Raw genomic sequence first — 57,671 nt, 5'->3', positions numbered from 1 at the left:
AAACTACAAACATAAAAGCAACACCAAATAACACATATGGCAGCAATCTATTCATACTAAAATCTCTTTTCGTGCTTAGTCTAAATACGTAAAATAATTTACCTAAAACAAAAAAGAAAATCGCCACAAAATACAATATTATATTTTTATAGAACAACATAAATATATCACCTAGCCAAAAACAAATTAGAGCAGATATTAAAAAAAAGATGTTTTCCTTTTTTTGCTCCGAGCGATGATATAGTACTAATACTACTAACAAAAGTAACAACGAGGATTTTGTTACCATTCTAAATAAAGAAACTTCACTTATATTTTTCACAATAACATCAATTATGAGTATTGAAAAAAAAATAGCACTAAAGCGCAGTCTACTTTTAACAATTTTATACATGGATTAATAACTTAACATTCTTGTTATAATCCAAAATTATACAACCAACTAAAAATGAGAGTGGTATTTTCGTTAAACCGATTTAAAACAAACTTTTAACAGTCATTTTCTGTAGACGAATAGATTTTTTAATTTCTCCGATACTTTTTAGTTTCTTCAAATATATACTCAAAAATGCTTTCGTCCTCCTTTGTAAACTCTACATTTTTTCTCCCCATAACGCGTTTAGCAACATCTACAGCTTTTTTAGTTAAATAACTAGTAAAACCACTATTACCACCCCATGAAAAACTTGGCACAAAATTTCTAGGAAAACCTGGGCCATAAATATTTGCACTAACACCCACAACGGTTCCAGTGTTAAACATAGTGTTTATACCACTTTTACTATGATCTCCCATCATTAAACCACAAAATTGTAATCCGGTTTTAGCGAAACCTTCGGTTTCATAATTCCATAACCTAACCTCAGCGTAGTTATTTTTTAAATTAGAATTATTAGTGTCTGCTCCCAAGTTACACCATTCACCTAAAACCGAATTACCTAAATAACCTTCATGTCCTTTATTTGAATTTGCAAAAAGTACTGCGTTTTTTATTTCTCCTCCTACTTTACTTCCAGGCCCAATAGTTGTAGCTCCATAAATTTTTGCTCCTAATTTAATTACGGCATCTTCGCATAATGCTAGAGATCCGCGAATTACAGCTCCCTCCATGATTTCAGCATTTTTACCAATATAAATTGGCCCTGTAGAGGCATTTAATGTTACAAACTGCAGCTTAGCACCTTCCTCAATAAAAATATTTTGAGCATCAATAACATTATTGCTAGAAGGTATAGGCTGCGATTTTCTGTTTTTTGTTAAAAAATTAAAATCATCTTGAATTGCGTCTTCGTTTTTTGAGAAAATATCCCAAGTATTTTCAATTTTTAAAAGCTCATCATTATACTCGAAAGCTTCATAATCATTAAAATTTATATCTTCTTGAGCTTCTTTTGTAAAAAATGCAATAACATCTTCTCCTTTAAAAATAGCCTGGTTTTCTTTTAAATCACGAACCATTTCAACCAATTCTAAATTTGGTAAAAAGGACGAGTTAATCATAATATTTTCATCCATTTCAACCATAGGAAATTTATCCGATAAATAATCTTCGGTAACCGTAGTAGTGGTAGTATCTAAATAAGCTTCCCATTTTTCACGAATAGTTAAAATACCTATTCGAATATCGGCTACTGGCCTTGTAAAAGTAAATGGCAACAGATTATTTCGTGATGGACCATCAAAAAGAATGTAGTTCATAGTTTAGCTTGAAGTTTAAAATTTGTAGTTTGAAGTTTCCTTTCGCCCTTAGACTTTGTTTTAAACAAATGTATGCGAATTGTAGAAAATAAAAAAGCCTTTCATTTCTGAAAGGCTTTGTAAAAGTTTTAAAAAACTTGAAATTTATTTTTTGAATTTCGCGTATTTATTTTTGAATTTATCAATACGACCAGCAGTATCTACTAATTTAGATTTACCAGTGTAATAAGGATGAGATGTTCTAGAGATTTCCATTTTTACTAACGGATACTCCACACCATCAACCTCAATAGTTTCGTTAGTTACTGCAGTAGACTTTGTTAAAAAAACATCGTCGTTAGACATATCTTTAAATGCTACTACTCTATAATTTTCTGGGTGTATACCTTTTCTCATCGCTAAATACTTTTATCTAATCAATTTTGGAGTGCAAATTTACACTTTTTTATCTAACGACCAACAATTTATTAAAAAAATATTTAAATTTTATGTGTAACGTTTCCCTATATTTGACTACAAACTTAATAACTAATTATAAAAACCAAAATATTATGGAAAAAACTATTAAATCCCTTGCTACAAATTGGGGATTATACCTTGGCGTTGTCTTGGTAATTGCAGGAATTATGGGTTATATGAATCTTGATTTAATGACCAAATGGTGGTTTGGCATTGGCATGATGATTATTGTTATTGTTTTTGGCATTATTTCGGCCATGAAATCAAAAGGCCTTTTAAATGGTTTTATAAGTTTTAAACAGGCTTTTACCTCCTATTTTATTACAATTTTAATTGGTATTGTAATAAGCGTAGTAACCACCTTGCTTATTTATAATTTTATCGACCCAGACGCTGCAATAACGTTAAAAGATAAAGTTATGGACACCCAAGTTGAAATGATGCGTAATTTTGGAGCACCAGAAGAAGCTATTGCAGCAGCAGTAGAAGAATTAGAAGCCCAAGAAAACATGTTTTCTATTGGTAAAGTTTTGCAATCTTTAGCTTTTCAACTTGTGGGTTACAGTATTGTAGGCTTACTTGTGGCTGTAGTAGTTAAAAAAAACAACCCTGAAGAAGCATAAATTCTGTATTTTTGAAAACTAATTTATTTTCAGAAAATATTTAAATGAATATATCAGTAGTCATACCACTACTTAACGAACAAGAATCTTTAAAAGAACTTTATGATTGGATTGCAAGGGTTATGCAATCCAATCATTTTTCTTATGAAATCATTTTTATTGATGATGGCAGTACAGATAATTCTTGGGAAACTATAAACCATCTTTCTCAAAAAGACAGCAACGTTAAAGGTATTCGCTTTTTAAAAAACTTTGGAAAATCGCAAGCCTTACATGCTGGTTTTGCAAAAGCACAAGGTGATGTTGTTATTACTATGGATGCCGATTTACAAGACAACCCAAACGAAATACCAGAACTTTACAGCATGATTGTAAACGATGGTTTCGATTTAGTTTCGGGCTGGAAAAAAGTACGTTACGACTCTGTAATTTCTAAAAACTTACCTTCTAAATTATTTAATTGGGCCGCTCGAAAAACATCGGGAGTTGAACTAAACGATTTTAATTGCGGTCTTAAAGCTTATCATATTAATGTAGTTAAAAACATTGATGTTAATGGCGAAATGCATCGCTACATTCCTGTGCTTTCTAAAAATGCAGGATTTACAAAAATTGGCGAAAAAATTGTACAACATCAGGCCAGAAAATACGGAGAGACCAAATTTGGCATGAATCGTTTTATTCATGGTTTTCTAGACTTAATAACCATTTGGTTTTTATCTCGCTTTGCTAAACGGCCCATGCATTTATTTGGAGCCTTAGGCGTTATTATGTTTATTATTGGCTTTGGTTTTGCCTTTTATTTAGGCATAGACAAATTGTTTTTAAACCCAGCAGGACGCTTAATTACACAACGTCCACAATTTTACCTTTCGTTATCTACAATGATTATTGGTTCCCAGTTTTTTATTGCCGGATTTTTAGGCGAACTTATTTTAAGAAATAAGCCAGATAAAAAACGCTATTTAATTAAAGAGAAATTAAATTTAGGTTAAATAAACCTATTTAATCGTTAAAACGATGTCTTTTTAAAAGGTAATCCTTTACAAATTGTTTATTTTTGAATACTAATTTATTAATTGATCATGATACACATAGAACCAAAAATTTTAGAACGAATTAATTCGTGGTTAACACCAACTTTTGATGCGGACACACAAGCTGAAATTAAAGACAGCATAGCCAACAACCCAAAAGATATACAAGAGAGCTTTTATAAAGACCTTGAATTTGGTACTGGTGGTATGCGAGGTGTAATGGGTATAGGTACAAACCGAATTAATAAATACACACTTGGTAAAAGTACACAAGGCTTAAGCGATTATTTAAAGGCATCTTTTCCAGATGAAACTGTAAAAACAGTAATTGCTTACGATTGTAGAAACAATAGTAAATCGCTAGCAAAAGTAGTTGCTGATGTATTTTCGGCAAACGGAATTGAAGTTTATTTATTTGAAGATTTACGCCCAACTCCAGAATTATCGTTTGCAGTAAGACATTTAAACTGCCATTGCGGAATTGTTTTAACAGCATCGCACAACCCGCCAGAATATAACGGTTACAAAGTATATTGGCAAGATGGTGGCCAATTAGTTCCACCACACGATACTGCTGTTATAAAAACCATTAACGATTTAGAATATGCCGATATTAAATTTGAAGCAAACGAAAGTTTAATTAAATATATTGGTAAAGATGTAGACGATGTTTTTGTTGATGCTTCTGTAGAAAATGGATGTGTTGGCGCTACTCAAGATGCTAAAGACAATTTAAAAATTGTTTTTACCTCTCTTCATGGTACTTCAATTACTGCGGTTCCAGAAACTTTAAAACGCGCTGGTTTTAAAAATGTACATATTGTAAAAGAACAAGAAGTTCCTAACGGAAATTTTCCAACGGTAAAATCGCCAAACCCAGAAGAACCTGCGGCCTTAAAAATGGCTTTAGAGCTGGCTAACGAGGTTGATGCAGATATTGTTATTGGTACCGACCCAGATTGTGATCGTTTAGGCGTTGCTGTTAGAAATACCGAAGGCGAATTACAGCTTTTAAACGGAAATCAAACCATGATTATGATGACCGATTTCTTATTAAAGCAATGGAAAGCCGAAGGGAAAATAAAAGGTAAAGAATTTATCGCTACAACAATTGTATCTACACCAATGCTTAAAAATTTAGCAACATCTTACGGCGTAGACAATAAAATTGTTTTAACTGGTTTTAAATGGATTGCTAAACTTATTTACGATTATCCAGAATTAGATTTTATAGGTGGTGGCGAAGAAAGTTTTGGTTATATGGTTGGCGATTTTGTTCGCGATAAAGATGCAGTAACCTCTACCCTTTTAGCTTGCGAAATTGCAGCAATTTCAAAATCGCAAGGAAGTTCGTTCCACCAAGAGTTATTAAAACTATACGTAGAACACGGTTGTTTTAAAGAAAAATTAATTTCACTTACCAAAAAAGGTATTCAAGGCGCCGAAGAAATAAAACAAATGATGATTGACGCCCGCGAAACGCCATTTGAAATTATAAACGGCTCGAAAGTAGTTAAGTTTGAAGACTACCAATCATCGAAAGCAAAACACCTACTTACAGGTGAAGAAACCGATATTGATGTACCAAAATCTAATGTGTTAATTTACTACACAGAAGATGGTAGCCAGATTGCCTTAAGACCAAGCGGAACAGAACCTAAAATAAAATTCTACGTAAGCGTAAATACAAGTTTAAACAACGTAGATGATTTTAAAAACACAGAAGCCGAACTAGATAAAAAAGCAGAAGATATCTTAAAAGATATGAAGCTTATATAATTTAATGAACGAATTTTTTAAAATATTAAGGTACGCAAAGCCTTATAAAAAATACGCAATAGGACACATTATTTCTAATGTGTTTTTTGCTTTATTTGGCACACTTTCTTTTGTAGCATTAAAACCCATGCTCGATGTTATTTTCGAAAAAAACATCGATCCTTGTACAGGTAAAGCTATTATTACCAACCCAACAGCGCCTATTTACAAAGGTATTTGGGAAATTAGCGACTATTTTGAAGGTCTTTTAGCTTACAGAATGCATGAGTTTACTGGCGGAGACAAATCTAAAGCTCTAATTTTTGTAATCATGCTGCTAGTTCTTGCTTTTTTATTAAAAAACATCTCTGGGTATTTAGCAAACTACTTTATGGTATTTTTACGTAACGGTGTTATTCGAGATATTCGTAACACGGTTTATAATAAAATATTAGAATTACCATTATCCTATTTTTCAGAGAAACGAAAAGGTGATATTATGGCTAGGGTAACAGGCGATGTAAACGACTTGCAATACTCAATGCTACCAGTTCTAGAGCTTATAGTTAGAGAGCCACTAACTATACTATTCTCATTAATAGCCATGATAATTATAAGTACAAAACTTACAGTATTTGTATTTATTTTTATACCAATAGTTGGCTTTGTTATTTCTAAAATTGGTAAAAGTTTAAAACGAAAATCAGACCGCGTGCAACGCGAACAAGGTTTATTTTTATCAACTTTAGAAGAAACTTTAGGTGGCTTACGCATCATTAAAGGTTTTAATGTTGAAAAATTATTTAATGAAAAATTTAAAGCTTCAACCCAACGGTTTTATAATTTTTCTAACAAATTATTAATCAGGCAAAGCTTAGCTTCACCCTCAAGCGAATTTTTAGGCATTTGCATGATTGCAGTTATTTTATGGTTTGGAGGTAATTTAATTTTAAACGACGCTTCCGAATCATTTTTAACAGGAAGTAAATTTTTAGTTTACATAGGATTAGCTTACAACATTTTAACTCCTGCAAAAGCCTTCTCTAGAGGTTTAGTAAATGTAAAAAAAGGAGGTTCTGCAGCAGAACGTATTCAGGAAATTTTAACAGCTAAAAATCCGCTTCAAGATGTACCAAATGCTGTTGAAAAATCTGGGTTCAATTCTAAAATTGAATTTAAAAACATATCATTTAAATATGATAAAGAGTATGTTTTAAAAGATTTTTCTTTAACTATACCAAAAGGAAAAACTGTAGCTCTTGTTGGGCAATCTGGTAGTGGAAAATCTACTTTAGCAAACTTAATTACACGCTTTTATGATGTAAACAAAGGGAGTATTTTAATTGATGGGCAAGACATAAAAACGCTTACTATTTCATCATTAAGAAAACAGTTAGGCATTGTTACTCAAGACGCTATTTTGTTTAACGATAGTATTAAAAGCAATTTGCAATTAGGAAAAGAAGATGCCACCGACGAAGAGGTTATTCATGCCCTAAAAGTAGCTAATGCTTGGGAATTTGTTAAAGAATTACCTGAAGGCATTGAAACCAATATTGGAGATTCTGGAAACAAACTATCTGGCGGCCAAAAACAACGCTTAAGCATTGCGAGAGCTGTGTTAAAAAGCCCACCTATTATGGTGTTAGATGAAGCAACATCTGCTTTAGATACTGAAAGTGAGCGTTTAGTACAAGTAGCTCTAGAAAACATGATGAAAAACAGAACGTCTATAGTTATTGCACACAGACTTTCTACGATTCAAAATGCCGACAATATTGTAGTTTTAAACAAAGGAGAAATTGTAGAACAAGGTAAACATGACGAGCTTATTTCAAAAAATGGCACCTACAAAAAACTTGTAGATATGCAAAGCTTCGAATAAGACTGATTAAAAATTAAACATAAAAAAAAGGATAGAGATTTGGGCAGCTATCCTTTTTCAGTTTTTGTTAGACTTGGGGACGACTAACATATAAGTAGGTTTCTTGTACAAACATAAAGTATAAATCCTATTCAAGCAAGAAAAAAACACATTTTATCGATTTAAAATGTATTTCATCGATTTAAATATAAAAAACGACTACTTTCCAGCCTCTCAAATATTATTTTCAAAAAACAAACCCATACATTAAACTTTTAGTATTTTTATAAGTCTAATTATAAATCGATTTTGTGACAGAAGAAGTTACTTTACTTAAACAATTACAATCTAGCACCAGTAAAGACGATGCCTTTAAAGAGCTATTAAACCTTTACAAGGAACGCCTATATTGGCACATACGAAATATAGTAAAGTCGCACGACGATACAGACGATGTTCTACAAAACACTTTTATTAAAGTTTATAAAAACATCGATAAATTTAAAGGAGATAGTAAAATTTACTCTTGGATGTACCGCATTGCCACAAACGAATCGCTCACTTTTTTAAATCAAAAAGCGAAACGACTACAAATCACTAGCGAAGAAGTTCAAGAATTAGCGATTAATAACTTAACCTCCGATGTTTATTTTGAGGGCGATGCCATTCAATTAAAGTTACAAAAAGCCATAGCTACATTACCAGAAAAACAACAACTGGTTTTTAATATGAAATACTTTCAAGATTTAAAATACAGTGAAATGTCTGATATTTTAGAGACTAGCGAAGGTGCACTAAAAGCCTCATATCATTTAGCTGTAAAAAAAATTGAAGCATTTTTAACTAGTAATTAAACCTTTATAAAAAAAAACAGTCTTATTAATAAGATGAAAAACAAAAGTTTACATAACATTAACAAAACAGGATTTAAAACGCCTCAAGATTACTTTAATAATTTTGACGATTCCTTACTTAGTGTAGCTAAGCTAAAAGACAACGCCAGTGCTCCTGGTTTTAAAATACCAGACAATTATTTTAAAACTTTAGAAGTAGCTGTAACCGAAAAAATTTCATCGGAAAAGAAACCTAAAGTAATTCCTTTATTTAATAAAAGAAATATTTTATACGCCACCAGTATCGCGGCCGCTGTAGTATTACTATTTAGCTTAACGCTATTTAATAATGAAAAAAACAGCTGGAATACTTTAGATATTGAAACCGTTGAAAATTATATTTTAGATGAAGAATTAACGTCGTACGATATGGCGACACTACTTGTTGAAGACAATTTAGAAATAGAAAACTTTGTAAATCATAATTTTGAAGAAGATAATATTGAGTCTTACCTGTTAGACCATATTGATGTTGAAGATTTTATTGAAGAATAACACCGAAAAACCTATGAAAAAAGTAGCATTAACTATTTTAATACTTGCCTTTACCTTGCAAAGTTTTTCGCAAAGTAAGCGCGATAAAATTAAAGCACTTAAAGTTTCGTTTATTACAGAGCGTTTAGAGTTAACTAAAACCGAAGCCGAAAAATTTTGGCCTATTTATAATGCTTACGACGAAACAACAAGCAAAATTAAACACACCGAATTAAGAGCGCTTAAAAAAGAAATTAAAGAAAATATTGCGAGCTTAACCGAAAAGAAAGCGAGCGAACTTTTAGACAAATTTACCAAAGCAGAACGTAAATTACACGAACAAGAATACAAATTAAGCAGCGACCTAAAAACCATTATTCCTGCTAAAAAAGTGCTTTTACTTCAGGTTGCCGAAGAAGAGTTTAAGAAAAAAATGTTCGATGAATGGAAAAGAATGAAAAACAAAAATAAATCGTAAATAATAAATTCAAAGAGATGTTTAAAACGTCTCTTTTTTTTATTCCTTAAATACGAGTTTACTTATTCTTCCAGAGCCCGCAGCAAAAGCCACACTATCGTTTACAAAACGCAACGTATAAAAACCTTCGTCGCTTAAATGTTTCCAAGTTTCGCCACCATCGTTGCTAAAATCTATTCCTTTAAAACCAATAGCTACTAGTTCTTTTGCATTGGCATTAGGAACATATTGCACACAACTTCTGTACCCCGGATTTTTATGTTGCGACACCAACTGCCACGTTTTACCGCCATTAGTGGTTTTAATTTTGTTGGCAGCATTTTCATTTGGTTTTGTATAATCGCCACCAATAGCAAATCCGTTTAATTCATCATAAAAATCGATTGAATAAATACCTTCGGTCTCTTTATTTTTAACCATAGGAGAATTAAAAACTTCCCAAGTTTCACCTTTATCTTCCGAAAAATAAATACGTCCAGCCGTTGTTGCTACCCAAGTTTTATTTCCAACAATGGCTATATTCGAGTTACTCGCAGCAAAGGCTCCTTCATTTGGTAAACCTTCTGGCAGTTTATCGCAACTTATTTTGTTCCAGGTTTCACCACCATCTCTTGTAATAATGATGCTTAAACAACCATTGGTAGAATCTCCAATAGCAATACCTTCTAAATCGTTATAAAACATCATAGAATCGTAAAACACATCTGGATTGTTTTCTTGATAAACTAATTCAAAATTACGATTAAACTTATCTTTTTTATACAACAAAGCAGGATTAGCAACACTTAAAACAAAAGTACTTTTTGATGTATTTGCAATAGACCTAAAATATACATTTACAGAATCTGGTATTTTAAAATTAAAACGACCTTTATTTTCTATTTTAGGTGTAAAAATATCATTAAAACTAAGTGCACCCGTTGTTTTGTTTGAGCCAGAATAATACAATGTATAAAGATTATATTTTTGATTTTTTACAATATCTATCGCTCTAATACTAAATAATGAATCCTCTAAAATATTTTCAACGGTAACCGTTTTAAAATCTCTTACCGTAATTTTATTCGATTTACACGATAAGTAAAACAAGATTACAACCAGAATATAGCGAGATTTCATAAATATGATTTTTAAGAAATAAAAATAACAAAAAAAGAGCTTTAGTTTTTACACAAAAGCCCTTTTAGCACTATCAATCAATCAAATTACTCTAATTTTAAGGCTTTTATATCGGTTATTAATTGCGCTACCGATGCTCTATTTAAGCCGTTATAAATGCCGCGTATATGTTTGTTTTTATCAATAAGTAGAAAATTTTCGGTATGTAAAAAATCGTCTATACTCTTTTGCTCACCTAAATCGTTTTCAACAAAATAAGCCTCTCGACCCAGGCGATAAATTTGAAATTTATCGCCTGTTACTAAATGCCATTTTCCGCTAATAACACCATACTCTTTTGCGTAATCTTTTAAAACAGATACAGAGTCTACACTTGGCATTACGGAGTGAGAGAGTAAAAGCACTTCTGGGTCATTTTGAAAGGCTGCTTGTATTTTAAACATATTACCCGTCATTTTTGGGCAAATTCCTGGGCAAGTAGTAAAGAAAAAGTCGGCAATATAAATTTTATCTTCAAAGGTTTTTTGAGTGACTGTTTCACCCAATTGGTTTGTTAACTTAAAATCTGGTATTTTATGAAAATTTTTCTCTGCTTCAGTATTTGGTGTAATCCATTTTGGGGTAAACGCTTCATCTTCATAATACGGTAAATAGTCAACCCTACTGGTTTCTTCAACTACAGAAGGCGCCTTTTTTGCCTGTTCTTTACAAGCTAAATTTAGAAAAATCAATATTAAAACAATTACCTTTTTCATTTATTCATTATTACTTTTTCGTCTTCTAATCGATAACAAGAATTTGCTCTTAACATGCCAAATATTCTTCCGTTTTTAGCCTCGTAATTAACATATAGCTTTCCGTTTTCTAACCAAGCCTTTTGTAAACCATCTTCTTGACCATGTTTTAATTGTCTCTTTTTAGCCAATTGTCCTGTATTATACCAACTTTTTTCTACACCGTGAATTTGTCCGTTTTCATAATTAGTTTCATAAGCCAATACACCATTAGTCCACCACGATTTATAGCTTCCTATTATGGTATTTTGATTGTAATAATAGGTGGTTTTTAATTTGCCGTTTTCATGCCAAACTTTAGCCAAACCATGCTTTTTACCATTGTAAAAACCAACTTTTTCCATTAAACTATCGTTTTTAAAGTAGCGCACAGCATAACCGTTATACAATGAGTCTCCTAAATACCAATTCCCTTCGGAGCCATTTAAGTATAAATCCTTTTTTAAAACCATGCGGTCTTTAATAGTTCCATTAGTGGTTTTGCTTGTAACCCCACTTTTATCGTTACAAGCAGTAAAAACCACTAAAAGAAACAAAACAACAATTTTATTTATTCGCATTTTAATACCCTTGATATGGACCTGCAAAAACAATATACGACCCGGTGGTAGAATATAATTCGTTTATAATATGATAATGATACTCGGCCTTACCATTAGAATATTGGGTAACACCTGTATGACCACCAGAAGCATCTAAGTCTGTTGGATAATCGCCCGATTCGAAACATTTTCTTCCGTAAATAAATACGCCGTCTCTAAGAATTCCTACTAACTTATCGTCGTTGTAACTAAAAGCCTTAGGTTCTAAATGATAATGATACACACCTGGACCTATGTGTCCGCCTGTCCAATCTAAACTAGCAGCTGCTCTATCGAGTGCGCCTCCTCCTTCTTGATCGTTAAAAATAGAAGCACCACTTACTGCAACTCCAATAGTTCCCATATTGGTATTAATAGTATTACCGCTTAAATTAGGGGCAGCATCAACAACCAAAGAAATAGCGTTGTTGTTACTAGACATTATAGACGGTGTTCGTTCTACACTAGGCTCATCACGATACAATTCGTGATTTTTCCCCCAATATACAGTTTCGTGATCTGGTAATCCTGTGGTTTCAATAGTTACAGTTTTCCCGTTGTTTGAAAGAAATATATCTGTAGCTTCTTTATTAAATGCTTCAAAAGCAGGATGAAGTTTTTCAACAGCTTCGTCGGAATCTGTCGCTACATAATTTCTAACCCTATTACCTCCACCTAGAGGTCCTGGTCGCCTACCGCCTTCCTGTCTTGGCGGTCTTGCATGTCTAAAATCGTCATGTTCCACTACTTGATCTTCTTTTCTAGTTTTACAAGTAAAAGCTAAAAGACAGATAACTAGGAAACCAATTATTTTTACAACTTTCATTTAAAATATTTTTAATACCCTTGATAAGGTCCTGCAAAAACAATGTAAGACCCTGTTGTTGAATACAATTCGTTTATAATGTGATAATGATACTCTTCTTCACCATCACTATGTTGTGTAATTCCTGTGTGTCCTCCAGAAGCATCTAAATCTGTTGGATAGCCTCCTGTTTCGTAACATTTTCTTCCATAAATAAAAACACCATCTAACAAAACACCAACAAGATTATCGTCGTCGTTTGAAAATGCCACCGGTTCTAGATGATAATGGTACACACCTGGACCAATATGCGCTCCAGTCCAATCTAAACTTGCAGCCGCTTGGTCTAGCGCACCACCGCCTTCTTGGTCGTTAAAAAGTGAAGCTCCACTTACAGCTATACCTACAGTTCCTAAATCAGTCGCTATGCTCGCTCCGTCTAAATCTGGAACGGCATCAACAGTCAATGTAACCGCATTATTATTGCTAGACATAATTGACGGTGTTAGTGCCACATCTGGTTCGTCTTTATATAACTCGTTCCCTTCTCCCCAATAAACAGTTTCGTGGTTTGGTAAACCTGTAGTTTCAATAGTAACGGTGGTACCGTTATTAGACAAATAAATATCGGTAGCATCGGTATTAAATTCTGCATACGCCGCGTGAAGTTCGGTTACTGCTTCTTGTTCAGAATCTACTTCCTGTAAACCATTATCATCACTAGATGAAGAGCAAGAAAAAAGCCCTAATAAAATGATATTTATAAAAAAAACGTGCTTCATATTAACTTAAGTATTTTTGTTATATAGCTTTAGATGCAATGGACAAAAAAAACTTGCGTCCTTTTTAAAAACATTTAAAAAAAACAAAAACTTCATCTTTTAAAATTGTTCATTTTTGAAACAAACCTTTAAAAGATGAAGCTTTACAACTTTTATCTGCTTTACTATTTTTTTTATACTAATGGTGTGCTGGCGCTCTGTTTGGCGGTGGCGGATGATGTCCTGGTGGTGGCATTCCTCTCCTTTCTGGTTTACCTATAGCATCTTTTATTATAGTTTTAAAAATTTCTCGTTGCTCTTCGGTATTACAAAGCGCTTCGATGTTTTTAAAGTATTGAAGTATTTTTTTATTTGAAACAGCTTCTTTTTTGCCAATTAAATCTGTTAAAGAATCTATTTCTTTTGCTGTTAAAGTTTCACCCGAAATTTTACTAAATAATTGATCCTTTAGAAATTTAACATCATCGCCTAACTTTTTTAATTCTTTACGATGACTTGCCTCTAAAGCCGCCATTTGTTGCTTTTGTTCCTCATTAAAATCTAATGCTTCTTCAATAAATTTTTGATGGCTTTTAGGCTCAACAAATTTGGGTAACTTATCACTGTTTACATAATTGTAAATAAAAAATCCGTTTACAATTATTAGAAAAACGAGTAACACGTATAAAATAGAATTGTTTTTCATACTTAATTATTTAAAATGGTACCTGCAACATTCGAATCGCTAAAACCAAATGTTTCGGCAAACTCATTAACGTTATTTTGGTATACCGATTCTAATGTGATTTTAGAAAATGCCCAAATATTCACTGATATAACCACAACTAAAGTCGCCAACTGAAATTTAGGCGAAAACCAAGTCAACTTTACCGATTCTTGGGCATTCGCTTTTTCGGCAAACAATTTTTGCATTGTTTTATCCTTAAAAAAAGGAGACACCTTAACTTGTTCTATTTTAGTTACAGCATTTAGCGTTTTGGTTACTTTATCTTCCATAATTTACGCTCTTTTTATTTCTATATTCTTTTGATGCAATATTTTTAAAATACTTGCGTTATTGGTTGTTTTTGTAAAAGTTTTCTAAAATCTTTTGTAAATTCTTCTTTGCTCTAAACATAACCGACTCTATTGACGACACACTTTTACCCGTAATTTCCGCAGCCTCTTGATAACTTTTATCATCGACTTTACAAAGTGTAAAAACCACTTTTTGCGATTCGGGTAGTTGGTTAATAGCTTTAAATAAAATATCGCTTTCTTCTTTATTTTCTAACAAAATTCCTGGGTGATTCATTTCGGTAAAATAATTGGTTTTATCTACCGGAATATCGTTCCCCAAAATAGTTTGTAAAAAAGCAAATCGTTTTTTAGCATTTCGTTTTCTAATAAATTCTAAACATTTATTGGTAGCAATTCTGTAAATCCATGTCGATAATTTAGAGTTTCCTTTAAATTTATGAATGGAATTAAAAACCTCAACAAAAACCTCTTGAGCAATATCTTCGGCATCTTCTTTATTAGGCACAAACGAAATACAAGTAGCAAACACCTTTTGCTGGTACGAGTCTATCAACTCCTCATAAGCAAAGGGCTTACCTTCTTTAAGGTCTTGTATAAATTTGTCTTCTTCCAAAAGCTATTTTATTAGCGCAAAATAGATAATTTTATTATTTAAATAACATTACCTTTGCATACTTATTTTATTTACAATGCGATTACACAGAAATTTATGCTTTGCCGTTATTGATGGTTTAACCCTTATTTTTAACGAAGGCAACTACGCCGATAAAGTGATTCAACAACTTTTAAAACGAGATAAACGTTGGGGAAGTCGAGACCGCGCTTTTGTAGCAGAAACCACATACGACATTGTGCGTTGGAAACGTCTATATGCCGAAATTGCCGAAGTAAAAGAACCTTTCGATCGCGATAACCTGTGGCGCATGTTCGCCGTTTGGGCTACCTTAAAAGGTATTAAATTACCAGACTGGAAATACTTTGAAGGCACGCCAACCCGTAAAATTAAAGGACGTTTCGACGAGCTTTCTAAAACCAGAAAATTTAGAGAATCTATTCCAGATTGGATAGATAGTATTGGTTTAGAAGAATTAGGCGAAGCTACTTGGACAAAAGAAATTGCTATGCAAAATGAGCAAGCCGATGTTATTTTACGTGTAAACACCTTAAAAATTACTAAAGAAAAATTACAAAATATTTTATTCGATCAGAATATTGAAACCGAATTTATTAAAGGTTATCCATCTGCCTTAAAACTAACAGAACGTGCTAACGTTTTTGTTACAGATGCTTTTAAACAAGGTTTTTTTGAAGTTCAAGATGCATCCTCGCAATTAGTTGCCGATTTTCTAGATGTAAAACCAGGCATGAAAGTAGTAGACACCTGTGCTGGTGCTGGTGGTAAAACCCTGCATATTGCGGCCTTAATGCAAAACAAAGGGCAAGTTATTGCCATGGATATTTACGAAAGTAAATTAAAGAAATTAAAAATTAGAGCTAAGCGAAACGGCGTTCATAATTTCGATTTAAGAGTTATTGACTCTACTAAACCAATTAAAAAGTTACACGGTAAAGCAGACCGCGTGCTAATTGATGCACCTTGTTCTGGCTTAGGCGTTTTACGACGTAACCCAGATGCCAAATGGAAATTACAACCTGAATTTATAGATAAAATTAGAGTAACACAACAAGAGGTTTTACAACAATATTCTAAAATGGTGAAACCAGGCGGAAAATTAGTGTATGCTACATGTTCCGTTTTACCTTCTGAGAATCAAAATCAAGTTGACAAATTCTTAACATCAGAATTCGGAAAAGAGTTTACTTTTGTAAAAGATAAAAAAGTTTTAGCGCATGAGTCTGGTTTCGACGGATTCTACATGGCGTTACTTGAAAAAAAATAAAATTTCCCTAATTTCAATTTTTATGAAGCACTTTTACTTATTATTTATTTTAATTACAAGTGTAAGTTTTGCTCAACTTACACCTCCAACGGAGCTCCAAGATTATTATTCTGGTGTAGATTTTAATAAAACTGGTACTAATTTGTTTGATGATTTAGAAACTATAACAGTAAACAAACACACCAATTTTTTAAGCTATACTCCTGGAATATGGGAAGCAAGTAAAGTAACCGATTTAGACCCAACCAACAGCGGCAACGTTCTGTTATTATATGGTTACGACGATAGCGACAGAAATCATATTACCGATAGAAGCCGAAGCAAGTTTGATAACGGCGGTAATAATGGAAGCGACTGGAACCGCGAACACACCTACCCAAAGTCTTTAGGAAATCCTAATCTTGGTGAATCTGGACCTGGGTCTGATGCGCATCACTTGCGCCCTTCGGATGTGCAAATGAACTCAGATAGAGGTAACCGAAAATTTGCCGACGGATCTGGAAATGCAGGCACTGCATCGAGCAACTGGTATCCTGGTGACGAATGGAAAGGCGATGTAGCTCGTATGATTATGTATATGTATGTGCGCTACGGATCGCGTTGTTTACCTTCAAATGTTTGTGTAGGAACAAACAATGCTATCGACTCTAATATGATTAATTTATTATTAGATTGGAATGCCGAAGATCCGGTTTCAACCATCGAAGATAACCGAAACACGTATCATGCTAACACGAGCAATACATATGCTCAAGGAAACAGAAATCCTTTTATTGACAACCCATATTTAGCAACAGTAATTTGGGGCGGAACTCCTGCAGAAAATCGTTGGGGTGAAGCTGCAGAACCAGACACCGAAGCGCCAACAATACCAACTAATTTAACGGCGTCAAACCCAACGGCAACAACCGTTGATTTAGCTTGGACAGCTTCTACAGACAACACAGCAGTGGTTGCTTACAACGTTTATGTTGATAACAGTTATTACGTATCAACCAACAACGTTTCTACAACATTTACAGTTACAGATCTATCGTCAGAAACAACTTATAGTTTCTCAGTTTTAGCAACAGATGCCGCAGGAAACACTTCTGCTTTAAGTAATTCGGTTTCCGAAACAACTTTAGAAGATTCTACACCACCAACGGGAGACTCTTGTTTAAGTGAAACATTCGAAAATATACCAACGAACGCATCAAGTTATGCAGAAAGAACTTGGACAGGTGACGATGGTGGTACATGGATAGCTACCGATGCAAGAACCGATCAATCTTTAAACTCAAGATCTATTTGTATTAGAAACGGAAATTTAACAGCACCTGCAGTTACAGGAGGTATTGGAAGCTTAACAGTAACTACTCAGCTAACATTTAGTGGTTCTGCTGGAACTTTCGATGTGCTTGTTAATGGTAATTCAGTTGGAACGATTCCTTACAGCGATGATAACACAACATCGACCACAACTACAATTTCAAACATCAATATTGAAGGTAACGTAACTGTTGTTTTGGATAATCAATCAACGTCTAACCGTGTAAGAATTGACGATTTATCATGGACATGTTATTCTAGTTTAAGCGTTGATGACACTAGTTTAAATGCGGTGAATATTTTCCCAAATCCAGTTGAAAGCAATCAAATTAAGGTTAGTAGCAACGATATTTTACAATTTGAAATTTACAATATTCTAGGTAGACGCATTAGTAGCGGACAAACGAAAAACCAAAGTATTTCGGTTGAAAACTTAAAAGCAGGTATTTATATCTTAAAACTGTCAAACGGTTTACAACAAATAACCAAAAAATTGGTTAGAAAATAGATTTGTAATACCGAGTGAAGCGAAGTACCTCTCACTAAACTAAGGTCATCAATAATTATTTTGGTGACCTTTGTTATTTTATTTAATTTGAATTTGAGATGAATGCAGCCTTTTTAAATCATATCGCTTCGGTTTTAAACCAACCAATAATTAACTATGCTCCGGTTTCTGGCGGCGATATTTCTGAAGCTTTTAAAATTGATACAACTGCTAAATCATATTTTTTAAAAACGAATACTTCCGGTCACGCCCAAAACATGTTTCAAACCGAAAAACTAGGGCTCGAAACTATCAAAAACACCAATACCATTGCTGTTCCAGAACTATTTGCTTGCGGAAATCTAGGTAAAACTGCGTTTTTATTAATGGAGTTTATTGGTGCCAAAACACCCAGTGAAACCAATTTTAAAACGCTAGCTGAACATTTGGCTAAACTGCATAAAACCTCAGCAGATAATTTTGGTTTAATAACTAACAACTTTATTGGCAGTTTACCGCAGCAAAATAAATTTCACAAACATTGGACAGATTTTTACATTAACCAACGCTTGTTACCACAACTAAATTTAGCAAAAACAAGCAATTTACTTCAGGATTCCGAAATTCCTACTGAAGCCAGACTAAATGAAGTTTTAACGCCGCTTTTTAAAAATATAAAACCATCGCTTATTCATGGCGATTTGTGGGGCGGCAATTATATCATTGCAAAAAACGGCACGCCTTATTTAATTGATCCGGCTATTTATTTTGGGCACAACGAGGTTGATATTGCCATGAGCAAATTGTTAGGCGGTTTTAGCCATGCTTTTTACCAGGCGTATCAAAACATTATTCCGTTTAATGCTTTTACCGAAACCAGAATTGAAATTTACCAGCTGTACTATTTATTGGTACATTTAAATTTATTTGGTGGTAGTTATTACACACAGGTTAAACAGCTACTTAACAACTATTTTTAAACCATAAGGCAAGCCGCGTTAGGGATTGAAACGGCATCCTTTTTTAAGGCACGAGAAAAAGATATAGTGTAAAGCCCGACGCTGATGCCGAAGCTTCGGGACGGGGAAACGCCCAAAAACTAATTTCTGTTAAAAAACTTGTTGAAAACACCTTGTGTTTCGTAAAAAAACAGCCGTTTTATCGTTTAAAAAAATGTATTTTTGCGTTTTGATAACACAACTATAACGTATACATAATGATTCATTTCTTCGGAAACCAAAACAGTAAAGTATTTGCTGTTCAAGCAACAAAAGAATTTTCTACAGAAACCATTTCTAAATTAACCTGGTTATTTGGTAATGCACCTAAAATTGAGCAAGCATCGTTGGATGCTTTTTTTGTTGGCCCGCGTGCTGCAATGATTACACCTTGGAGTACAAATGCTGTGGAAATCACCCAAAATATGGGCATTGAGGGTATTATTCGTATTGAAGAATTTACAGCTGTAGCTGAAGATTTTAAAGATTTCGACCCTATGATTTCGGAGAAATTTAACGGGTTAAATCAAGAATCGTACACCATAAATATTGAGCCGGAACCTATTTTAAATATTGACGATATTGCCGCTTACAATGTGCAAGAAGGCTTATCGTTAAGCGATGAAGAAGTCGCCTATTTAGAAGGTGTGGCTAAAAAAATTGGCCGACCACTAACCGACTCTGAAGTGTTTGGGTTCTCGCAAGTAAATAGCGAACACTGTCGCCACAAAATTTTTAATGGTACGTTTGTTATTGATGGTGAAGAAAAACCAACGTCGCTGTTTAAATTAATTAAAAAAACATCGGAAGCCAACCCAAACGATATTGTGTCGGCTTATAAAGATAATGTGGCTTTTATAAAAGGCCCTAAAGTGGAGCAATTTGCACCTAAACGTGCCGATATTCCTGATTTTTACGAAACAAAAGATTTCGATTCGGTTATTTCGCTTAAAGCGGAAACACATAACTTCCCAACAACTGTTGAGCCCTTTAACGGTGCAGCAACTGGTGCTGGTGGAGAAATTAGAGACCGACTTGCTGGTGGTAAAGGCTCGTTACCTTTAGCGGGTACAGCGGTTTACATGACCTCGTACTCTAGACTTGAAGAAAACCGCCCTTGGGAACAAAAGTTTGAAGCTAGAAAATGGCTATACCAAACGCCAATGGATATTTTAATAAAAGCATCTAACGGTGCTTCGGACTTTGGTAATAAATTCGGGCAACCGCTAATTACGGGTTCTGTTTTAACTTTCGAGCATAACGAAAACGCGTCGTCTAGCGATGCGCCTGCCAGACGTTTAGGTTTCGATAAAGTGATTATGCAAGCCGGTGGTATTGGCTACGGCAAAGCCGAACAAGCTTTAAAAAGTACACCGCAAACCGGCGATAAAATAGTAATTCTTGGTGGCGAAAATTACCGAATTGGTATGGGTGGCGCCGCTGTGTCTAGTGCCGATACTGGCGAATTTTCGTCTGGTATCGAGCTAAACGCGGTACAACGCTCTAACCCAGAAATGCAAAAACGTGCGGCTAACGCGGTTCGTGGTATGGTTGAAGGCGACGAGAATTTTATTGTTTCTATTCACGATCATGGTGCTGGCGGACATTTAAATTGTTTATCGGAGCTTGTTGAAGATACCGGCGGAAAAATAGATTTAGATGCGCTTCCTGTTGGCGACCCAACACTTTCCGACAAAGAAATTATTGGTAACGAATCGCAAGAACGTATGGGGCTTGTTATTGCTGAAAAACATATTGAAACCTTACAAAAAATTGCAGAACGCGAACGTTCGCCAATTTACACTGTAGGTGATGTTACTGGAGACGATCGTTTTACATTCCAATCTAAAACCAAAGGCAACAAACCTATGGATTTAGCCATGAGCGATATGTTTGGTAGTTCTCCAAAAACGGTAATGACAGATAAAACGGTTATTAGAAAATATAAAAACCCAAGATATAAAACCAAAAACTTACAAATTTACTTAGAGCAAGTGTTACAACTTGAAGCTGTGGCTTGTAAAGATTGGTTAACAAACAAAGTAGACCGCTGTGTTGGTGGTAAAGTAGCCAAACAACAATGTGTTGGGCCATTACAAATCCCGTTAAATAACGTTGGTGTTATGGCTCTGGATTTTAAAGGAAAAGAAGGTGTAGCAACCTCTATTGGGCACTCACCTATTTCAGGCTTAATTAACCCAGTAGCAGGAAGTAGAAACTCCATTACAGAGGCACTAACAAACCTAATTTGGGCGCCGTTAAAAGATGGCTTACAGTCGGCATCATTATCTGCCAACTGGATGTGGCCTTGTAAAAATGAAGGTGAAGATGCCCGTTTATATGAAGCGGTTAAAGCGATTTCCGATTTTTCTATTGATTTAGGAATTAATGTTCCTACTGGAAAAGATTCGCTTTCTATGAAGCAAAAGTATCCTGATGGCGATGTTATTTCTCCTGGAACGGTTATTATTTCGGCAAGTGCCAATTGTAACGATATTACTAAAGTTGTAGAACCCGTTTTTAAACAAAACGCTGGTAATGTTTACTACATAAATGTATCGCAAGACGATTTTAAATTAGGAGGAAGCTCGTTTAACCAAGTTTTAAACACTATTGGTAACGATGCTCCAACGGTAAAAAATGCGAGCTACGTTAAAACTGTTTTTAACACCATTCAATCTTTAATTATAAGCGATAAAATTTCGGCAGGTCACGATGTGGCTTCTGGTGGATTAATTACAACTTTATTAGAGCTTTGCTTTGCCGATGTTAATTTAGGTGCCGATTTAGATATCTCGAAATTGAATGAAGAAGATTCTATAAAAGTATTATTCGCTGAAAATGCTGGTCTTGTTTTTCAAGCCGATGCATCGGTTGAAGCTATTTTAGCTGAAAATAATATCGAGGTTTTCAATATTGGTTCGGTAAATACCTCTGACAACTTAACTATTAAAAACAACGACGATAGCTTTAGCTTTAATATTAGCGAAAATAGAGATGTTTGGTATAAAACATCTTATTTGCTAGATAAAAAACAAACGGCTAATGGTTTAGCTAAAGAACGTTTTGATAATTACAAAAACCAACCATTACAATTTGAGTTTCCTAAACACTTCACGGGAAAACTAAATGACGTCACTTCGAGTGATTCGCCTAAAGCGAATCGTATCGAGAAGCCCAAAGCAGCTATTTTACGCGAAAAAGGAAGCAACTCGGAACGCGAAATGGCAAACGCCATGTATTTAGCTGGTTTTGATGTAAAAGATGTTCACATGACCGATTTGATTTCTGGTCGTGAAACCTTAAAAGATATCCAATTTTTAGGAGCCGTTGGAGGTTTCTCGAATTCTGACGTTTTAGGTTCTGCTAAAGGTTGGGCAGGTGCTATTAAATACAACGAAAAAGCGAACAAAGCCATTAAAAACTTCTTTGAAAGAGAAGATACATTGTCTGTTGGTATTTGTAACGGTTGCCAATTATGGATGGAATTAGATTTAATAAACCCTGAGCATGAAGAGCACGGAAAAATGCTTCATAACGATTCGCATAAGCACGAAAGTTCTTTTACTTCAGTAAAAATTCAAGAAAACAATTCTATTATGCTTTCTACATTAGCAGGAAGTACTTTAGGCGTTTGGATTTCTCATGGCGAAGGAAAATTTAACTTACCGTATAGTGAAGACAAATACAATATTGTAGCAAAATATGGTTACGAAGGTTATCCGCATAACCCAAATGGTTCAGACTTTAATACCGCAATGCTTAGTGATAAAACTGGCCGCCACTTAGTCACTATGCCACATATTGAGCGCTCTACCTTCCAATGGAACTGGGCAAATTATCCAGATGACAAAAAAGATGAAGTTTCACCTTGGTTGGAAGCTTTTGTTAATGCCCGTAAATGGATCGAGAATAAATAATTAAACAATAAATACAAAACCCCGAAGTTTACCATTTCAAACATCGGGGTCTTCTCAACAAAAAATCGCAACTGACCTTATAATTAACCAATTATAAACTTTTTTTAAAACAGCGCTTGTATTCCGTATGTATTATGTAACATACCTACTGTTAAAATTGCTGTTATACAAATTGCTAAAATACTTAGCGGAATTATTAACTTATCTCTTACAGAAAGCGCATTTGCGCGTTCTTTATCTCCTATTAAACCATTATTATCTAAAAACATAGCCAATGCCCAAGCTAATACCGGATTTGTAACCATTGCTGTGAATATGCATATTCCCGCAGCCTGTGCACAAGCACTTCTTTTTACCATTTGTACACCTGCTTCAATCATTGGTAAAAACACACCAACTAATAATGCTATGCATCTTACTGGTGGCCAAACTGCAACATCCATTGGACTTCCTAAAATAGCAACACCTAAAACCATAACCCCTAATAAAATCGCTCCGGCCGGAATTGGCCTTTTTGCAATAGCTGCAGGAATCATGTATGTTCCCCAAGACGATGTTATATTACCACCACCAACTGCTGTACCAACCATTTGCCTTAAAGAACACATACTCATAGTATCATCGACATCCATTAAAACCTTTTCTGTTTTTTTAGGATAATTCATTTCTTGAAAAATTCTGTGTCCTAAAAAATCTGGCGACCACATCGCTACTGCTAGAATTGCAAAAGGTAATGATGCTATAAAATGTTCTGAATTAGGCAAACCTAACATCCACCCTTCGTCTGTACTTCCCCACCAGTGGACTGGATTTAAATTAGGCAAACCCATTTGTGTTGTAAACTGCAAATCGAAACCTGCTCCTCCTATTAAAGCTATTAATAACGCGGTAACAGCACATGCTGGAATAGCTAACCAACGCTTATCTATTCTTGCTAAAAAACTATATAAAATAACGGTAACAGCAAGGATTATTAATCCTAAAAACCCCAAAGAACCAAGCTGAACTGTGCTAGACTCAAGACCTTTACCCCACGATTGTATGGTAGTAATTTGCCCTAACGCACCTGTGAAACCTAGAAATATTAATAATCCTCCTGCTACACCTTTACTTGTTAAATTTACTAATCGAGAACCGCCTTTAAACACACTCAGCAAAAGCCCAAAAACACCTATTAAAACAGCTAGCGCTAACGGATGTGCACCAGCTATAGCTATACTTGCTATTAAAGGAATCATTGGCCCATGGTTTCCTGCTAAATTGGCTCTTGGATTAAAAAAACCCGAAGCAAAAATGACAAACAAAATAGTAGGAATTATCATTTCTACTCGAGAAACTTCAATTGCAAATTCTTTTCCTAGTGTAATATGATCCCATGCTGAGGTTAAACCTTCTGCCCAAGCCATCATTACAGAGGAGTACATGGCAACTATACCTAAAGTTCCTGCTAATGCTGGCACCAAATCTTCCCATTCAAATCTAAAATCTCGCCCCGGAAAATTTAATCTAAATCGTTTGGGTTTCATTATTTGCAACTCATGATTTAGATAATCTGATCTATTTGCAAATTCTGAAGCTGGTTTATGTTGTTCTCTGTATGTTTTCATTATACAACTTGTCTATTAATTTTTAAAAGACTTTATTATGAAAAGAAAATGTATTTTTTAGTTTGTTTTTACTTCTTTAAAATATTGTTTTAAAATATGTACCGCCTGATTAATTTCTTCTGGTGTATTCTCCCTGGCATCTTTAAGTTTATAATCCCATCCTAACGCATCCCATTTGTGAATACCTAGTTTATGATACGGTTGAAGCTCTATTTTTTCAATAGTTTTATAATCTTTAAAATAAGATCCCATTTCGTGTAACAACTCTGGCTTGTTGGTTATTTCTGGAATTAAAACATAACGTAACCACATGGGTTTACCAGATGCTTCTCTATATTTTGCCAGATTAAATGTGGTTTCTTTATTTTTCTGTCCCGTAATCATTTGGTAACCATCTTCTCGCATATGCTTTATATCTAACATAATTAAATCGGCATAGTCATCTAACAATTCTTCAGCGTAATGGTTTAACAACCTTCCGTTAGTATCAATATTTGTATGTATTCCTTCTTCTTTTAATCTTTTAAAGAAATGAACCAATTCTTTTGATTGTAATAAGGGTTCTCCTCCAGACACTGTAACACCACCTTCTTTACCAAAGTAAGATTTCATTTTTACAGCTCTTTCAACTAAATTTTCAATTGCATATTCTTTACCACCGTGCGTATCTATGGTGTCCGGATTGTGGCAATACAAGCATTTTAATTTACATCCCTGCAAAAAAACCACCATTCGAATTCCTGGACCATCATGAGTACCGAACGATTCTATAGAATGAACTCGTAATGTGTTTTCTGAAGTTTTAATAACGAACCTTTTTTTAATTAGAACACCCACAAACATATGTGGATGTTCTAAATTTTAGTGACTAATTTTAGTTTATTTGAATTACATAGATTGGTGAAAAGACCTTGTAATTACCTCTTGCTGTTGTTCTTTAGTTAATCTGATAAAGTTTACAGCATATCCTGAAACTCTAATAGTTAACTGTGGGTAATTTTCTGGATTTTCCATAGCATCTAGCAACGTTTCTTTATTTAAAACATTTACATTTAAATGCTGAGCATTTCTACTAAAATACCCATCTAACATCGTTGTTAAGTTTGATATTCTATCGGTTTCTGAAGCTCCAAGAGATTTTGGAACTATAGAAAATGTATTTGAAATACCATCTTGAGAATCTTCATAATCAATTTTAGCTACAGAATTTAATGATGCTATTGCCCCATTAGTATCGCGACCATGCATTGGATTAGCTCCTGGTGCAAATGGCACACCTTTTGGGCGTCCATCTGGAGTTGCTCCTGTTTTTTTACCATAAACCACATTTGACGTTATGGTTAATACAGATAGCGTTGGTGCTGCATTTTTATACACTGGTAATGCACTTAACTCTTTATTAAAATCTGCTACAGCATCATGAGCAAATACATCTACTCTATCATCATCGTTTCCATATTTAGGGAAATCGCCTTCAATTTTAAAATCTACAGTTAAACCTTCTTCATTTCTTATAGGTTTAACTTTAGCGTATTTAATAGCAGACAATGAATCTGCTACAATTGATAAACCAGCAATACCGTAAGCAATATTTATATCTGGATTGGTATCAATTAAAGCCATTTGAGCTTTTTCGTAATAGTATTTATCGTGCATGTAGTGAATAATATTCATAGAATCGTTATACACTCGAGCCACTTCTTTCATGGCTACTTTAAAATTAGCCATTACTTTGTTAAAATCTAAATACTCATCTTCCATAGGTACTATACCATCAACCATTTTGGTACCTGTATTTTCGCAACGCCCACCATTAATAGCAAGTAACAGTGTTTTTGCTAAATTTGTTCTGGCTCCAAAAAATTGAATTTGTTTTCCTAAAGCTTGATAAGACACACAACAGGCAATACCATAATCGTCTGATCCTCTTAAGGTACGCATCATATCATCGTTTTCAAATTGAATTGATGAGGTATCTATAGCTACTTTTGCACAATACTTTTTAAAATTTTCTGGTAAATTTTGAGACCAAAGAATAGTAATATTTGGCTCTGGTGATGGCCCTAAGTTATACAGTGTGTTTAAAAAACGGAATGATGTTTTAGTAACTTTTGTTCTACCATCTTCAAACATGCCTCCAATAGCTTCGGTGACCCAAGTTGGATCTCCTGCAAAAATTTCGTCGTATGCACTCATTCTTAAATGGCGCACCATACGAAGTTTCATTACAAATTGATCTATATATTCTTGTGCTTCAACCTCTGTTATTAATCCTTCTTCTAAATCATTTTGAATATAAATATCTAAAAATGTAGAAACATTACCTAAAGACATAGCTGCGCCGTCTTGCTCTTTTACCGCTGCCAAATAACCCATATAAGTCCATTGCACAGCTTCACGTGCATTTTCTGCTGGTCGGGATAAATCTAAACCATATTTAGCTCCCATTTCTACAATTTCTTGCAACGCTTTAATTTGGTCTGAAACTTCTTCGCGCAAACGAATTACAGCATCTGTCATTGACCCAGTAATAGCAGCTTTATCTGCTTTTTTCACTTCAATCAACCTATCTATACCATAAAGCGCTATTCTACGATAATCGCCAATAATTCTACCACGAGCATAGTTATCTGGTAATCCTGTTAAAAGACCTAAAGAACGGAATTTTCTAATCTCCGCATTATAGGCAGAAAACACACCATCGTTATGAGATTTTACATATTTTGAAAACAACTCTGATACTGTATCGCTAGCAACTAAACCATGTTCGCTTAAAGCTTTTTGCACAACCTTAAAACCTCCAAATGGTTTCATAGCACGCTTTAAAAGCTCATCGGTTTGCAAACCTACAATTACTTCATTTTCTTTATCTATATAACCTGCTTCAAAATTATTTACACCCGATATCGTTTCTGTATCTACAGATCTTAAACCGTTATTTTGTCGTTCTTCTTTAGTAGCTTGTAAACAAACCTCCCAAAGCCTTTTTGTTCTTTCACTTGCTCCAACTAAAAAGGTGTCATCTCCATAATAAGATGTAACATTATTTATTACAAAATCTCTTACATCAATTGTATTAATCCATGTTCCGCTTTTAAACTCTTTAACTACCATAATAAAATTATTTGTTTATTAACTCATTCAAAATTACTATCGAAACACGAATATTTAGCTGACATTTATCATGTTCGATATTAATTGTTGATTTTCCATTAAAATCAGCCTTAATTTTAACATATTACCAGTTATTACATATCAATTTTATAGTTAAATCATAAAAACATAACTTAAATTATTAAATTATTAAATTTTTAACTTGTTTTATTTCGTATAATTTTTATATTTTGCATTCCATGATTAATAGATATAAATGACTGAACTAAAAAGACTTTTCGATTTTCCTTATCACCAACTGGAAAACAACCCGACCGATGCCGCTTTGGTAACAAAATATAATGGCAAATGGATTAAAACATCTACACAAGAATATATAGATAAAGCTAATTCAGTAAGTAGAGCCTTACTTCGGTTAGGAGTTAATAAAAATGATAAAATAGCTGTAATTTCTACCTCAAACAGAACTGAATGGAACATTATGGATATTGGTGTATTGCAATTGGGCGCACAGAATGTTCCAATTTACCCAACTATTTCTGCTGAAGATTATGAGTATATTTTAAATCATAGTGAATCTATATATTGCTTCGTTTCAGACAAGGAGGTTCTAGAAAAAGTAAATAAAGTAAAAGCAAACACTAAATTAAAAGACGTTTATAGTTTCGACCATATTGAAGGCTGTAAACATTACTCCGAATTATTCGAATTAGGAAAAGACGAAAGTAATCAAAACGAAGTTGAGGCTAGAAAAAACGATGTGAAATCAGAAGATTTAGCTACTATAATTTACACATCAGGAACCACAGGTAAACCAAAAGGTGTTATGCTATCTCATTGGAATATTACTAGTAATGCGCTTGATAGTTACCCAAGGTTACCGCTTAACCAAAACCAAAATAGAGTTTTAAGCTTCTTACCAATCTGCCATATTTTTGAGCGTGTACTAATTTACATATATCAATACGCCGGCTTATCTATTTACTTCGCCGAAGCTATTGATAAAATTGGTGAAAATGCGAAAGAAATCAAGCCTCATTTAATGAGTGTTGTACCACGACTTTTAGAAAAGGTTTATGATAAAATCATGGTTAAAGCAGCAGAACTCACTGGTATTAAAAAAGCCCTATTTTTTTGGGCAGTTAAACTCGGTGAACAATGGGAACCATATCGAAAAAACGGTGCTTGGTACGAGTTTAAATTGAAAATTGCCAATAAATTAATATTTAGTAAATGGCGTGAAGCCCTTGGAGGAGAATTACACACTATGGTTTCGGGTAGTGCCGCGTTGCAACCCAGACTGTCTAGAATTTTTTGTGCTGCGGGTATGCAAGTTATGGAAGGTTATGGTTTAACAGAAACTTCTCCTGTAATTGGAGTGGGCATGTACCGCGAAAACAACTTTAAAATTGGTACTGTTGGTAAACCTATTCGTAATGTAGAAGTAAAAATTGCAGACGATGGTGAGATCTTAATAAAAGGACCAAACGTAATGATTGGCTATTATAAAGATGATGAGAAAACTGCTAGTGTAATGACGGGCGATTACTTTCATACTGGAGATAAAGGTGAATTAGATGCTGAGGGATTTTTAAAAATTACGGGGCGTAAAAAGGAAATGTTTAAAACTTCTGGAGGTAAATATATAATTCCAACGCTTTTAGAAAACGAATTAAAACAATCGCGTTTTATAGAGCAAATTATGGTTATTGGGGAAGGCGAAAAAATGCCAGCAGCCCTAATACAACCAAATTTTGAATTTGTAAAAGAATGGATACAACATAAAAACGTGAATGTTGGCTTAACGGATACTGAAATTGCAAATTCCAATATTATAAAAGAAAGAATACAAAACGAAATTGATATATGTAACGCCAAGTTTGGTAGATGGGAACAAATAAAAAAATTCGAACTTACACCACAAGTATGGTCAATTGACTCCGGACACCTTACACCAACAATGAAAATGAAAAGAGATGTGATAAAAAATATGTATCACGACCTTATTGAGAAAATATATAGATCTTAATTAACAAAACACCGCAGCCCTATAAGCGGTGTTTTTTTTTGACTAATTTTTAACTATTTTTATTATGCATGCATAATAAAATTTTATATATTTGAAGAAATCTATAAATCTATAATGAAAGATAAAACCATCGATTACATGCTAAGAACCACTTGGCTAAACGTGCAAAAAATGTACAACGAAGAAGCTGCAAAGTTTGAAAGTACGATGGCCACAGGATTTACTTTATTAAGTATAGATCCTGAAAAAGGTACTCCATCTACATCTCTTGGTCCAAAAATGGGAATGGAAGCCACTAGCCTTTCCCGTATTTTAAAAAAAATGGAAGAAAAAGGGCTTATTAAAAGGAATCCAAATCCTGAAGATGGCCGTGGCGTTATTATCTCTTTAACTGAATTTGGTTTAGAAAAGCGAAATTATTCTAAAGAAAAAGTACTCACTTTTAACAATACTATTAGAAAAATTATTCCTGAAGTAAAGCTAATTCATTTTTTCGAGGTATCCGAAACCATAAACGAACTCGTTTCAAACAAAAAAATTTACAACTAAACATTTAAGGGTATTAACTAAACATGAATAAACGAATTATTAACAAAGTAGCCGTTATTGGATCTGGAATTATGGGAAGTGGTATTGCTTGCCATTTTGCCAATATTGGCGTAGAAGTCTTACTACTAGATATTGTTCCAAGAGAACTTACCGATGCTGAAAAAGCAAAAGAATTAACACTGGAAAGTAAAGCCGTTAGAAACCGCTTGGTAAACAACGCGTTGCAAACCGCTTTAAAATCGAAACCATCACCAATTTACCACCAAAAATTTGCAAGCAGAATTACCACTGGTAATTTAGAAGACGATATTGCAAAAGTTGCTGATGTAGATTGGATTATTGAAGTTGTTGTAGAACGACTAGACATCAAGAAAAAAGTTTTTGAAAACTTAGACAAACACCGTACACCCGGAACTTTAATTACCTCAAATACCTCTGGTATTCCTATTAAGTTTATGAGTGAAGGTAGAAGCGATGATTTTCAAGCACATTTCTGCGGAACTCACTTTTTTAACCCTGCCAGATATCTTAAATTATTCGAAATTATACCAGGTCCAAAAACCTCAAAAGATGTATTGGACTTTTTAAATGGCTACGGAGAACAATTCCTTGGAAAAACTTCTGTAGTAGCCAAAGATACACCTGCATTTATAGGGAATCGCATTGGTATTTTTGGTATTCAATCACTATTTCATTTAGTAAAAGAACTCGATTTAACTATTGAAGAAGTAGATAAATTAACAGGCCCTGTTATTGGTCGTCCAAAATCTGCAACATTTAGAACTGTAGATGTGGTTGGGCTAGATACGCTTGTACATGTTGCCAATGGAATTTATGAAAACTGCTCTAACGACGAAGCCCACGAGCTTTTTAAGTTACCAGATTTTATTAATACCATGATGGAAAATAAATGGTTAGGTAGCAAAACTGGACAAGGATTCTACAAAAAAGTTAAAGGAGATGGTGGTAAAAGCGAAATTTTATCATTAGACCTAAACACTTTAGAATATAGAAAAAAGAAATCTGCCAAATTTTCAACTTTAGAATTAACGAAATCGATTGAGAATGTTGCTGACAGGTTTAAAATTTTAGTTGGAGGAAAAGATAAAGCAGGTGATTTTTATCGTAAAAACTTCGCGGCAATGTTTGCCTATGTTTCTAATCGTATTCCTGAAATAACCGATGAGCTTTATAAAATAGATGATGCCATGAAAGCTGGTTTTGGTTGGCAACATGGTCCGTTTCAAATCTGGGATGCTATTGGTGTAGAAAAAGGAATTGAAATTATGAAGGCTGAAGGTTACGAACCTGCTTCTTGGGTAAATGATATGATTGCTTCTGGTAGTTCATCATTTTATTCTGTAAAAGATGGCGCAACCTATTTTTATGATGTTCCTACAAAAACTCAAACAAAAATTCCAGGTCAAGATGCCTTTATTATTTTAGATAACATTAGAAAATCTAAAGAAGTATTTAAAAATTCAGGTGTTGTAATTGAAGATTTAGGCGATGGTATTTTAAACTGTGAGTTCCAAAGTAAAATGAACACCATTGGTGGCGATGTTTTAAACGGATTAAACAAGGCTATAGATTTAGCAGAAAAAAACTATCAAGGTTTAGTTATTGGTAACCAAGCGGCTAATTTTTCGGTAGGTGCTAATATTGGCATGATATTCATGATGGCTGTAGAGCAAGAATACGACGAGCTTAACATGGCTATAAAATATTTCCAAGATACCATGATGCGTATGCGCTACTCCTCTATTCCAACCGTTGCAGCTCCTCATGGCATGACACTTGGTGGTGGTTGCGAATTATCACTGCATGCAGATAAAGTTGTTGCCGCAGCAGAAACTTACATTGGTCTTGTTGAATTTGGTGTTGGTGTAATTCCTGGTGGTGGTGGCTCTAAAGAAATGGCTTTAAGAGCTTCAGATTTATTCCAAAAAGGCGATGTAAAGTTAAACGTGCTTCAAGAATATTTCTTAACTATTGGTATGGCAAAAGTATCAACATCTGCTTACGAAGCCTTCGATTTGGGCATTCTTCAAAAAGGGAAAGATGTTGTGGTTGTTAATAAAGACAGGCAAATAGCTACAGCAAAAGCCTACGCAAAATTAATGGCAGAACAAGGCTACACCCAACCCATTAAACGAAAAGACGTTAAGGTTTTAGGAAAACAAGCTTTAGGTATGTTTTTAGTAGGAACAGACTCTATGGAAGCGAGCAATTACATTAGCGAGCATGATCAAAAAATTGCAAATAAGCTTGCCTACGTAATGGCTGGTGGCGATTTAAGTGAACCAACACAAGTTAGCGAACAGTATTTATTAGATCTGGAACGCGAAGCCTTTTTAAGTCTTTGTACAGAGCGTAAAACACTTGAACGTATTCAGCACATGCTTAAAACTGGAAAACCTTTAAGAAACTAAGAAAAAATGAAAACAGCATATATAGTAAAAGCATACAGAACAGCCGTTGGTAAAGCACCAAAGGGATTGTTCCGCTTTAAAAGAACCGATGAATTGGCGGCCGAAACCATAAAATACATGATGAAGGAGTTGCCAAACTTAGACCCAAAACGCATAGACGATGTTATAGTAGGAAATGCCATGCCAGAAGGAGCTCAAGGTCTTAACATGGCGCGTTTAATTTCCTTAATGGGATTAGATGTGGTTGATGTACCTGGTGTTACCGTAAACCGTTTTTGTTCTTCAGGAATTGAAACTATTGGTATGGCTACCGCAAAAATTCAAGCTGGAATGGCCGATTGTATTATCGCAGGTGGTGCAGAAAGCATGAGTTCTGTGCCTATGACGGGATTTAAACCAGAATTAAACTACGACACGGTAAAAGCAGGTCACGAAGATTATTACTGGGGCATGGGAAACACTGCCGAAGCAGTAGCAAATCAGTTTAAAGTATCTCGCGAAGATCAAGATGAATTTGCTTATAACTCGCATATAAAAGCTTTAAAAGCTCAAGCCGAAGATCGTTTTCAAGACCAAATTGTTCCTATTGATGTAGAACAGATTTACGTAGACGAAAACGGAAAAAAAGCAAGCAAAACATATACCGTTAATAAAGACGAAGGCCCAAGAAAAGGCACTAGCATAGAAATTTTATCTAAACTTCGTCCGGTTTTCGCTCAAGGCGGAAGTGTAACAGCAGGAAACTCATCACAAATGAGTGATGGTGCTGCATTTGCAATGGTAATGAGTGAAGACATGATTAACGAATTAGGCCTAAAACCAATTGCTCGTTTAGTTAGTTACGCCGCTGCTGGTGTAGAACCTCGCATCATGGGAATCGGCCCTGTAAAAGCCATCCCAAAAGCATTAGCTCAAGCCAATTTAAAACAAAACGATTTAGAATTAATCGAGTTAAATGAAGCATTTGCTTCGCAATCAATAGCCGTAATACGTGAGCTTGGTTTAAATCCGGACATTGTGAATGTAAACGGAGGCGCCATTGCTCTTGGTCATCCGCTAGGGTGCACAGGAACTAAACTTTCTGTTCAATTATTTGATGAAATGAGAAAGCGTAACATGAGTGGTAAATATGGTGCCGTAACCATGTGTGTTGGTACCGGGCAAGGTGCTTGCGGAATTTTTGAATTTTTAAACTAAACTATTAAACAATGGAAACAACAGATAAAGACATACTACGTGGCGGTCAATTCTTAGTTAAAGAATCAGATTGTCAAGACATTTTTACACCAGAAGATTTTAACGAGGAACAGCTCATGATGAAAGAAGCTGTTAGTGAATTTGTAGACAGAGAACTTTGGGCTAAAAAGCCACAATTCGAGAAAAAAGATTACGCCTTAACGGAAGAAGTGATGCGAAAAGCTGGTGAGCTTGGGTTTTTAGGCATTTCTGTTCCAGAGGAATATGGAGGCATGGGCATGGGCTTTGTTTCAACCATGTTAGTCTGTGATTATATTTCCGGAGCAACAGGGTCTTTTAGTACTGCTTTTGGTGCACACACGGGTATTGGCACCATGCCAATTACACTTTATGGTAACGAAGAGCAAAAACAAAAATACGTGCCGAAATTAGCTTCTGGAGAGTGGTTTGGTTCTTACTGTTTAACCGAGCCAAGTGCAGGTAGTGATGCAAACTCTGGCAAAACAAAAGCTGTTTTATCTGAAGATGGTAAAACCTATAAAATTACAGGACAGAAAATGTGGATTTCTAACGCTGGTTTCTGTAGTTTAATGATTGTTTTTGCGCGTATTGAAGACGATAAAAACATTACTGGATTTATAGTAGAATACGACCCAAATAATCCTAATGGTATTACTTTAGGAGAAGAAGAGCACAAATTGGGTATACGAGCTTCATCTACCCGTCAAGTATTTTTTAATGAAACTGTAGTACCAGTTGAAAATATGCTTTCTACTCGTGGTAACGGTTTCAAAATTGCAATGAATGCACTTAACGTTGGTAGAATTAAATTAGCAGCAGCTTGTTTAGATGCGCAACGTCGTACGATAACAGAATCGGTTAAATATGCTAACGAACGTATTCAATTTAAAACACCTATTTCTAGCTTTGGTGCTATTCGTCAAAAAATAGCTGAAATGGCTACAAATTGTTGGGTAGGTGAATCTGCAAGTTACCGTGCTGCTAAAAATATTGAAGACCGTATTGAAATTAGAAAAAACAATGGTAAAGATACACACCAAGAAGCAGAACTTAAAGGTGTCGAAGAGTATGCTATTGAATGTTCTATTTTAAAAGTAGCGGTTTCCGAACATACACAACACTGTACTGACGAAGGTATTCAAATATTTGGAGGTATGGGATTCTCTGAAGAAACACCTATAGAATCGGCTTGGAGAGATGCGCGTATTGCAAGAATTTACGAAGGCACTAACGAAATTAACCGTATGCTAAGTATTGGTATGCTAATTAAAAAAGCAATGCGTGGCCATGTTGATTTATTAGCGCCTGCTATGGCTGTTAAGGAAGAATTAATGGGAATTCCTTCTTTTGAAACTCCAGATTTTTCAGAATTATTTTCTGAAGAAAAAAGTATTATAAAAAATTTAAAAAAGTTATTTTTGATGGTAGCTGGGGCTGCTCTAGAAAAGTATGGTGAAAAAATGGAACACCAACAACAACTAATGCTAGCCGCATCAGATATTTTAATTCAAATTTATTTAGCCGAATCTGCTATTTTAAGAGCAGAAAAATTAGCTAAAAAAGAAGGCGAAGATAAAGTAAAAGAGCAAATAGCTATGGCAAAATTAAACCTATTTCATGCTATTGATGTTATTGAAACCGCAGGAAAACATTCAATTATATCGTTTTCTTCGGGCGACGAACAACGCATGATGCTTATGGGATTAAAACGTTATATTAAATACGTTAACATGCCAAACATTATAGAATTAAGAAATATTATTGCTAACAAAGTAATAACTGAAAATAAATACTGCTTTTAATTGTTTATTAGTAGTTTTTGAGTGACTAATTCAAATTTCAAGAACGTCTCGAAATAAATTTCGAGGCGTTTTTATTTTTTACTACTTTTAGTTAAAAATAAGTCTATGAAATATTTATTGCTTCTTTTGCTCTTCTCTACTTCTATTTGTTTTTCGCAAACTGAAAAAACTCTTGCTCCCAAACTACAAAATATAGCATGGATATCTGGTAACTGGAAAGGTGAAGCCTTTGGAGGAAAAACCGAAGAAAACTGGAGCAAACCTTCTGGTGGATCCATGATGGCTACATTTAAACTTATAGATAAAAACGAAGTTGTTTTCTATGAAATTGAAATCATCAGAGAAATTGAAAACTCTTTACTTCTTCAGCTAAAACATTTTGGAAACGACTTAAAAGGCTGGGAAACCAAAGATGAAACTGTAGATTTTCCTTTAATAAAACTCACATCAACTAAAGCTATTTTTAAAGGAATGACTTTCGAAAAAGTAAACGATAACGAAATGAATGTTTATGTCGATATTAAAGATGAGAATGGTAATATAGAAAACGTAAAATTCAATTATAAAAAATAATAATGAAATACCTTAAGCTAGTAATCGTACTAATTTTCACTACTACCCTAACCGCACAAACCAATCCTAAAATTTACGATATTATTAAAAACGTTTCAGCCAATAACATTGAAAACGATATACAAGCCCTAGTTAATTTTGGAACACGCAATACATTTAGCGATACCACTTCGAACACCAGAGGCATTGGTGCTGCAAGACGTTGGATAAAAAAGGAATTCGAAACCATATCTCAATCGTGTAATAATTGTATTGACGTTTTTTATCAAAAAGATTTTGTAACCAAAGCTGGTAACCGTCGTGTACCACACGATGCTTGGGTTGTAAATGTTGTGGCGATTCAAAAAGGCACGAAATATCCAAACCGTTATATTATAATGAGTGGTGATATCGACTCTCGCGCTAGCAATACTATGGATTTTACAACCGATGCACCCGGAGCTAACGATAATGCTTCTGGAATGGCAGGTACCATTGAAGCAGCAAGAGTTTTAAGCAAGTACAAGTTTGAAAGCAGCATCGTTTATGTTGGTTTATCTGGAGAAGAACAAGGCCTTTTTGGAGGAGCAGGTTTAGCCAAATATGCAAAAGAAAACAATTGGGACATCATTGGTGTTTTTAATAACGACATGATTGGAAACATAAAAGGTGTAGACGGCGTTATTGATAATAAAACATTTAGAATATTTTCTGAACCTGTTCCTTCCAATGAAACCGAAAAACAACGCCAGTTAAGACGTTTTTACGGCGGTGAAGTTGATGGTATTTCGCGCCAATTAGCACGATATGTTCATAAAAATGTAAAAACGTATATGCCAGACATGAACCCAATGATGGTTTATAGGTTAGATCGCTTTGGACGTGGTGGGCATCATCGTCCGTTTAACGATTTAGGTTTTGCTGGTATTCGTATTATGGAAGCCCACGAAAACTATACCCAACAGCATCAAGATGTTCGCGAAGAAAACAGCATAAAATATGGCGATGTTATCGAGCATGTAAATTTCGATTATGCTAAAAAACTAACAGCAGTTAATGCCATAAATTTGGCTAGTTTAGCTTGGGCACCACCTCAACCAACTAATGTTGCTATTGGCGGTATGGTTGAAGCTTCTGCAAAGTTAAAATGGGATAAAGTTGATGGCGCTAAAGGTTATAAAATTTATTGGAGAGACACCACATCTCCAACTTGGGATAATAGTCGCTACGTTGAAAACATTACCGAGTTTACCCTTGATAGTATTGTTATTGATAATTACTTTTTTGGTGTATCATCGGTCGGAGAAAATGGCTTTGAAAGTGTTGTCGTTTTTCCAAATAAAACTTTTAAAAATTAAATTTATGATGTCTTTAAGAGCTATAATTCCAATTTTTAGTTAAAATTACAATCAGAAATAAATCAACTTTATGAAAAAGCTATTATGTTTCATTTTATTTATATCTATAAATATTTCTTTTGGGCAAGGGTTAATGTCTGATAAAACATTATTTACCCATCAAGACACACTACGTGGTACAATTACCCCAGAACGTAAATGGTGGGATTTAACATACTACAAATTAGATATAAAAGTAAATCCCGAAGACAAATTTATATCTGGTAAAAACACCATTCAATATACAGTTTTAGAGTCAAACTCTGTGCTTCAAATAGATTTACAAGAGCCTTTAAAAATGCTTTATGTCTTACAGAATAACGATACTTTAGATATAAAACCTGACGGTAATGCCCATTTTATCACATTAAAAGCACCACAAGATATTGGTAGTATACAAACTATTGACGTTTACTACGAAGGTCATCCGCGTGAAGCAAAAAGAGCCCCTTGGGATGGAGGCGTTTCCTGGAAAAAAGATAAAAATGGCAATCATTTTATAGCTACATCTTGTCAAGGATTGGGTGCAAGTGTTTGGTGGCCTTGTAAAGACCATATGTATGACGAAGTTGATAGTATGCAAATTAGCGTAAATGTACCATCAAAATTAATGAATGTTTCTAACGGAAGATTACGTAAAGTAGAACAGATTGAAGATACTAAAACCTATACATGGTTTGTTGGCAGCCCTATTAATAACTATGGCGTGAATATGAATATTGGCGATTATGTGCACTTCTCTGAAGTATACGATGGTATGGCCGGAAACTTAGACATGGATTATTATGTTTTAAGAGACAACCTTGAAAAAGCAAAAGAACATTTTAAAGATGCGCCAAAAATGATGAAAGCTTTCGAGCATTGGTTTGGGCAATATCCGTTTTATAAAGATGGTTATAAATTAGTAGAAGTACCTTACTTAGGCATGGAACACCAAAGTTCTGTAACTTATGGAAACCAATACAAAACGGGATATTTAGGCAGAGATTTATCTGGAACTGGTTGGGGTTTAAAATTCGATTTTATTATTATTCACGAATCTGGTCACGAGTGGTTTGCCAATAATATTACGAATAAAGATATTGCCGATATGTGGATTCACGAAAGCTTTACAGCTTATTCAGAAAACCTATTTTTAGATTATTATTACGGTAAAGAAGCCGCAGCAGATTATGTTATTGGTACGCGCAGTAACATTCTAAACGATAAACCTATTATTGGGCCTTACAATGTTAACAAGGAAGGTTCAAGTGACATGTATTACAAAGGAGCTAATATGCTTCACACCTTACGCCAACTTATTGAAGATGATGAAAAATGGAGACAAATACTTCGTAAAATGAATGTTCAATTTTATCACCAAACGGTAACAACACAACAAATTGAAAGCTTTTTAAGTAAGGAGTCTGGTATTAATTTATCCGAATTCTTTAATCAGTATTTAAGAGATATTCGAATTCCAAAATTAGAATATTCCATTAAAGGAAAATTATTAAAATACCGCTATGTCAATATTATTGAAAATTTCGACATGCCTATTCAAATAGAACTTAATGGCGAATCGCAATGGATAAAACCGAACGCAAATTGGCAAACACTTGAACTTGATGTAAAAGACCCTAAATTGGTTGTTGATAGAGATTTTTATATTGAATCTGAAAAATTATAATGCCTGAAAAAGAAGTGCTATATTTTAAAACTGATTCCGAATGGCGTGGGTGGTTGCACAACAATCACGCCATTTCAAAGGGTGTTTTCCTTATATTTTATAAAGTGAGTCACAATGCAGAATCGATGCGCTGGGAAGAAGCCGTAAAAGTTGCGCTTTGCTATGGTTGGATAGATTCTACTGTAAAAAGTTTAGGCGATGGTAAGCGCCAACAATATTTTTCTCCTAGAAACTCAAAAAGTGTGTGGAGTGCTGTAAATAAAAGGTATATTGACCAGTTAATTACCGAAAATTTAATGCATGAAAGCGGACTTAAAAGTATTGCCATAGCCAAAGAAAATAAAAGTTGGTTTACCTTAGATGATGTAGAAAACGGTATTATACCAAAAGATCTACAAAATGCATTTAACACAAAACCAGAGGCATATTCAAATTATAAAAATTTTGCTCCGTCGTATAGAAAAAGCTATTTATATTGGTTAAATCAAGCTAAACTCGAGGCAACACGTGAAAAACGTATTTCAGAAATAATAAAACTTTGTGAAAGTAATATAAAATCTAGAGGTAATTGGTAAAATTACTCTACAAGTTTTAAAGCTTCAGCGTTATTTATTTTTATCTTTTTTCCTTCAGCACTAATTAAGCCTTCTTTTTTAAATTGAGAAAGCAGTCTTATAGCCGATTCAGTTGCAGTTCCTACGATATTAGCATAATCTTCGCGAGTTAAAATAATATTCAAAAAACCATTAATATCTTCTCCAAAATTTTCTTTTAAATACAATAACGTTTCAGCCAAACGCTGCTTAACCGTTTTTTGTGCCATATCAACAATAATATTTTCAGACAATTTTAACTCTTCAGCCATACTTTTTAACATATTCATTGAAAAATTAATATTTTGACTTAAATCGAATAAAATTTCCTGCTTAGGAATAAAACACACTTCCATGTCGCTGGCAGCTACGGCGGTTAAATTTGCGACCTCATTAGAGACTAATGATCTCTGCCCTAACAAATCTCCTTTAATAACTAATCTAACAATTTGTTCTTTTCCATTAGGGCTCAGCTTAGTTAATTTACAAACACCTTCACGTATACAAAACACACCATTTATGTTTTCACCTTCCTCAAAAATCACTTCTCCTTTCCTTAACTTTTTTGAGGTTTTACAGCCTGTTATTCGAATTAGATCTTCTTTATGTAATGATTTTAAGGCATTAAATTGCCTTATTATACATTGCTCACATTTACCCATACGTATTTTATTTATGTGATTTTATTATACTATTCGCTAAACTCCTATTTTAATGTAACACTAAAAATGGTACATCTTTGTAGTAACTAATTTCTTTTGCTAAAGGATGAAATAATATATGCTGAAAATAATTGAGATTTTTACCAAGCATGGTTATTAAAGTAATGTCTTTATCGTTTACAAAACCTTGAATTGCATTTTCTATTTTTGTATGTGTTAAAAAATGAAAACCATGTGATATGTCGGCGAAATAGTCTTCTAAATACTCAATATTTATGCGTTGATTTTCATTTAATACTAAATCTCGCTTACTAATGTGAAGAAACTCAATTTCAGAATTATTATTTTTAATAATTTCAGTAAGTGGTAGTAATGTATTAACGTTATAAAAAATTGAGAAATCTGTTGGAAAGGCAATCTTTTTTGGTACTTCAAATTTTGCATTCTCTGGAACTATTAACGTATTACACTTAACTTTAGTAATAACGTTACCCGCATTTGTTCCCACAGTACGTTCGCTGCAGCCGGAAATACCTTTGGTGCCCATGACTATTAAGTCTATATTTTTAAGTAATACTTCTTCTCGTATAGAGTTAATTAAAGAATCATGATTGGCTATTGTAAAAAACTGATGATTTTTGTTAAACGTAACGTTTTTTTTTACACGGTTTACAAATTCCTTCAAAAAACCGTTTATAGATGTTTTTTCTATATTTATTACTGATGAGTGAATATCAAGATTTGACTCATTATTATCTATTTCTGCCTCAACATGTAAAATATAAAAATTACAAGCGGCATCTTTGTATAGACTAACCGCATACCTAATGGCATTCAAAGAATTTTCGGAAAAATCTGTTGGTATTAAAATATTTTTCATCCTCACTTGTACTTTAATACAAAAGTAGTCGGGATATTTTTATTTAAATATGACCAAAATCATACCTATGTATTTAAACCTAAAACCTGCTAATTTATATGGTGTAATTTATTAATGTCTAAAATTTTAATATTTCTACCCTCAATTTCAATAAGCCCCAAATCTTTAAAACTAGACAAAGTTCTAATTAAACTTTCTTGGGCAACACCGGCAACACTAGCTAAATCGTTTCTAGATACACGAATTGCATCGTTTGGTTTTCTGTTTATTTTTTCGGCAAATTTAATTAAGGTAATTGCGGTTCTGCGCTTTACCGAACTATAAGCCATTTGTAGTAATTGATCTTTTACATCGGTAATATTGTCGGTAAGTAATTGTATTAGCTCTAAAGTTACTTTGTGATTACTATCTAACACATCTTCAAGCACTTGCTTTGACAATGCTACTAACTGCGAATCTTGCATTGCTGTTGCAGTTTCTTGGTATGGTGTAATTTGGTTTAACGAGTTGTAACCAAACAAATCGTCTTCTTTATAAAGTGCAGTTGTTAAATATTTACCTTGTTCGTCTAGTTTATGGCATTTTACTAAACCTTTTGATATTAGGTAAACCTTATTTGAATGTTGACCTTCTTCAAAAATTAAATCACCTTTTTTGTAAGCAACCTCTTCTCCGTTATCTTCAAAAAAGTTTTTTAAATCGTTTAACGAACGTAGTTCATCTTCTTTTTCTCCGCTTTCTTTCGCAAGGCGTTCCTCGTTTAATATAGCTGCTTTTGCTATACGGCTATTAATAGCACTAATTAACTCTTCTTCTTCAAAAGGCTTTGTAATGTAATCGTCGGCACCTAAATCCATGCCTTTTCGTACATCTTTACGTTCGGTTTTTGCAGATAAAAATATAAAAGGTATATATTTAGTTGCTTCTGTGCTAGCAAGGTTTTCAAGTACGCCATAACCATCTAACTCTGGCATCATAATATCGCATACTACTATATCTGGAAGTTCTTTTTTAGCCTGTTCTACTCCCAATTTTCCGTTGGGTGCTGTAACTACGTTAAAATTAGAAAGCTCTAATAATTCTTCGGTGTTTTCTCTTAATACGGCATCATCTTCAATAAGTAAAACTTTTTTCATTGTTTTGCTGTGTTTGGTAGTTTAAATATAAATTCGCTTCCTTTATTTTCTTCGCTGGTAAAACTAATAGAACCTCCTAAATTTTCAATATGACTTTTTACAATATTTAGCCCAATACCCGTGCCTTGGGTTAGCAATGCATTTTCTGCTCTAAAATATCGGTTAAAAATATTTTTTTGTTCAGTTTTAGGTATTCCTATACCGTTGTCTTTTACTATAAATGTTGTAGTGGTATCGTTTTGCTGAATATTAATATCTATAATAGTGTTTTCAGAGGAATATTTAACCGCATTGTTAACTAAATTTGATAGTGCCAACTCCACAGTTTTTTCATCTTGAAACATTGAGTATTCATCAATGTTTTCTGGATAGTTAATTACTTGTCCCTCTTTTAACAGCATATTCGCATTATAAATAACCTCGTTTACAATTTTACTAACATTAAAATTACTGTAATTGTATTTTATTTTTCCAGATTCTAACTTCTCAACAGATAAAAAATCGTTTAAAATATTATTTAAATAATGTACTTTATCTGTTATCGTTTTTATGTGTTTATCTCGTTTTTCTTGTTGTTCACTTAATTTGTATTTACCTAACAACATCGCGGAAGTTAATATACCACTTAAAGGGGTTTTAAACTCGTGCGAAACCAACGATAAAAATTTTGTTTTTAGCTCGTTAAGTTCCTTTTCTTTTTTTAAAGCTTTTACGGTTTTCCCTTGGGCTTCAATACGCTTTTTTATTTCTTCGTCGAGTTCTTTATTTACAATAGTTAAAGAATCTACAGTATAACGTAATTCTTTAGTACGCTGTTTTACTTCTTCTTCTAACTTATTGTTTAACCTCAATAATTCTTCTTCTTGTTTCTTACGCACAGAAATATCAATAACTATAGCCATAACGTAACTTTCTCCTTCTATCTCTAAAGGATTTAAACCGGCCTCTACAGGAATAGCATTTCCGTTTTTACATATACCATACAAATCGCGCCCGTGCCCCATTTGCCTACGCTCTTTATGCGCCATGAAGTTTTCTACATTATCACTATGAGAATGGTGATAATCCTTTGGAATTAAAACTAATAAATCCTGATTTAAAAGCTCATGCTTAGAATACCCAAACATGTTTTCTGCAGAAGCATTTGTAGCTACAATTTTTTGCTGCTCGTTTACTACAATTACACCCTCGGAAACAGCATCGAAAAGCACATTAAATACATCGTTATTATTTAGCATTTATACGTTTTAAATTACAAAATATTGAGGTAAAAATAGACAAAAGCTGATTAATATCATATTTTTTAAAAGGTGAAGTATAAATATTTGCATCAGGTATTTAGGAGCAAATATTATGAATAAAACAACTTGTTTTCACTGTGGAGACCCCTGCGAAAGCCAACATGTTACATATCAAGAAAAAGACTTTTGTTGCAACGGTTGTAAAACGGTTTATGAAATTTTCTCTGAAAATGATTTAACCTGCTATTACGATTTACAACAAACGCCAGGTGCAACACCCCAAGATATTGAAGGCAAATACGATTTTCTTGAAGATAAAATTATAATTGAAAAACTAACTGAATTTAATGATGGTAAACACCAAATTGCCACCTTAACTATTCCGCATATTCATTGTAGTTCTTGTATTTGGATTTTAGAAAACCTAAACAAACTCAACCCTAATATTACGGCTTCTAAAGTAAATTTTGGTAAAAAAACAGTTAGAATCACCTATAAAACCGAAGCGTTTTCGCTTAAAGAAGCGGTATTATTACTAAGCAAAATTGGCTACGAACCTTATATTTCTCTTGAAGATTTTAGTACAGGTAAAAGCAAAGTTAATCGCAGCTTAATTTACAAACTAGGTGTTGCTGGTTTTGCCTTTGGTAATGTTATGTTTTTATCGTTTCCAGAATATTTTGAAGTTAATGAATTCTGGCTAGAGCAATATAAAACCGTATTTCGCTGGCTTATGTTTACATTTTCCTTGCCTGTTGTATTTTATGCTGCTCAAGATTATTTTGTATCGGCCTACAAAGGTTTAAAAAGTAAATTACTAAATATTGATATTCCTATAGCGCTTGGTATTTTGGTTTTATTTATACGAAGCACCGCCGAAATTGTTTTAAATATTGGCACTGGCTTTTTCGATAGTTTAACAGGTTTAGTTTTCTTTTTATTACTCGGAAAATATTTTCAGCAACGCACCTATAATTTTTTGTCTTTCGAGCGCGATTACAAATCGTACTTCCCCATTGCTGTAACCAAAATTCATAAAGGAGAAGAAAAACCTATTCAAGTTTATGATATTAAAAAAGGCGACCGATTATTAATTAGAAACGAAGAACTTATTCCTGTTGACGGCATTTTAATTAACGGAAATGCCAACATTGATTACAGTTTTGTTACCGGTGAATCTGAAGCTGTAAAAAAAGCCTCTGGAGATAAACTTTTTGCTGGAGGAAAACAAACTTCTGGAAGCATTGAAATAGAAGCTTTAAATGCAGTAGAACAAAGTTACCTAACACAACTATGGAGCAACGATGTATTCAATAAAAATAAAGAAGATGGCTTTACAACCTTAACAAACACCATAAGTAAACGGTTTACTATTACTGTATTAAGCATAGCCATAGTTGCTACTACATTTTGGTTATTTGTTGATGCCACCAAAGCCTTAAACGTATTTACTTCTGTTTTAATTATTGCTTGCCCTTGTGCCATTGCTCTTTCTGCGCCTTTTACTTTAGGCAATTTGTTGCGCATTTTTGGTAGACTAAAATTTTATTTAAAAAATGCATCGGTTATTGAGCAACTTGCCAAAATAGACACTATTCTTTTTGATAAAACAGGCACAATAACTTCAAACAAAAAAACAAAAACAACTTATCGAGGCTCAAAATTAACGCCAAACGAAGAAATTTTGCTAACGAGTACGTTAAGACACTCAAATCATCCTTTGAGCAGGTCTTTATACAAATTGCTTCAACAAAATAATATTGAAAGTTTAGACTATTTTGAAGAACACTTAGGAGAAGGTATTTATGGCAAAACACAAAACGAATCTATTAAAATAGGTTCTGCAAAATATGTTGGGCAACTTCAACCGGAAACCGAATTAAGTACAGCGGTTCATATTAGTACAAATAATACTTACAAAGGCAAATTCACTTTTTATAATGCTTATAGAAAAGGCATTTCAAAGTTATTCAATCAATTAAAAACTAATTACGATTTAGCTATTCTTTCAGGAGATAACGCTAGCGAATTAAACAACCTAAAAAAGCTATTACCAAGCAAAACCAAACTTATTTTTAATCAAAAACCTAACGACAAGTTAGAATACATAAAACACCATCAAAACAATGGCGCTAATGTGCTTATGATTGGCGATGGTTTAAACGATGCAGGTGCACTGGCACAAAGTAATGTTGGTATTGCTATTTCAGAAAACATAAATGTATTTTCTCCTGCATGCGATGCGATTCTTGACGCTTCAAAATTTAATCAATTATATCATTACATAAAGGCATCAAAAGCCGCTATAAAAATTATAAAATGGAGTTTTGTGTTCTCCTTTTTCTACAATGCTATTGGTTTATACTTTGCCATCACGGGGCAACTTATGCCTGTAATTGCAGCTATATTAATGCCGTTAAGCTCTATTAGCATTGTGATTTTTACAACCATTGCCACTAACATTTTAGGCCAGAAATTAAAATAAAAAACTTATGAAACATGATAAATATCATCTTTTAAAAAAAGATGCCAACGTAATTTTGAACCATAACTTCAAGTAGGTATGAGTGTTATATATGTATTACTAACCATTAGCATAACCATTGCTATCGTCTTTTTTATTGGCTTTATAAAAGCTGTAAAATCTGGACAATATGATGATGATTACACGCCATCTGTACGCATGCTTTTTGAAGACGAATTGGTTAAAACCAAACCTAACAAAACCATTAATAAAACTAAAGTTTAATTAACTATTATGGAAGTACAACAATTTTATTACGACAACAAGATTGTTAAAAAGTTCTTACTCGCCACCATGATTTGGGGTGTTGTAGGTATGCTTGTTGGCCTACTTTTGGCCTTTATGTTTTTATTCCCTAACCTTACCGACGGTATTTCTTGGCTAAGTTTTGGTCGTCTACGCCCATTACATACCAACGCTGTTATTTTTGCCTTTGTTGGTAATGCCATTTTTGCAGGGGTTTACTACTCATCGCAACGCTTACTTAAAGCTAGAATGTTTAGCGATGTCCTAAGTAATATTAACTTTTGGGGCTGGCAATTAATTATTGTTGGTGCTGCTATTACACTTCCGCTAGGTTTTACTACCAGTAAAGAATACGCCGAATTAGAATGGCCGTTCGATATCGCAATAGCTGCTGTTTGGGTGGTTTTTGGCTGGAATTTAATAGGAACTATTTTAAAAAGAAGACAACGCCACATGTATGTTGCCATTTGGTTTTACTTGGGCACATTTGTTACGGTTGCTGTACTGCATATTTTTAATAGTTTAGAATTACCGGTTAGCGGTTTAAAAAGTTATTCGGTTTACGCTGGTGTTCAAGATGCCTTAGTACAATGGTGGTACGGGCATAATGCAGTTGCCTTCTTTTTAACAACCCCATTTTTAGGGCTAATGTATTATTTTGTTCCAAAGGCTGCAGACAGACCTATTTATTCTTACAGATTATCAATTGTACACTTTTGGTCCTTAATATTTATTTATATCTGGGCAGGACCTCACCACTTATTATACACAGCTTTACCAGAATGGGCTCAAAATTTAGGTGTAGCATTCTCGGTAATGTTATTAATGCCGTCTTGGGGTGGTATGATAAACGGACTTTTAACCTTGCGTGGTGCTTGGGATAAAGTACGAACAGATCCTGTTTTAAAATTTATGGTTGTTGCTATAACAGGTTATGGTATGGCTACGTTCGAGGGGCCAATGCTATCACTTAAAAATGTAAACGCCATTGCGCACTTTACAGATTGGGTTATTGCACACGTTCATGTTGGAGCCTTAGCTTGGAACGGCTTTTTAGCCTTTGGTATGATTTATTGGTTAATTCCACGATTATTCAAAACTAAACTATACTCAACAAAACTTGCTAATTTACATTTCTGGATAGGTACTTTAGGTATTATTATGTATGCATTACCTATGTATGTTGCTGGATTTACACAAGCCAGTATGTGGAAACAATTTAATCCAGATGGCACTTTAGTTTATGGTAACTTTTTAGAAACTGTTTCTGAAATTATACCAATGTATTGGATGCGTGCCATAGGCGGATCGCTTTACATCATCGGTATGTTTGTTTTAGCTTACAACGTTATTGTTACCATGAAAAAAGGTAGCCAAGTAACCGATGAATTAGCTGAAGCTCCTGCCCTTCAACGTGTTTCAAAAAGACGAATTGCTGGAGAAACTTTTCATACCTGGTTAGAGCGTAAACCTGTACAGTTAACCATTTTAGCAACTATAACCATATTAATTGGTGGTATAATTCAAATTATACCAACTATAATGGTAGAATCTAACATTCCAACTATTGCCAGTGTAAAACCATACACCCCTTTAGAGCTTGAAGGACGTGATATTTACATCCGCGAAGGCTGTGTTAGTTGTCATTCGCAAATGGTGCGTCCGTTTAGAAGCGAAGTTGAGCGCTACGGCGATTACAGTAAAGCAGGCGAATTTGTTTACGATCATCCATTCCTTTGGGGAAGTAAGCGTACAGGACCAGATTTACATCGTGTGGGTGGAAAATATTCAGATAACTGGCACCTAAACCACATGTATGATCCGCAAAGCACCTCATCTGGATCCATTATGCCAGCTTACCAATGGCTAGTTAGAAACGAATTAGATAAATCGATGACCGAATCTAAAATGAAAGCCATGGTTAAACTAGGTGTACCATACACCGAAGACGATATTGCAAATGCGCAAAAAAGCATGCTAGAACAAGGCACACAAATAGAACAAAACTTGTATACAGATCCTGATTTTGCTGAAACTTATGAAGCCGATAAAAAAGCTGGTGGAACTTCTTTTATTGAAATGAGAAATCGTGAAATAACCGCTTTAATAGCTTATTTACAGCGTTTAGGAACCGATATTAAAGTTCAAGAAATAGAAGAAACCTTAACCACACTAAATCAATAAAGTTATGTCGAAGTTTGTAAAAAACCATATGGAGAGCATTACGGGTATAGAAATTTACCCATTAATATCCTTACTTATATTTTTCATCTTTTTTGTAGCCCTGTTTTGGTGGGTTATTACAGCAAAAAAAGACTATATAAACACCGTTAGTCAATTACCATTAGATAAAAAACCTAACCAATTATGAGACCGTATTTCCCCTCTTGGATTCGAGTTCCTGCCTTATTCTTCATCATTGCAGCTTTCGCTGAATATGTTATAGACTCAGTCGATAAACCAGCATTTATAGAATATCCTTTATTATCATTATTCTTAATTCTAGTGTTGCTTATTTTAATTGCCATTGAAGGCATAGTAAGCGCCATGAGAAATTTAGTTTACCAAAGTTTAAACGAAGAAGCTAAAGCTCGTTTTGATGCTCAAAATGCAAAACCATCTAAATTTGTTAGCTGGATTAAAAAGGTGTATAAAAAGCTATTAGGATCTAAACCTATAGAAGAAGAACACGAAATAATTCTAGATCATAATTACGATGGCATTCGCGAGTTAGATAATTCTTTACCACCTTGGTGGATTTACAGTTTTTACATTTCAATTGCATTTGCAGCTATATACCTTTTAAAATATCATGTATTTAACGGTGAAGGACAGTTTGATGAACTAGAACAGGAATATGCTGAAGCTAAAATTGCTATTGAAGAATACAAAAAAACCGCAAAAGATTTAGTCGATTTTAATACTGTTGAATTACTTACCGAAGCTTCAGATTTAGGCAATGGAAAGAAAATTTTCGATACAAATTGTGTAGCCTGCCATAAAGCCGATGGTGGCGGTGGTATTGGTCCGAATTTAACCGACGAATATTGGATTTTAGGCGGTGGTATTAAAAATGTATTTAAAACCATTTCTGAAGGTGGTCGAGATGGTAAAGGTATGATTGCCTGGAAACAAAGCTTAAAACCAGCAGAAATTGCACAAGTAGCAAGCTACGTATTAAGCTTTCAAGGTACTACACCTGCCGAATCTAAAGAAGCTCAAGGCGATTTATGGGTTTCTGAAAATACATCAAAAGAAACCAATACAGATACTATACCAGAACAATAAATTATAAAGTGAACCTTAAAAGCCAAAATAACGAAAACTTTAGAGATTCTATTGGAACAATTACCAATGAAGGCAAGCGTGCTTGGGTTTTCCCCAAAAAACCAAGTGGGAGATTTTACGATAAACGTAAAATGGTTAGTTACGTACTGCTTGCCTTCTTATTTGCTGCACCTTTTATAAAAATAAACGGCAACCAATTTTTAATGTTTAATGTATTAGAACGTCGTTTTAATATTTTTGGATTTCCGTTTTGGCCACAAGATTTTCACTTATTTGTAGTTTCCATGATAATTGGTGTTGTTTTTATAACACTTTTTACTGTAGGTTTTGGTCGTATTTTTTGCGGATGGATTTGCCCACAAACCATTTTTATGGAAATGGTATTTCGTCGTATTGAATATTGGATTGATGGAGACCGAAATAAACAACGAAAACTAGATAAACAAGAATGGAATGCCGAAAAAATTAGAAAACGACTTTTAAAATGGTTTATATTTTTAATTATATCATTTTTAATAGCCAACATATTTTTAGCCTATATAATTGGTAGCGACAAACTAATTGGTTATGTAATTGATGGGCCTTCAGCACATTTAAACACACTATTTCCACTACTTATTTTTACAGGAGTATTCTATTTTATTTTCGCTTGGTTTAGAGAGCAAGTTTGCATTATTGCTTGTCCTTACGGAAGATTACAAGGGGTGTTATTAGACAACAAATCTATTGTAGTTGCATACGACCACAAGCGTGGTGAAGGCGAAAGCGGACGCAAAAAATTTAGAAAAAACCAAAACAGAACAGCTCTAGGACATGGAGACTGTATAGATTGTTTACAATGTGTAAATGTTTGCCCAACAGGAATTGATATTAGAAACGGCACGCAGTTAGAATGTGTAAACTGTACCGCTTGTATAGATGAGTGTGACCATATTATGGAAAGCATTAATTTACCAAAGGGCTTAATTCGTTATGCTAGTGAAGATGAAATTGAAAAGAAAGAAACATTTAAACTAACCGCGAGATTAAAAGGTTACATAGCCGTATTAACTATTTTAATTGGTGTTTTGGCGGGCATGCTACTTTTACGAAACGATGTTGAAGCAAGAATTTTACGATTACCTGGGCAACTTTACGAAAAAAAAGAGAACAACATTATTAGTAATGTGTTTACATATAAACTCATTAACAAAACCACGACAGAAATAGACAATGTTAATTTTAAACTTAGAAATTTTAATGGTGATATAAAACTTGTTTCAACTACTGATGATTTTACCGTTCCTGAACAAGGTATTGCGGAAGGCACTTTATTTATAGAATTAAGTAAAAGTGATTTAAAAGGTGATAAAAATAAATTGACTATTGACGTGTATAGCCATAATAAACTTATTGAAACAACAACGGTTAACTTTTTAGGGCCTCGTAGTTATCATTGAGATGGTTGATGGTTGATGGTTGATGGTTGATGGTTGAATATTAATAAAAAAAATAGCATTATGAAAATAAATTGGGGAACTGGTATTGTATTAGCTTTTATAGGCTTTATAAGTTTTATTATGTATTTCGTTGTAACCATGAGTACCGATAATAAATACAACCACGATTTAGTAACCGAAGATTATTACAAGCAAGAACTTAATCTTCAAAATAATATTTACAAAGAAGAAAACGCAAAAAAACTAAAACATAACATTACATACAAAAAAACCAACAGAGGAATATTATTAATATTCCCTGAAAATTTTGATGAAAAAAAAATAACAGGAAAAGTGTTCCTATACAGGCCATCTAACAAACAATTTGACTTTGAAACAGCTATTTCATTGTCTAACCACAATTTGCTCATACCTGAAACCCGTTTGTTAGGTGGTCGTTGGAACATTATAGTAGATTGGAATTATAACGATACACCTTATCGATTTACAAAAGAAATTATTTATTAAATGCTTTGGTCTGCATTCATATTAGGAGTCTTAGGAAGTTTTCATTGTGTCGGGATGTGCGGACCAATAGCTTTTATGCTTCCTGTTAACAGGAGTAACTCGGTTATAAAAATAAGTCAAATCACTATTTATCATATTGGGAGGTTATTGGCTTATGGATTAATAGGATTAGCTTTCGGGATTATTGGCAAAAACCTATACATTTTTGGGTTTCAACAGCAATTATCAATCATCATTGGTGTTTTAATTATTATAGTGGTTTTACTTCCTTATAAAACTTTTAATAAATACAACTTATCTAAACCGTTGCATAAAATAATTGCTAAAGTTAAAAGTCAACTAGGTTTAGCATTAAAAAAGAAAACGGCCGATACATTTTTAACTATTGGCTTTCTTAATGGATTTTTGCCTTGTGGATTAGTTTATATGGCTGTCTTGGGGAGTTTAGCTAGCCAAACTATTTCACAAGGTTTTTTATATATGATTTTATTTGGTCTAGGCACTGTACCTTTAATGACTTCGGCTATTTATTTAGGCAAGTTTTTAAATGCCGCTATAAAACAACGCATACAAAAAGCTATTCCTGTTTTTGTAATTATAATTGGTGTATTGTTTATTTTACGTGGTCTAGGTTTAGGTATACCTTACATTTCTCCTGCTCCTGTTAACGAATTGGTTTCAAGCGCAATGAATTGTCATTGAAACCTGACAGCAAAAAGAAAGACAAACTTATAAGAACGTAATTTATATAGTTTTTGATGTGGTGGTTATTATAGCATTCTTAAAACATAGAAACATTATACAACTCTATAATTATAGAAATAACACCGGCAATGGTTCTCATTACTTTTTCAATTTTAGCAATACTATTTTAGAAAAACCTACTTGTATTACTTTAAAAGCCAATAAATAAGTAAAAAGTTTAATAAATAATCCTTTACCAAAGGCAAAAACAATAGGTAAATATAATCCGTCTGTATATGAAATAATCGTGACACCAAGTTACTTAAAAACGCTTTTCGTTTACTAAAAAAATTTTTAGAAATAAAAGCTATAGTGGTTATGTTGGTTATTGATGGACTCGAACTAATAGCTGTCATTAACCATTACCACTAATAAAAGTAAAATCCGTTAATCAATTGGTGTTTCTTTTCGGTTTTTAATCGCATTTGAGAACAAAGCCTTAACTGCTGCCTCAAGTTTTTAGGTAGTCTATTCGGTTTCCTTCTTATCTACATAAATCACTTGAAATATATTTTTCTGAAAACAAATATTCAACGTGTTTTTTGTATGCAATCAAACATTTTCAATTATTCTTATGGTGCCAGAAATAGAACAAGATAATTTTACAGTATTGTAGATTGTGCCGAACTTTTCAATATTTTTTTTTAATAAAGCCGTATTTAGCTTTTTATCATTACTATGGATTATCAGCTCATACACTATATGTTCCATTCTTGGCGGGTGTTCAAGACGTGTAGCATTTACTTGAATAGTTGCTCTTGAGTAGGTAAATTTCATCATACCAGAAAAACGTTCAACATTTTTAAGAACGCAAGAAGCAAAAGCACCCAAAAATAGTTCAGCAGGATTGGGTAACAATTTGGCAGTTTTTGAAGTTGTTCCAAAATCTATGTTGGATTGCTTTATATGAACTATAGCATCTTTATTTAAAATGGATGACGCTTTAATTTGGTAATTCATGGTAGTATTTTTTATCACAAATTTACGATGGGTATTTAATTTGTTTTGTGACTTTAGTCACATTTGCCTGTATCTTTTATCGCGTCTTTAATAAATTGTTATTATTGCAATAAAACTCCAAAGTAAGTCTGTTACAAATACAGGAATTACATCATATTAATAACCATTTATTGCTATTAGAACTCCACCAAATAAGTTTAAATATTTACTATATTCTAAATACTTTTCACCCTTAATAGGGGTAAAACCCTTTGCAAGTATTATTAATCCCGAACCCGATCAATCTAAAATATCTATAGTTGCTTTCATAATTGCTTTTTGCTTTGAATCTTTTTATTTTTTTTAATGAAATAACAACCATTTTTTAATCGGTTCTAGGACGATTTTATTTTATAAAAAGTTACTTAATTTTTAATTAAATGGAGCTTCACATCTTCTTAATTGATATTTCCTGTTAATGTAAGATTGTGTACCATCTAATTTAGCAGCCGAATAAAATATCCAAACTTTATCTTTACCAATGTAGGCTTCTGGTTCGGATACATTTAAAGTACTGTCAAATTCATTTAATAACCACATTTGTTGATTTGGATTGTCTAATGTTGTTAACCAAATTTCACCAGGTCGATTAAATGCTGTTTGAGAAAAATTGTTTCCGTCGTTATTAATTTGAAAGGCTGAATATAACTGACTATTAAAGATAAAAGGTTCGTGCGATTGATTTAAAGCTGGTGTTTTTAAATTTATCGTGGTTGGTGTTATTATTTCATCTTGAAAGAACATAGCTTCAAAAGATGTTCTTTTATATACATATGCCGTGTTTGTTGCATTAATTCCACTTATAAAATATTGATCACCATTTAATGTGTTTAAAACTGTATTACCATCTACTTTATTAGCTAAATCATTAGTTATAGGAATTGCAGCCGCGGTTGGGTTAAGTGCATTAAATTGTTTTGCCTGTACAACGCCATTGGAATCTTTATACCCGTAAGTAATATAAGAACTGCCTTTTATCCATCTTGGTACAATAATGTCCATGGGTACAATTAACGGGTATAGACTTGGTTGTTCTTCTATTAAGTAATCATTTGTTGGATTATCTAGATCCAGAAGTCGCAACTGAAATTTTGTATTTTGCGGATAATTTGCCGAAAAACCATTAATAACATCGTTTAAAATATAAATTACAAATCTTTTGTTTTCGTTTGGAAGTTGAGAAGGGTAAAATACTCTTCGTTTATTATCAATGGGCATAGCAATGTCTGTAACAGTTGCTGTAGTCGGGCTTGTTGGGCGTACCAATTTTATTTGTCCTTGAGTTGAAGCTCCTACATAGAAAACCCCCAACTTATCCAAACCCCAATCTGCTGGACGTGCATAAATATTAGAAGTAAACGGACTAAAGCCTTTTCCATTTGATGGGATTAAATCTCCAGTTTCTGGGTTTATACCGCATTGCCAAACTTTACCTGATACACCATTAATTGTATCAAGTTCTATCCAAACCATATAATTATCTCTTGGTGAAATTTCGGGATTTACGTAGTTTATTGTAACATCGCCTACTCTGACATCTATTTCGAGATTCGGAAAATCAATTACATTATCATCTTCTGCCTTGGAGCAGTGTAGAAAAGAAAGGCCAATTATAAAGAGTAAAATAGACTGTTTCATAAATTTACTTTTTATTAAGACCCTATTTTTTAAAAAAGGTTTAAAACTGTTTGTATACAATTCGTTGCATGATTCTATAATTAAATTAGTAAACAGAATAGAACAAAAAAAACCTATTACCAATACAAAACCCATTATTACATCTAATGTATTTTTTATTTTATTCAATTTATACCGCAACATATTGTTTGCAATTTAGTTGTGTAGAGTTTTAAAAAAATAAAAGAAAAAGAACTAGTATAAAATCTACTAGGATTTTCCAAATACATACTGAACAGTGAATTATACAGGTTGATAGATGCTGTATTTTAACTAAACAGTCATTTAAACTATCCAAAATAAAACTATATTCCAACCCTTGCGAAGCAAAGTATAGTTAAAGGTAATAATTATTTAATATTTTTTTTCATTAAGTTCTGCTTTATACTTGGCTATTTACGTTTTACAACTTCAGTATTAAAAACGCAGAGTAGACAATAAAAAATTCTGCTTCAGGTTATTACACAAAATATAAATATTTTGCTTTTATCTTTTTCTATAACATCCAATTTTATATTTAGCGGACTTTGTTAATACTTACAGATTTTTAGGTTAAGCTCAAGTACCCTATATTTTTACACCTGTTAAGTATAGTTTTTTATTTCAACCGAAGGTAGTAATCGGGAATCTTTTACTCCAGCAGTTCTATGTCCAGCATTTTTTAAATAATCTTCGTTTTGTGCAAATTCCATAAATTTAACAACCGACTCGTGCTCGACTATCAAAATTGCATCCCATTTTTCATATTCAGGTCCGATTAAAAAACGGTTGCTTTTTCCATAATAAATTATTCGGCTGCCTGCTTTTTCTAATTCAGGCAAAGTGTTCTTCATATAAAGTTTATACGCTTCTTCTCCGCTAATTATTTCGATAGGTTTTATTTGTTCCAAATTTTTATACTCAGCTTTTTCTCGAAACCTCAATAGGTTTAGCATTACAATTTTTCCCTTATCGTGGAATTCCTGATAGAAATTCTTTCCAGATTCTGGATTTGCATTTATATAAGTTTCCATATTGTGTATTATACTGATATAGGTTGACTCTTTTTTGCTAATTGTTATGTAATTTTTAGATGGTGAGTTGTTGTAAATTTACATTATTTTTAAAATATTAGGATTTATTACTTTCTTCCGATTTATTTTTTTTATCAAGTGTAGTTCCTATTCCGACTCCAATTGCTATACCAAGACTAAGCCATAATCCTAAATTATCTGTTGCAACTCCAACAGCGGTTCCTATTCCAACTCCAATCGCAATTCCATTTACTAGTTTGGTGTTTTTTTTCATAAAAATCTTATTGTTTTAAATTTTTTGATGTCTATTCTGTTCATTATATATTATATAATGTCATTACCGATACCTATATTATTAGTATTCTTGTGGTATTAAAAGTTACAATATTATTTTAGAATTTTTAGCCAACCTATTTCAGTAAAGTACTATTTATCAAATTGTTAATTACTATTTTATGTATGATTAATGGCGTGTTTCAAGCACCTAATTTAGCAAATAAAAAACGAATAGAAAATCTGCTAGGATTTTTGTAAGTAGACTAAAGCTAGCTATAAGGTTTATACTTTGTTGTAGTAAGTTTTATTCAACGATTCTATTTATATAACCAATAATTTCAATTAACCGTTGTTCGGTTATTTCACAGAATTTTCCTGCCCTAATATTCGACTGAATAGTTCCACCTCCTGAGTATTGGTCATAGCTGATAATAGAGCTTAATTTTCTTTCAGAGTCACGAAATTTAATCCAGTTTCTCTGTGATTCAGTAAGCGCCTTTCGGTCTTCAGTAGATAGTTTGTTTTTAAGAATAGAATAATATTTGTTCAGAAGTTTGTCATACCCTTTCTCTTCTTGATACACAGCGTTTGACATTCCTGCTGTAGACCAGTCAATTTCAATCTTGCGTTTTCTCAATTCATTTACCTTGTATAGATCTATTTTTATTTCAATCTCATACTCAGTCGTGAATTCATCTTTATTCGAATTAAGAGAATCTTTCAATTTTACCGCATCTTTTTCGATTTGAGTTTGAATATTTATTAATTCACTTTCGGTTAGTTTACGTTGTCCAAAAGAGAATGAAAAAATTAATAAAAATAAGGTTAATGATAAATAGGATTTCATTTTCGTAATTTACTACAACGTTTCGTGTATGGTTAGTGCGGGAATTGAAAGTCAGAAGACTTTCAGTTTAGCACGAGGCAAAGCATTTTGTTTGCCTTTATATTGTTTTATCAAAAGTCAAATCAAAATGATTTGACGGACTTAGTAAAAATACACAAAACTTTGAATTAAACACCAAACCCAGCATTAATTATACACATCTTAAGTTTGTAAATCACTAAATTTAAT

Annotated in this window: 51 protein-coding genes (1 of these 51 running past the window's edge); 28 read left to right on the top strand and 23 right to left on the bottom strand. The window is 33.5% G+C overall.

All coding sequences use genetic code 11. From position 1 onward, the window contains the following. The 3 genes from PW52_RS14475 to PW52_RS14465 all read right to left on the bottom strand — a co-directional run. Window positions 1–394, bottom strand: the 5' portion of a protein-coding gene (locus PW52_RS14475; RefSeq protein ID WP_044633691.1) for a lysoplasmalogenase family protein. Its footprint begins 326 nt before the window's first position; 394 of the gene's 720 nt are visible here — the first part of the coding sequence; it begins with the start codon at window positions 392–394; the stop codon falls past the left edge of the window. Between the two features lie 128 nt (window positions 395–522). After that, window positions 523–1,698 (bottom strand): GlmU family protein, encoded by a 1,176-nt coding sequence (locus tag PW52_RS14470; protein ID WP_044633690.1) that lies wholly within the window; start codon window positions 1,696–1,698, stop codon window positions 523–525. Between the two features lie 144 nt (window positions 1,699–1,842). Further along, window positions 1,843–2,094 carry a type B 50S ribosomal protein L31 gene (locus tag PW52_RS14465; RefSeq protein ID WP_044625720.1) on the bottom strand — a complete coding sequence of 84 codons (252 nt, stop codon included), beginning with the start codon at window positions 2,092–2,094 and terminating at the stop codon, window positions 1,843–1,845. 155 nt (window positions 2,095–2,249) lie between these two features. Here PW52_RS14465 and PW52_RS14460 point away from each other — a divergent pair, with 155 nt between their 5' ends. The 7 genes from PW52_RS14460 to PW52_RS14430 all read left to right on the top strand — a co-directional run bounded on the left by PW52_RS14460 (window position 2,250) and on the right by PW52_RS14430 (window position 9,284). Further along, complete coding sequence (locus PW52_RS14460) at window positions 2,250–2,780, top strand: DUF4199 domain-containing protein (protein WP_044633737.1); 531 nt, start codon at window positions 2,250–2,252, stop codon at window positions 2,778–2,780. Window positions 2,781–2,824: 44 nt separating this feature from the next. Then, window positions 2,825–3,775, top strand: coding sequence for a glycosyltransferase family 2 protein (locus tag PW52_RS14455; RefSeq protein WP_044633689.1), 951 nt, complete (start codon window positions 2,825–2,827; stop codon window positions 3,773–3,775). A 90-nt stretch (window positions 3,776–3,865) separates the two neighbouring features. Further along, window positions 3,866–5,596: a phospho-sugar mutase gene (locus tag PW52_RS14450; protein WP_205618143.1), complete on the top strand. Its 1,731-nt coding sequence runs from the start codon at window positions 3,866–3,868 to the stop codon at window positions 5,594–5,596. 4 nt (window positions 5,597–5,600) lie between these two features. Further along, entirely contained in the window at window positions 5,601–7,460 is a 1,860-nt protein-coding gene (locus PW52_RS14445) for an ABC transporter ATP-binding protein (protein ID WP_044633688.1), read from the top strand. A gap of 290 nt (window positions 7,461–7,750) precedes the next feature. After that, a complete protein-coding gene (locus tag PW52_RS14440; RefSeq protein WP_044633687.1) occupies window positions 7,751–8,293 on the top strand; it encodes an RNA polymerase sigma factor in 543 nt (180 codons plus the stop codon). 33 nt (window positions 8,294–8,326) lie between these two features. After that, window positions 8,327–8,827, top strand: a complete 501-nt coding sequence (locus PW52_RS17230) for a hypothetical protein (protein ID WP_052823520.1) — start codon at window positions 8,327–8,329, stop codon at window positions 8,825–8,827. Between the two features lie 13 nt (window positions 8,828–8,840). Next, on the top strand, window positions 8,841–9,284 hold the full coding sequence (locus tag PW52_RS14430) for a hypothetical protein (protein ID WP_044633734.1): 444 nt from the start codon (window positions 8,841–8,843) through the stop codon (window positions 9,282–9,284). Between the two features lie 39 nt (window positions 9,285–9,323). Here PW52_RS14430 and PW52_RS14425 read toward each other — a convergent pair whose 3' ends face one another. The 8 genes from PW52_RS14425 to PW52_RS14390 all read right to left on the bottom strand — a co-directional run bounded on the left by PW52_RS14425 (window position 9,324) and on the right by PW52_RS14390 (window position 14,998). After that, window positions 9,324–10,403 carry a WD40/YVTN/BNR-like repeat-containing protein gene (locus PW52_RS14425; protein WP_044633686.1) on the bottom strand — a complete coding sequence of 360 codons (1,080 nt, stop codon included), beginning with the start codon at window positions 10,401–10,403 and terminating at the stop codon, window positions 9,324–9,326. An 86-nt stretch (window positions 10,404–10,489) separates the two neighbouring features. Then, window positions 10,490–11,158, bottom strand: a complete 669-nt coding sequence (locus PW52_RS14420; protein ID WP_044633685.1) for an SCO family protein — start codon at window positions 11,156–11,158, stop codon at window positions 10,490–10,492. After that, window positions 11,155–11,757, bottom strand: a complete 603-nt coding sequence (locus tag PW52_RS14415) for a toxin-antitoxin system YwqK family antitoxin (RefSeq protein WP_044633684.1) — start codon at window positions 11,755–11,757, stop codon at window positions 11,155–11,157. Before PW52_RS14415 ends, PW52_RS14420 begins: the two co-directional genes overlap by 4 nt. Window position 11,758: 1 nt before the next feature. Continuing rightward, window positions 11,759–12,604: a YHYH protein gene (locus tag PW52_RS14410; RefSeq protein WP_082050924.1), complete on the bottom strand. Its 846-nt coding sequence runs from the start codon at window positions 12,602–12,604 to the stop codon at window positions 11,759–11,761. An 11-nt stretch (window positions 12,605–12,615) separates the two neighbouring features. Beyond that, window positions 12,616–13,365, bottom strand: a complete 750-nt coding sequence (locus tag PW52_RS14405) for a YHYH protein (RefSeq protein WP_044633683.1) — start codon at window positions 13,363–13,365, stop codon at window positions 12,616–12,618. Window positions 13,366–13,543: 178 nt separating this feature from the next. Continuing rightward, window positions 13,544–14,050 (bottom strand): Spy/CpxP family protein refolding chaperone, encoded by a 507-nt coding sequence (locus PW52_RS14400; RefSeq protein WP_044633682.1) that lies wholly within the window; start codon window positions 14,048–14,050, stop codon window positions 13,544–13,546. 2 nt (window positions 14,051–14,052) lie between these two features. Beyond that, a complete protein-coding gene (locus PW52_RS14395) occupies window positions 14,053–14,361 on the bottom strand; it encodes a hypothetical protein (protein WP_044633681.1) in 309 nt (102 codons plus the stop codon). Between the two features lie 58 nt (window positions 14,362–14,419). After that, entirely contained in the window at window positions 14,420–14,998 is a 579-nt protein-coding gene (locus PW52_RS14390) for an RNA polymerase sigma factor (RefSeq protein WP_044633680.1), read from the bottom strand. 76 nt (window positions 14,999–15,074) lie between these two features. Between PW52_RS14390 and PW52_RS14385 the strand changes: the two genes are divergently transcribed. The 4 genes from PW52_RS14385 to purL all read left to right on the top strand — a co-directional run bounded on the left by PW52_RS14385 (window position 15,075) and on the right by purL (window position 23,002). Beyond that, window positions 15,075–16,286, top strand: coding sequence for an RsmB/NOP family class I SAM-dependent RNA methyltransferase (locus PW52_RS14385; protein ID WP_044633679.1), 1,212 nt, complete (start codon window positions 15,075–15,077; stop codon window positions 16,284–16,286). A 22-nt stretch (window positions 16,287–16,308) separates the two neighbouring features. Then, the gene (locus PW52_RS14380) at window positions 16,309–18,105 is read left to right on the top strand and encodes an endonuclease (protein ID WP_044633732.1); all 1,797 of its coding nucleotides are present in this window, start codon (window positions 16,309–16,311) and stop codon (window positions 18,103–18,105) included. A 98-nt stretch (window positions 18,106–18,203) separates the two neighbouring features. Further along, window positions 18,204–19,064: a fructosamine kinase family protein gene (locus PW52_RS14375; RefSeq protein ID WP_044633678.1), complete on the top strand. Its 861-nt coding sequence runs from the start codon at window positions 18,204–18,206 to the stop codon at window positions 19,062–19,064. Window positions 19,065–19,300: 236 nt separating this feature from the next. After that, complete coding sequence (purL, locus tag PW52_RS14370) at window positions 19,301–23,002, top strand: phosphoribosylformylglycinamidine synthase (protein ID WP_044633677.1); 3,702 nt, start codon at window positions 19,301–19,303, stop codon at window positions 23,000–23,002. 104 nt (window positions 23,003–23,106) lie between these two features. Here the strand turns inward: purL and PW52_RS14365 are convergent, their stop codons facing one another. The 3 genes from PW52_RS14365 to pflB are packed head-to-tail and all read right to left on the bottom strand — an operon-like array spanning window position 23,107 to window position 27,723. After that, window positions 23,107–24,609 (bottom strand): DUF3360 family protein, encoded by a 1,503-nt coding sequence (locus PW52_RS14365; RefSeq protein ID WP_044633676.1) that lies wholly within the window; start codon window positions 24,607–24,609, stop codon window positions 23,107–23,109. Window positions 24,610–24,666: 57 nt separating this feature from the next. Continuing rightward, complete coding sequence (gene pflA, locus PW52_RS14360; RefSeq protein WP_240475192.1) at window positions 24,667–25,446, bottom strand: pyruvate formate-lyase-activating protein; 780 nt, start codon at window positions 25,444–25,446, stop codon at window positions 24,667–24,669. 51 nt (window positions 25,447–25,497) lie between these two features. Then, entirely contained in the window at window positions 25,498–27,723 is a 2,226-nt protein-coding gene (gene pflB, locus PW52_RS14355; RefSeq protein WP_117584391.1) for a formate C-acetyltransferase, read from the bottom strand. Between the two features lie 256 nt (window positions 27,724–27,979). Here pflB and PW52_RS14350 point away from each other — a divergent pair, with 256 nt between their 5' ends. The 9 genes from PW52_RS14350 (at window position 27,980) to PW52_RS14310 (ending at window position 39,946) form a co-directional block, all read left to right on the top strand. Beyond that, window positions 27,980–29,752 (top strand): AMP-dependent synthetase/ligase, encoded by a 1,773-nt coding sequence (locus PW52_RS14350; protein WP_044633673.1) that lies wholly within the window; start codon window positions 27,980–27,982, stop codon window positions 29,750–29,752. A 114-nt stretch (window positions 29,753–29,866) separates the two neighbouring features. Then, on the top strand, window positions 29,867–30,301 hold the full coding sequence (locus PW52_RS14345; RefSeq protein ID WP_044633672.1) for a MarR family winged helix-turn-helix transcriptional regulator: 435 nt from the start codon (window positions 29,867–29,869) through the stop codon (window positions 30,299–30,301). 23 nt (window positions 30,302–30,324) lie between these two features. Continuing rightward, window positions 30,325–32,733, top strand: a complete 2,409-nt coding sequence (locus tag PW52_RS14340) for a 3-hydroxyacyl-CoA dehydrogenase/enoyl-CoA hydratase family protein (RefSeq protein ID WP_044633671.1) — start codon at window positions 30,325–30,327, stop codon at window positions 32,731–32,733. A gap of 6 nt (window positions 32,734–32,739) precedes the next feature. After that, window positions 32,740–33,930 (top strand): acetyl-CoA C-acyltransferase, encoded by a 1,191-nt coding sequence (locus PW52_RS14335; RefSeq protein WP_044633670.1) that lies wholly within the window; start codon window positions 32,740–32,742, stop codon window positions 33,928–33,930. An 11-nt stretch (window positions 33,931–33,941) separates the two neighbouring features. After that, entirely contained in the window at window positions 33,942–35,753 is a 1,812-nt protein-coding gene (locus PW52_RS14330) for an acyl-CoA dehydrogenase family protein (RefSeq protein WP_044633669.1), read from the top strand. Window positions 35,754–35,858: 105 nt separating this feature from the next. Further along, entirely contained in the window at window positions 35,859–36,326 is a 468-nt protein-coding gene (locus PW52_RS14325; protein WP_044633668.1) for a DUF6265 family protein, read from the top strand. 2 nt (window positions 36,327–36,328) lie between these two features. Beyond that, window positions 36,329–37,663: a M28 family peptidase gene (locus tag PW52_RS14320; RefSeq protein WP_044633667.1), complete on the top strand. Its 1,335-nt coding sequence runs from the start codon at window positions 36,329–36,331 to the stop codon at window positions 37,661–37,663. A gap of 70 nt (window positions 37,664–37,733) precedes the next feature. Beyond that, window positions 37,734–39,371: a M1 family metallopeptidase gene (locus tag PW52_RS14315; protein ID WP_044633666.1), complete on the top strand. Its 1,638-nt coding sequence runs from the start codon at window positions 37,734–37,736 to the stop codon at window positions 39,369–39,371. After that, window positions 39,371–39,946, top strand: a complete 576-nt coding sequence (locus tag PW52_RS14310) for a YdeI/OmpD-associated family protein (protein WP_044633665.1) — start codon at window positions 39,371–39,373, stop codon at window positions 39,944–39,946. The genes PW52_RS14315 and PW52_RS14310 overlap by 1 nt, the downstream gene beginning before the upstream one ends. Before the next feature lie 2 nt (window positions 39,947–39,948). Here the strand turns inward: PW52_RS14310 and PW52_RS14305 are convergent, their stop codons facing one another. The 4 genes from PW52_RS14305 to PW52_RS14290 form a co-directional block, all read right to left on the bottom strand. Then, window positions 39,949–40,626 carry a Crp/Fnr family transcriptional regulator gene (locus tag PW52_RS14305; RefSeq protein WP_044633664.1) on the bottom strand — a complete coding sequence of 226 codons (678 nt, stop codon included), beginning with the start codon at window positions 40,624–40,626 and terminating at the stop codon, window positions 39,949–39,951. A 49-nt stretch (window positions 40,627–40,675) separates the two neighbouring features. Next, on the bottom strand, window positions 40,676–41,506 hold the full coding sequence (locus tag PW52_RS14300) for a universal stress protein (RefSeq protein WP_044633663.1): 831 nt from the start codon (window positions 41,504–41,506) through the stop codon (window positions 40,676–40,678). 89 nt (window positions 41,507–41,595) lie between these two features. Next, entirely contained in the window at window positions 41,596–42,642 is a 1,047-nt protein-coding gene (locus PW52_RS14295) for a response regulator (RefSeq protein WP_044633662.1), read from the bottom strand. After that, window positions 42,639–43,880: a PAS domain-containing sensor histidine kinase gene (locus tag PW52_RS14290; protein WP_044633661.1), complete on the bottom strand. Its 1,242-nt coding sequence runs from the start codon at window positions 43,878–43,880 to the stop codon at window positions 42,639–42,641. Before PW52_RS14290 ends, PW52_RS14295 begins: the two co-directional genes overlap by 4 nt. A gap of 115 nt (window positions 43,881–43,995) precedes the next feature. Here PW52_RS14290 and PW52_RS14285 point away from each other — a divergent pair, with 115 nt between their 5' ends. The 8 genes from PW52_RS14285 to PW52_RS14250 all read left to right on the top strand — a co-directional run bounded on the left by PW52_RS14285 (window position 43,996) and on the right by PW52_RS14250 (window position 52,589). Then, entirely contained in the window at window positions 43,996–46,368 is a 2,373-nt protein-coding gene (locus tag PW52_RS14285; RefSeq protein ID WP_044633660.1) for a heavy metal translocating P-type ATPase, read from the top strand. Window positions 46,369–46,446: 78 nt separating this feature from the next. Continuing rightward, on the top strand, window positions 46,447–46,632 hold the full coding sequence (ccoS, locus tag PW52_RS14280) for a cbb3-type cytochrome oxidase assembly protein CcoS (RefSeq protein WP_044633659.1): 186 nt from the start codon (window positions 46,447–46,449) through the stop codon (window positions 46,630–46,632). Between the two features lie 9 nt (window positions 46,633–46,641). After that, window positions 46,642–48,837 (top strand): cytochrome-c oxidase, cbb3-type subunit I, encoded by a 2,196-nt coding sequence (ccoN, locus tag PW52_RS14275; RefSeq protein WP_044633658.1) that lies wholly within the window; start codon window positions 46,642–46,644, stop codon window positions 48,835–48,837. 4 nt (window positions 48,838–48,841) lie between these two features. Next, window positions 48,842–49,024 carry a cytochrome c oxidase subunit IV gene (locus tag PW52_RS14270; protein ID WP_044633657.1) on the top strand — a complete coding sequence of 61 codons (183 nt, stop codon included), beginning with the start codon at window positions 48,842–48,844 and terminating at the stop codon, window positions 49,022–49,024. Further along, entirely contained in the window at window positions 49,021–49,941 is a 921-nt protein-coding gene (locus PW52_RS14265) for a cbb3-type cytochrome c oxidase N-terminal domain-containing protein (RefSeq protein ID WP_044633656.1), read from the top strand. Before PW52_RS14270 ends, PW52_RS14265 begins: the two co-directional genes overlap by 4 nt. Window positions 49,942–49,949: 8 nt before the next feature. Continuing rightward, a complete protein-coding gene (gene ccoG / locus PW52_RS14260; RefSeq protein ID WP_044633655.1) occupies window positions 49,950–51,380 on the top strand; it encodes a cytochrome c oxidase accessory protein CcoG in 1,431 nt (476 codons plus the stop codon). Between the two features lie 60 nt (window positions 51,381–51,440). Next, complete coding sequence (locus PW52_RS14255; protein WP_044633654.1) at window positions 51,441–51,887, top strand: FixH family protein; 447 nt, start codon at window positions 51,441–51,443, stop codon at window positions 51,885–51,887. Continuing rightward, window positions 51,888–52,589, top strand: a complete 702-nt coding sequence (locus PW52_RS14250) for a sulfite exporter TauE/SafE family protein (RefSeq protein ID WP_044633653.1) — start codon at window positions 51,888–51,890, stop codon at window positions 52,587–52,589. Window positions 52,590–53,183: 594 nt separating this feature from the next. Here the strand turns inward: PW52_RS14250 and PW52_RS14240 are convergent. From PW52_RS14240 to PW52_RS14225, 5 genes are all read right to left on the bottom strand, one after another. Further along, complete coding sequence (locus tag PW52_RS14240) at window positions 53,184–53,591, bottom strand: OsmC family protein (RefSeq protein ID WP_044633651.1); 408 nt, start codon at window positions 53,589–53,591, stop codon at window positions 53,184–53,186. Window positions 53,592–54,002: 411 nt separating this feature from the next. Next, the gene (locus PW52_RS14235) at window positions 54,003–55,268 is read right to left on the bottom strand and encodes a hypothetical protein (RefSeq protein WP_131454009.1); all 1,266 of its coding nucleotides are present in this window, start codon (window positions 55,266–55,268) and stop codon (window positions 54,003–54,005) included. A gap of 623 nt (window positions 55,269–55,891) precedes the next feature. Beyond that, window positions 55,892–56,320, bottom strand: a complete 429-nt coding sequence (locus PW52_RS14230; protein WP_044633649.1) for a hypothetical protein — start codon at window positions 56,318–56,320, stop codon at window positions 55,892–55,894. A 97-nt stretch (window positions 56,321–56,417) separates the two neighbouring features. Then, complete coding sequence (locus PW52_RS17565; protein WP_165586781.1) at window positions 56,418–56,594, bottom strand: hypothetical protein; 177 nt, start codon at window positions 56,592–56,594, stop codon at window positions 56,418–56,420. Window positions 56,595–56,900: 306 nt separating this feature from the next. Then, a complete protein-coding gene (locus PW52_RS14225; RefSeq protein WP_044633648.1) occupies window positions 56,901–57,443 on the bottom strand; it encodes a lysozyme inhibitor LprI family protein in 543 nt (180 codons plus the stop codon). Between the last annotated feature and the right edge of the window lie 228 nt (window positions 57,444–57,671).

The sequence above is a fragment of the Neotamlana sedimentorum genome (assembly GCF_000943565.1).
GTDB lineage: Bacteria > Bacteroidota > Bacteroidia > Flavobacteriales > Flavobacteriaceae > Neotamlana > Neotamlana sedimentorum.
This window is presented reverse-complemented; position numbering and strand designations above follow the sequence as displayed.

Coding starts and splice junctions, on each gene's coding strand:
- PW52_RS14470 (WP_044633690.1), bottom strand. CDS start 1,698: ATGAACTACATTCTTTTTGATGGTCCATCACGAAATAATCTGTTGCCA.
- PW52_RS14465 (WP_044625720.1), bottom strand. CDS start 2,094: ATGAGAAAAGGTATACACCCAGAAAATTATAGAGTAGTAGCATTTAAA.
- PW52_RS14460 (WP_044633737.1), top strand. CDS start 2,250: ATGGAAAAAACTATTAAATCCCTTGCTACAAATTGGGGATTATACCTT.
- PW52_RS14455 (WP_044633689.1), top strand. CDS start 2,825: ATGAATATATCAGTAGTCATACCACTACTTAACGAACAAGAATCTTTA.
- PW52_RS14450 (WP_205618143.1), top strand. CDS start 3,866: ATGATACACATAGAACCAAAAATTTTAGAACGAATTAATTCGTGGTTA.
- PW52_RS14445 (WP_044633688.1), top strand. CDS start 5,601: ATGAACGAATTTTTTAAAATATTAAGGTACGCAAAGCCTTATAAAAAA.
- PW52_RS17230 (WP_052823520.1), top strand. CDS start 8,327: ATGAAAAACAAAAGTTTACATAACATTAACAAAACAGGATTTAAAACG.
- PW52_RS14430 (WP_044633734.1), top strand. CDS start 8,841: ATGAAAAAAGTAGCATTAACTATTTTAATACTTGCCTTTACCTTGCAA.
- PW52_RS14425 (WP_044633686.1), bottom strand. CDS start 10,403: ATGAAATCTCGCTATATTCTGGTTGTAATCTTGTTTTACTTATCGTGT.
- PW52_RS14420 (WP_044633685.1), bottom strand. CDS start 11,158: ATGAAAAAGGTAATTGTTTTAATATTGATTTTTCTAAATTTAGCTTGT.
- PW52_RS14415 (WP_044633684.1), bottom strand. CDS start 11,757: ATGCGAATAAATAAAATTGTTGTTTTGTTTCTTTTAGTGGTTTTTACT.
- PW52_RS14410 (WP_082050924.1), bottom strand. CDS start 12,604: ATGAAAGTTGTAAAAATAATTGGTTTCCTAGTTATCTGTCTTTTAGCT.
- PW52_RS14405 (WP_044633683.1), bottom strand. CDS start 13,365: ATGAAGCACGTTTTTTTTATAAATATCATTTTATTAGGGCTTTTTTCT.
- PW52_RS14400 (WP_044633682.1), bottom strand. CDS start 14,050: ATGAAAAACAATTCTATTTTATACGTGTTACTCGTTTTTCTAATAATT.
- PW52_RS14395 (WP_044633681.1), bottom strand. CDS start 14,361: ATGGAAGATAAAGTAACCAAAACGCTAAATGCTGTAACTAAAATAGAA.
- PW52_RS14385 (WP_044633679.1), top strand. CDS start 15,075: ATGCGATTACACAGAAATTTATGCTTTGCCGTTATTGATGGTTTAACC.
- PW52_RS14380 (WP_044633732.1), top strand. CDS start 16,309: ATGAAGCACTTTTACTTATTATTTATTTTAATTACAAGTGTAAGTTTT.
- PW52_RS14375 (WP_044633678.1), top strand. CDS start 18,204: ATGAATGCAGCCTTTTTAAATCATATCGCTTCGGTTTTAAACCAACCA.
- purL (WP_044633677.1), top strand. CDS start 19,301: ATGATTCATTTCTTCGGAAACCAAAACAGTAAAGTATTTGCTGTTCAA.
- PW52_RS14365 (WP_044633676.1), bottom strand. CDS start 24,609: ATGAAAACATACAGAGAACAACATAAACCAGCTTCAGAATTTGCAAAT.
- pflB (WP_117584391.1), bottom strand. CDS start 27,723: ATGGTAGTTAAAGAGTTTAAAAGCGGAACATGGATTAATACAATTGAT.
- PW52_RS14350 (WP_044633673.1), top strand. CDS start 27,980: ATGACTGAACTAAAAAGACTTTTCGATTTTCCTTATCACCAACTGGAA.
- PW52_RS14345 (WP_044633672.1), top strand. CDS start 29,867: ATGAAAGATAAAACCATCGATTACATGCTAAGAACCACTTGGCTAAAC.
- PW52_RS14340 (WP_044633671.1), top strand. CDS start 30,325: ATGAATAAACGAATTATTAACAAAGTAGCCGTTATTGGATCTGGAATT.
- PW52_RS14335 (WP_044633670.1), top strand. CDS start 32,740: ATGAAAACAGCATATATAGTAAAAGCATACAGAACAGCCGTTGGTAAA.
- PW52_RS14330 (WP_044633669.1), top strand. CDS start 33,942: ATGGAAACAACAGATAAAGACATACTACGTGGCGGTCAATTCTTAGTT.
- PW52_RS14325 (WP_044633668.1), top strand. CDS start 35,859: ATGAAATATTTATTGCTTCTTTTGCTCTTCTCTACTTCTATTTGTTTT.
- PW52_RS14320 (WP_044633667.1), top strand. CDS start 36,329: ATGAAATACCTTAAGCTAGTAATCGTACTAATTTTCACTACTACCCTA.
- PW52_RS14315 (WP_044633666.1), top strand. CDS start 37,734: ATGAAAAAGCTATTATGTTTCATTTTATTTATATCTATAAATATTTCT.
- PW52_RS14310 (WP_044633665.1), top strand. CDS start 39,371: ATGCCTGAAAAAGAAGTGCTATATTTTAAAACTGATTCCGAATGGCGT.
- PW52_RS14305 (WP_044633664.1), bottom strand. CDS start 40,626: ATGGGTAAATGTGAGCAATGTATAATAAGGCAATTTAATGCCTTAAAA.
- PW52_RS14300 (WP_044633663.1), bottom strand. CDS start 41,506: ATGAAAAATATTTTAATACCAACAGATTTTTCCGAAAATTCTTTGAAT.
- PW52_RS14295 (WP_044633662.1), bottom strand. CDS start 42,642: ATGAAAAAAGTTTTACTTATTGAAGATGATGCCGTATTAAGAGAAAAC.
- PW52_RS14290 (WP_044633661.1), bottom strand. CDS start 43,880: ATGCTAAATAATAACGATGTATTTAATGTGCTTTTCGATGCTGTTTCC.
- PW52_RS14285 (WP_044633660.1), top strand. CDS start 43,996: ATGAATAAAACAACTTGTTTTCACTGTGGAGACCCCTGCGAAAGCCAA.
- ccoS (WP_044633659.1), top strand. CDS start 46,447: ATGAGTGTTATATATGTATTACTAACCATTAGCATAACCATTGCTATC.
- ccoN (WP_044633658.1), top strand. CDS start 46,642: ATGGAAGTACAACAATTTTATTACGACAACAAGATTGTTAAAAAGTTC.
- PW52_RS14270 (WP_044633657.1), top strand. CDS start 48,842: ATGTCGAAGTTTGTAAAAAACCATATGGAGAGCATTACGGGTATAGAA.
- PW52_RS14265 (WP_044633656.1), top strand. CDS start 49,021: ATGAGACCGTATTTCCCCTCTTGGATTCGAGTTCCTGCCTTATTCTTC.
- PW52_RS14255 (WP_044633654.1), top strand. CDS start 51,441: ATGAAAATAAATTGGGGAACTGGTATTGTATTAGCTTTTATAGGCTTT.
- PW52_RS14250 (WP_044633653.1), top strand. CDS start 51,888: ATGCTTTGGTCTGCATTCATATTAGGAGTCTTAGGAAGTTTTCATTGT.
- PW52_RS14240 (WP_044633651.1), bottom strand. CDS start 53,591: ATGAATTACCAAATTAAAGCGTCATCCATTTTAAATAAAGATGCTATA.
- PW52_RS14235 (WP_131454009.1), bottom strand. CDS start 55,268: ATGAAACAGTCTATTTTACTCTTTATAATTGGCCTTTCTTTTCTACAC.
- PW52_RS14230 (WP_044633649.1), bottom strand. CDS start 56,320: ATGGAAACTTATATAAATGCAAATCCAGAATCTGGAAAGAATTTCTAT.
- PW52_RS17565 (WP_165586781.1), bottom strand. CDS start 56,594: ATGAAAAAAAACACCAAACTAGTAAATGGAATTGCGATTGGAGTTGGA.
- PW52_RS14225 (WP_044633648.1), bottom strand. CDS start 57,443: ATGAAATCCTATTTATCATTAACCTTATTTTTATTAATTTTTTCATTC.